The organism is Kitasatospora sp. NPDC091276, from assembly GCF_040684355.1.
GTDB lineage: Bacteria > Actinomycetota > Actinomycetes > Streptomycetales > Streptomycetaceae > Kitasatospora.
Genome location: NZ_JBFBFU010000011.1, coordinates 167,670 through 224,623, shown reverse-complemented (window position 1 = coordinate 224,623; position 56,954 = coordinate 167,670). Strand labels below are relative to the sequence as shown.

Sequence of the window (56,954 nt, the reverse complement as noted above, 5' to 3'; positions counted from 1 at the left end):
CCCGCGCGAAGTCCGACAAGGCGATTGCCAGGATCGACGAGATGCGGGCGAACCGGAAGCCGTTCGAGACCCTGGCGCCCGGGGCCTCGCCGGAGGAGATGGTGAAGCACAGCGAGCGCCTCCAGGAGCGGCTGAAGCAGGAGGCCGCCGAACGGCAGGAGTCCGACGCGCTGTTCAAGGAGGCGGACGTCATCGTGACCGCCCGTAAGAACCGGGACCAGGCCTTCCTGGCCACCGGCCGGGTCAACTTCGGCACCGAGGGCCTGCGCCAGCTGGTCGCCCCGGCGGACGCCCGCACCGCCGAGGGAGTCGGCGCCGGTTCGGCGGAGGACGAGCTCAAGCGAGCCTACGAGGGCAAGGCCCTCAAGCCGACCGAGGACGGCAAGTACGAACTCCCGGCCGAGGGCGGCAACGGCGGCCCGGACTGGTTCTACGAGTTCACCATGGCCGAGGGCAAGGTCGCCGGCCTCGCCCTGGTCAAGCACAACACGTACTGCTCCTGAGAAACCGCCTGTAGGCCGTGGTCGCACTCTCGATGCGGCGACCATCGAATGATCAAGTGAAGGTTGTGGCATGAGGAAGAACCGAGCCTCGGTCCGCGCAGTGGGCGTGGGCATCTCGGTGGCACTGCTGGTCGCCGGTGCGGCGGCCTGTACGTCCGATGACAAGAAGGACGAGAAGGACACCGCGAAGGCTCCGGCCGCCACCGGGGCGCCCGCGGCGACGCCCGCGCCCGCCTCCACGTCGAAGGGTCCGGAGGCCTTCGCGGCGGCCGGGTACCGGGGGTTGAAGCCGGGGATGGCCAAGGACGCCGGGCTGGCCACCGGCGCTCTGGAGAGCGTGCCGGTCTCGCTGCTCGACGGCTGCACGGACTTCGTCTACAAGGGCGGCCCGGCGCCGGACCAGGCCCGGATGACCGCCGAGGCGGCCACCGAGGCCCGCTACAAGGACCTGAACGCCAAGGCCGACGCGGCCTCGGGCAAGGCGCCCGCCCCGGGGGGCACCCTGCCGCCGAACGCCTCCGCCAAGGACGCGGCCGCCGCCGCCGCGGGCTCCGCCGCCGGGGCCAAGGGCTTGGCCGACGCCGCCAAGGCGATCGCGGACGCGACGATGGCCCTGGTCGACCTGCGGTTCGCCCAGGAGGCCAAGGACAAGGCGTACCTGGCCACCGGCCGGGTCTCCTTCGCGGCGACGGGCCTGCGCGAACTGGTCGCCCCGGCCGAGGCGAAGACGGCCGAGGGCCTCGGGGCCGGCTCCACCGTGGAGGCGCTCCAGCAGGCGTACGGCGCCAAGGGCCTCCAGCTCGCCAAGGGCGGCAAGTACGTGATGCCGGTCGAGGGGCAGCAGGGCTGGCAGTACGAGTTCACCGTGGACGGCGACAAGGTCGCCGGGATGGCCGTGGTGAACCGCGAGATCAAGTGCGCCTGACCGCCTGACGGGTGGATGAAGGGCCGCCCGTGGTGGTCAGCCGTCGAACGCCACCACGGGAAGCCCGGGCCGTCCGCGCAGGGCCGCACGGGCCCGGGTGACGCCGCCGGGGGGCGACGGTGCTCCGGCGTCGACGGCGACGGTCCTGCCGCCGCGGCCCGCACGGGCGCGGCAGAACCCCGGGCGGGGCACCGGGTCGTGGCAGCGCCCGCATTCGGCGTACGAGGCCGGTCGGGCGGGCCCGCGTCCTCGGATGTGGGCCCGCCGGTTCCCGGGTGTCTCGGGGAGGTCCGTACGTGCACCGCCCCTGCCGCGATGGTGATCGCGGCAGGGGCGGTGGAGGTCGTTCTGCCCGGTCAGTGGGCGGCCGCGCGTTGGAGGGCGCTGGCGAGGAGGGCGAGGTCGGTGGGGCCGTTGCCGAGTTCGCGGACCGGGCGGCGGGCGGGTGGGGCACCGAGTTGGAGCGGGTCGATCGCGACGACGGTGGGGCGCAGGGTGGCGGTGCGCGGGATGCGGCCGCTGATCCGGGCGGTCTGGAAGGCGGTGACGCCGCCGTCCGGCAGGCGCAGGTAGCCGCGGCCGGGGGTGTCCTCGGGCAGGGCGGCCGCGTCGCCGAGGTGGATCAGCAGGTCGGAGTCGGCCGGGTCCTCGGTGCGCAGCGCGATGCGGAGCAGGGCGGCCTCGTCGACCTCGGTGCCGGCGCTCTCCTCCGGGTGGCCGGTGGTGACCGCGAGGTGGACGCCGAGCGGGCCGCCGTGGCGGGCGACGGCGGCGAGGGCGCGGGCGAGCGGGCGGCCGGCCGGGGAGGTGGGGGAGAGCAGGGCGTCGTAGTCGTCCACGACGACGACCAGACGGGCGGGGCAGGGGACGGCGGCGGGGGAGGTGACCGGCCGGGCGCCGTCGCCGCTGCGCGGGTGGATGATCTTCGGGGTGGCGGCGGAGGCCGCGCCGACGACGGCGGGCACCGGGACGGCCGGGTGTCCGACGAGGCTCTGTCCGGCCTGGCCCTGCCCGTCCAGGCTCTGGGCGTCCAGGCTCTGCCCGTCCAGGATGCGGGCGGCGTGCCAGGAGGCGAAGTCCAGTCCGTCGAACAGCCGCTCGCGCAGGGCGAGTTCGTCCTCCAGGGCCTCCGCGGCGAGCAGCGCGGCCCGCGGGTCGTCGGCGGCGTTCACCAGACCGGTGACGTGCGGCAGTTCGGTGCAGCCGTCCAGGCCGTCCTCGGTGGACCGGCCCTCGATGAGGGTGACGGTGAGGCGCTCGGGGCGTTCGGAGACGGCGAGCGAGGCGACCAGGGTGCGCAGCAGCTCGGTCTTGCCGGAGCCGCGGGCGCCGCCGATGAGCAGGTGCGGGCCGCCCGGGTCGGGGGAGGGGAGGGCGAGTTCGGGGTCGGCCAGGTCGAGCGTGCAGAGCTCGTCCCGGGTGGTGCCGAGCAGCGCGGTGGCGGCGCCGATGCCGCCGGCGTGCGCCGCCCAGCGGGCGGACAGCTTGGCCGGGGTGACGGTGTCGAGCTGGAGCAGGTCGAGCAGCCGCAGCGCGTCGGGCAGCGGGCCGCGGGCGGCCGGGGCGGCCTCGCGCAGCGGGGCGAGCACGCGGGCGAGCCGTTCGGCCCAGGCGTCGGAGACGGCGTCCAGGGAGACCTCGTGCAAGGTCTCCCTGCCGCGGGCGACGGGGCGGTCGAGGGAGAGCTGGGTGCCGACCTCGCCGGTGATCAGGGCGGTGGCGCCGAGGCCGCGGGGGAGCAGTTCGGGCTGCTCGGCGAGGCAGACCGGGAAGATGCCGACGGCCGGTCCCTGGCGCAGCAGCAGGTCGACGGCCTGCCGGGCGGTCTCGGTGGTCGGGCGGCCGTCCACCACGACGACGGTGGCGGGGTGGCCGCCGAGGCCGGCCGGGCCGCTGAGCCGGGCGGTGAGTTCGGTCAGCCGGGCGGTGGCCTGTTCGTCGTCGAGGCCGAGCAGCAGGCGGCAGTCCTGGCCGTCGGCGGGGCGCAGGTGGGGCAGCCAGAGGGCCCAGGCCCAGGTGTCCGCGCGTTCTTCGGGGGTGCGGGCCTGGTCGGCGTCGACGACGACCAGGCTCAGGCCGGTCGGCGGGTGCAGGGCGGCGAGCTGGGCGACGACGGCGCGGGTGAGCGCGTCCAGGCGTTCGCGCGGGCCGCTGAGGCCGAGGCTGCCGGCGGTCTGCAGGTCGAGGGTGACGGGGACGGCGGGCAGCATGGTGCCGGGCGCGGTGCCGGGGCCGCCGGGGCGGTCGGCGGTGCCCAGGCGCAGGGTGAGCGCGTCGGGGTGGCCGGGGCCGCGCTCCCAGAGCCGGGGGCCGGGGCCGACGGCGTTGAGCAGCAGGGTGGCGAGATCCGGCCATCGTTCGCGCTGGGCGGCGGCCTGGCGCAGCCGTACGGCGGTGTGGTGGCGTTCGGCGCTCTCCTGGCCGGGCGGTTCGGCGGTGCGGCCGAGCCGCAGCGAGAGCAGGCCGCGGCCGCGGCCGGGGGCGGGTTCGGGGGCCGCTGGCGGTTCGGCCACCGGCGGGGCGGGGCGGACCGGGCCGGGGGCGGCGAGCTGGAGGTGGCCGTGGCCGTCGGGCAGGGCGGCGCGGCCGGTGCCGTCGGCCGGGTCGGGGGCGGCCACGTGCAGGGTGGATTCGCCGATGCGCAGCAGGGCGCCGGCTTCCAGCGGGACGGCTTCCTCGGGGGCTCCGGGCGGGACGAGCCGACCGTCCAGGGTGGTGCCGTTGGTGGAGCCGAGGTCGCGGACGGTGATCCTGCCGTCGTCGGCGAGGTGCAGGGCCAGGTGCAGCCGGGAGACGTCGGGGTCGTCGAGCGGGACGTCGGCTTCGCCGGAGCGGCCGATCCGGATCTCCCGGCCGTGCAGCCGGTGCACTCCGCCGGCGTCCGGGCCGCCGACCACGCGCAGTTCGGCGGCGGCGGGGGTGTCGTCGGGGTCGTCGGCGGTCGGGTCGGCCTCGTTGAGGCTGAGGACGGCCCCGTCGAGGAGCGGGGGGTGGCCGAGCAGCGTGTGCTCGTCGACCCGGTGCGCTCCGGCGTACAGGTGCACGTGGGTGGCGGCCCGGGGCCCGCGCACGCCGACGGCGCCCGCGAGGGCGCCCGCGAGGGAGCCGAGCGCGGTGCCGACGGGTGCGGTGACCAGCACGTCCACGTAGGGGATGGCGGAGCCGGCGGCGGTCGGGCCGCTGCGCGGTCGGAGGACGGTCAGCCGGATCTGCATCTCGCCCGCGGGTCCCTTCTGCTGGTGTGGAGCCTGGTACCGCTGCCCGGTGTCGTCGCGGGCGCGCGGGGCGGCCGCGGCGACCCTTTGGGCCACACGAGTGGCGAGTGTCCATCCTGCCATCCGTCACGGACAGTCCGCGCACCGTACCGGATTTGACGATCTTGCGATCATCGCCATGGTGGAGGCGACGGAGGGTCAGGTCAACCGGTGCGGCGGGGGCCCTGCCGGCGGGCCCGCCGAACCGGTCCGGGAACTCCCCTAGGGGATGTCCCCCAACCCCTCCGGGATGGCCTGCCGGTCGCCCCAAAAACCTGAACGGACACCGTTAGAGTGGCCGCAGACACGGGCCCGGCAGGCTCACCGCACCGGCGGAGGAGCGCCCCGCGCGGGCGGCACGACGAGGAGTGCGACAGGTGCGGCCAGTCGGCAGCAAGTATCTGCTTGAGGAGACCCTCGGACGGGGTGCCACCGGGACGGTCTGGCGCGGCCGGGTGCGCCCCGACGTCCAGGTTCCCGGCAGCGAGCCCGGGCAGCTGGTGGCGATCAAGGTGCTGCGCGAGGAACTGGCGGCCGACCCGGACGTCGTGATGCGCTTCCTGCGCGAGCGCTCGCTGCTGCTGCGACTGACCCATCCGAACATCGTCCGGGTCCGCGACCTCGTGGTCGAGGGCGAGCTGCTGGCCCTGGTGATGGACCTGATCGACGGCCCCGACCTGGCCCGCTACCTGCGTTCCAACGGCCCGTTCAGCCCGATCGCCGGCGCCCTGCTGATGGCCCAGGTCGCGGACGCGCTGGCGGCCAGCCACGAGGACGGGATCGTCCACCGCGACCTCAAGCCGGCCAACGTGCTGCTCGCCTCCACGGTGCTGGACGGCACCGAGCAGATGCACCCGATGCTGACCGACTTCGGCATCGCCCGCCTCGCCGACTCCCCGGGCATCACCCGCACCCACGAGTTCGTCGGCACCCCCGCCTACATCGCGCCGGAGTCCGCCGAGGGCCGCCCGCAGACTTCCGCGGTGGACGTCTACGGCGCCGGGATCATGCTGTACGAGCTGGTCACCGGCCGCCAGCCGTTCCAGGGCGACAGCGCGATCGCGCTCCTCCACGCCCACCTGGCGCAGGAGCCGCAGCGGCCCAGCACCATGCCCGAGCCGCTGTGGACGGTGATCGAGCGCTGCCTGCGCAAGGACCCGGCGCAGCGGCCGTCCGCGACCTCGCTGGCCGGCGCGCTGCGGGTGGTGGCGGCCGGCGTCGGGGTGCACGCCTCCCCGGCGGCGGTGGACGAGGCGCTCGCGGTCGGCTCGCTGCTGCTGCCGGACCCGCGCCCGACCTCCGTCCCGAGCGCAGCCGCGGGCGTCCCCGGCCTGTCGCCGGCGGCTCCGGCCGCCCCGCCGGCCCCGCAGTACGACCCGGCCGCGGCGACCCGGGTGATGGGCACCCAGCCGCCGCCCGCCCCGCCGTTCGGGGCCCCGGACCGCACCCAGGTGATGCCGCCCACCGCCGTGCCGCCGCCCCCGCCGGGCGCTCCGGGCGCTCCGGGGGAGGAGACGCCGCACCCGTGGCAGACGCAGCTGCGGGCGGCCCGGGACCGCAACCAGCAGACCCAGGTCGGCTACTTCGGCCCGGAGGACTTCGAGGACCCGCAGGTCGCCCCGCGGCCCTTCCAGGCCGGGCCGGGCGGCCGCCCGGGCTACCAGCAACCGCAGCCGCCGGCCGGCTACCACCCCGACCAGCGGCGCCAGGGCCCGCCGCCGCCCGGGTACGCCCAGCGGCCGCCGGTGGCCCCGCCGCCGTACCAGGGCGGCCAGGGCTACCAGGCCGGGCAGACCGGTCACGGCGGTCAGCCGCAGTCCGGGCCCGGTGGACGCCCGCAGCCGCCCGGCGGCTACCGGCCGGCTCCGGCCGCGTACGGGCAGTCGCAGGGCGGCTACCCGCCGCCGCCCCCGCCCACCCCGGTCCCGCGCCGGGCCGAGCCGCCGCAGCGCCGCGAATCCCCTCAGCACCGCGAGCCCCCTCAGCACCGCGAGCCCCCGCAGCGTCGGGAGGAGCCGCGCGAGCAGGACCGCCGCGAGCCCGCCCCGCCGCGCGAGCGGCGCCCGCGCAGCCGCAACCGGATGTACATCCCCGGGCTCGGCTGCCTCAAGGGGTGCCTGATGGTGCTGGTGGTGCTGGTGGTGGCCGGGGTGGCGCTGTGGAACTTCACGTCGCTGCCGCACTACTGGGACAACGTCCAGGGCTGGTTCAACACCGTGCGCGACTGGGCGGACGCCCTGTTCGGCAGCTCGAAGAACTGACGCCGGGCCAGGCCGCGCGGGGCCGCCCGGCCCAGGGCCGGGCCCGCGCGGCGGGATTGACGCTTTGTCGACAATTCATAAGATTTCTCGCCCGAGACTGCCCGCCCAGGGCCCTCGGGCGGCCCGCGCGGGGCGCCGGGGCGCGTAGGTTGGTCGCTGTTGTCCCGCCCCATCGAGCGCACCGGACCCCCGGGCGCGCTCCCGCGCCGCCCACGGAGCAGCATTGGCACGCAAGATCGGCAGCCGGTACACCGTCCACCAGGTGATCGGCCGGGGTTCGGCCGGGACGGTCTGGCTCGGTGAGGGGCCCGACGGCCCGGTGGCGGTCAAGCTGCTGCGCGAGGACCTGGCCGCCGACCAGGTGCTGGTCGGCCGCTTCGTCCAGGAGCGCGCCGCGCTGACCAGCCTCGACCACCCCCGGGTGGTCGGCGTGCGCGACATGGTCGTGGACGGCAGCGACCTCGCCCTGGTGATGGAGCTGGTCCAGGGCACCGACCTGCGCTCCCGGCTGGAGCGCGACGGCGCGCTCCCGCCGCAGACCGCCGCCTCGGTCATCGCGGACGTCGCCGACGGCCTGGCCGCCGCGCACGCCGCCGGCATCGTCCACCGCGACGTCAAGCCGGAGAACGTCCTGCTCGACCTCGCCGCCGCCCCGGGCCCCGGCGGCGCCCCGCGCGCCAAGCTCACCGACTTCGGCGTGGCCCGCCTGGTCGACGCCCCGCGCCGCACCCGGGCCACCCGGATCATCGGCACCCCCGACTACCTCGCCCCGGAGATCATCGAGGGCCTGGAGCCGCGCGCCGCCGTCGACATCTACGCCCTCGCCACCGTGCTGTACGAGCTGCTGGCCGGGTTCACCCCGTTCGGCGGCGGCCACACCGGCGCGGTGCTGCGCCGGCACGTCACCGAGCAGGTGCCGCCGATCCCGGGCCTGCCGGACGGGCTGTGGCGGATCATCTCCGAGTGCCTGGCCAAGGCCCCGGCCTCCCGGCTGCGGGCCGCCGAGCTGGCCGCCCGGCTGCGCGAGCAGCTGCCCTCGCTGGCCGGCCTGCCGGTGCTGGCCGTCCCCTCCCAGGGCCGCGCCCCGGCGGAGGAGGCGCTGACCCCCGGTGAGGCCGTGTACGCCGAGGTGGACGCCGGCCCGGGCATCCACAAGCGCCGCCGGGGCCCGGCCGTCCCGCTGGTGCCCGGCGTCGCCCCCGACTCCACCCGGGACACCCACACCAGCCTGCGCCGCCCCTCCGCGGACGAGCTGGCCGCGTACGCCGCGGAGTCCCGCGCCCAGCGCACCGCCCCGGGCACCGGGCACCGCCGGGACCGGCAGGCGCTGCTGCGCCGCCGCCGGCTGCTGGCCGTCCTGCTGGCCACCGTCCTGCTGCTGGCGGGCGCCGCCGCGGCCTGGACGGCCTTCGCGGCCACCGCCCCGGACGCCGGCCACCCGGCCGGCCCGACGGTGTCCGGCACGGCCCCGCGGGCGCCGTAGAGGGCCGTCGGGCGGGTACCGCGAGAGCCGGAGGACCCCGGTGTCGTCATGACCACCCCCGGAACCATTACCCTGGGGGCGTGGCAGCCGTCGATCCTTCCGAAGAGCTCAAGAACCTCGAATCGACCATGGGGTCGATCGAGGCCGTCCTCGACCTGGACAAGATCCGGGCCGACATCGCTGTCCTGGAGGAGGCGGCAGGCGCCCCCGACCTGTGGGACGACATCGCGAACGCGCAGAAGGTGACCAGCCGGCTCTCCTTCCTCCAGGGCGAACTGCGCAAGGTCGAGGGCCTGCGCAGCCGTATCGACGACCTGGGCGTGCTGTTCGAGCTGGCCGAGGCCGAGGACGACGCGGACACCCGGGTCGAGGCCGAGTCCGAACTCGTCTCCCTCCAGAAGGCGGTCGAGGAGCTGGAGGTCCGCACCCTCCTGTCCGGCGAGTACGACGCCCGCGAGGCGCTGATCAACATCCGTGCCGAGGCCGGTGGCGTCGACGCCGCCGACTTCGCCGAGCAGCTGATGCGCATGTACCTGCGCTGGGCCGAGCGGCACGGGTACCCCACCGAGGTGTACGACACCTCGTACGCCGAAGAGGCCGGCATCAAGTCCGCGACCTTCACGGTCAAGGCGCCGTACGCCTACGGCACCCTGTCGGTCGAGCAGGGCACCCACCGCCTGGTCCGCATCTCGCCCTTCGACAACCAGGGCCGCCGGCAGACCTCCTTCGCCGGTGTCGAGGTGCTCCCGGTCGTCGAGCAGTCCGACCACGTCGACATCGACGAGGGCGACCTGCGGATCGACGTCTACCGCGCCTCCGGCCCCGGCGGCCAGGGCGTCAACACCACCGACTCGGCGGTGCGCATCACGCACCTCCCGACCGGTGTCGTGGTCTCCTGCCAGAACGAGCGCTCGCAGATCCAGAACAAGGCGTCCGCGATGAACGTCCTCCAGGCGAAGCTGCTGGAGCGGCGCCGCCAGGAGGAGCGGGCGGCGATGGACGCGCTCAAGGACAGCGGCAGCTCCTGGGGCAACCAGATGCGCTCCTACGTGCTGCACCCGTACCAGATGGTCAAGGACGTCCGGACGGAGTACGAGGTCGGCAACCCGCAGGGCGTGCTGGACGGCGACATCGACGGCTTCATCGAGGCCGGCATCCGCTGGCGCAAGCAGCGCGAGACCGCCGCGCAGTAGGCGCCGACGGACGAAACAGGGCCCCCGACCGCAGTGGTCGGGGGCCCTTTCGTGTGCCTCGGTGGGTTCAGGCCAGTGCCTGCCGGGCGATCAGCGCCACCGCGAGCAGACCGGCCAGCAGGGCCAGCAGCATCGCGGGGGAGAGCGCCGCGAACGGACCCTGCTGCTCCTGCAGCCGGGCCCGGTTGGCGCGGCAGACCGCGCAGCGCCCGTCACTCACGCGGCCGTTGCAGTTGGCGCACACCAGATGGTCGCAGGTCATGCGATCTCCTCCTCGCTGCTACAGCCAACGCACCGGACGGGGCTTTGGTTCCTCTTCTTGCCCTGTGCGGGGGAGCGCCCGAACACGGGGACGCCACCTCCACTCTGCCAGGTTCTGACCGTTCCGGCTCCCGGGCTGTGAGATGCCTCCCAATTTTCGGGGCATAACCAGACATTCTCCCCCAGATTCCGACGGCTGTCCTGGGCGGGCCCTGCGCGCCGACCGCCGATTCGCGTATGGTCCCAGACCGGGAGCGGCCCTTTCCGCTCCCGCCACCCGCCCCAGGGCCGGGCGCCCGGGGTGGACCGACCGAGGACTGGCGCCGCCTAGGATGGCCTCCGTGATGCAGCCGTGATCAGATTCGACAACGTCTCCAAGACCTATCCCAAGCAGAACCGTCCCGCCCTGGACAACGTCTCGCTGGAGATCGAGAAGGGCGAGTTCGTCTTCCTGGTCGGCTCGTCCGGCTCGGGCAAGTCCACCTTCCTGCGCCTGTGCCTGCGCGAGGAGCGCCCCTCCACGGGCGAGGTGCACGTGCTGGGCAAGGACCTCGGCAAGCTGTCCAACTGGAAGGTGCCGCACATGCGCCGCCAGCTGGGCACCGTCTTCCAGGACTTCCGCCTGCTGCCCAACAAGACGGTCGCGCAGAACGTCGCCTTCGCCCTCGAAGTGATCGGCAAGCCCAAGAGCGCCATCAACAAGGTGGTGCCCGAGGTGCTGGAGCTGGTCGGCCTCGGCGGCAAGGAGGACCGCATGCCGGGCGAGCTCTCCGGCGGTGAGCAGCAGCGCGTGGCGATCGCCCGCGCGTTCGTGAACCGTCCGATGCTGCTGATCGCGGACGAGCCCACCGGCAACCTCGACCCGCAGAACTCGGTCGGCATCATGAAGCTGCTCGACCGCATCAACCGCACCGGCACCACGGTGCTGATGGCCACCCACGACCAGGCCATCGTCGACCAGATGCGCAAGCGCGTCATCGAGCTCGACAAGGGGCTGCTCGTCCGCGACCAGGCCCGCGGCGTCTACGGATACCAGCACTGACCGACCGGCGCAGCCGGCGCTGAACCCGTAGGGCCGTCCGCCCGCGTCGCCAGACCAGCAGTACCGACCCTGGAGTTGTTACCCGCATGCGTGCCCAGTTCGTCCTGTCGGAGATCGGTGTGGGTCTCCGCCGCAACCTGACGATGACCATCGCGGTCGTGGTCAGTGTCGCGCTCTCCCTCGCCCTGGCCGGTTCCTCGCTCCTGGTCCGTGACCAGGTGAACTCCATGAAGGGGTACTGGTACGACAAGGTCGAGGTGAGCATCTACTTCTGCACCAAGTCGGACGCGCGCAACTCGCCGCAGTGCGACAAGGGTGCGGCCACCGACCAGCAGGTGCAGGACATCAAGGCCCAGCTGGACAAGATGGACTCGGTGGTCCAGTCGTCGACCTTCGAGAGCTCCGCCGAGGCGTACAAGCACTGGAAGGAGATGAACCCGGACAACCCGCTCATCTCCGTCCTGGGCCCGGACGCGATGCCGCAGTCCTGGCGGGTCAAGCTGAACGACCCGACCAAGTACGACGTCATCCAGAGCGCCTTCGCCGGCAAACCCGGCGTCAAGTCGGTGGAGGACCAGCGGAAGATCCTGGAGAACCTGTTCGGCCTGCTCAACGGCCTCCAGACGGCGGCCTTCGTGATCATGGTGCTGATGCTGTTCGTCGCCCTGCTGCTGATCGTCAACACCGTCCGGGTGTCGGCGTACAGCAGGCGGCGCGAAACCGGCATCATGCGCCTGGTCGGTGCCTCGAACTTCTACGTCCAGATGCCGTTCATCGCCGAGGCCGCGTTCTCCGCGCTGCTCGGCGCGGCCATGGCCTCCGGACTGCTGGTCGGCGGGCACTTCTTCGTCCAGAACTGGCTGGCCGACCGGGTGCAGTTCATCCACTTCATCGGCCTCGGCTCGGTGCTCGCGGTGATACCGCTGCTGATCGTGGTCGGTATGGGCATGGCCGGCGTGGCGGCGTTCTTCACCCTGCGCAAGTACCTCAAGGTCTGACCATCCCCGGCCCCGGCGGCCCCGGACGGCACTGCGCCGTCCGGGGCCGCCGCCGTTTCGCCCGCCGTTGCGGCCCGTCGGGCCCGACGCGGTGTCTACACTCCGGTGCCATGCTGGAAACTCCGCGCAGGGCACGTCAGGTGGCCACCCTCAGCCTGGTGTTCGGCGTCGTGCTGATCGCCGGGGCCGCCACCGGCGCCTGGGGCGACCCGCCGCGGCGCCCGGCCGCCGGTGCCGCCCCGGTCGCGGGCGCCGCCCCGGGCCTCCCGGCGGACCCGGCCGGCACCGCCTTGTCCGAGCAGCAGGCCGAGCACCTGCTCGGGGCCAACGGCGACCGCTGGGGCGCCTACTACAGCGCCCAGGAGTACGCCGCGTTCAGCCAGGGACTGGACGGCCGCTACCTGGGCGTCGGGCTCTCGGTCGGCCGCGGCCAGGACGGCGTCACCGCGATCTCCCAGGTCGCGCCCGCAGGGCCCGCCGCCACGGCCGGGATCGAGGCCGGCGACCGGCTGCTGCGGATCGACCAGGACCAGGCCGACCACCTGCCGGTCACCGAGGTGGTGGCCCGGCTGCGCGGGCGCGACGGCGAGCGCGGGGTGGGCTCCGAGGTCACCCTCGCCGTGCGGCGCGGTGCCGGCGAGGTCCGCGAACTGCGGCTGCGGCGGGCCCTGTTGGACAGCCGGCAGGTCACCGCCGAGCAGTTGGAGAAGGGCGTGCTGCGGATCGCCGTGCGGGCCTTCACCAGCGGCGTGACCGATCAGGTGCGCGCCGCGCTGCGCGCCCCGCACGCCGGTGTGGTGCTCGATCTGCGCGGCAACTCGGGCGGGTTGGTCGAGGAGGCCGCCGGAACCGCCGGGATCTTCCTCGACGGCGGCCCGGTCGGCTCGTACCAGGAGCGCGGCGAGACCCGGGAGTTGACCGCCCCGCCCGGGGGCGACCAGCGCACCCCGCTGGTGGTGCTGGTCGACGGCGGCACGATGAGCGCCGCCGAACTGCTCACCGGCGCGCTCCAGGACCGCAGCCGCGCCGTGGTGGTCGGCTCCCGGACCTTCGGCAAGGGCACCGTCCAGCAGCCCAGCCGGCTCGCCGACGGCGCCGTGCTGGAGCTGACCGTCGGCCGCTACTACACCCCGGCCGGCCGCTCCCCGGAGGGCACCGGCCTGACCCCGGACGTCCCGGCGGCGGCCGGCGAGGACGCCGACGCGCTCGCCCTGCGGGTGCTGGCCGGGCTCGGCACCCGGGCCTAAAGGGGCTGCCCCGAACCGGCCGAAGTGCGAGAATGGCCGCGCTATGGCAAAGGAAACCGGACAGAAGCTGATCGCGCAGAACAAGAAGGCGCGACACGAGTACACGATCCTCGACACCTACGAGTGCGGCCTCGTGCTCACCGGTACGGAGGTGAAGTCACTGCGCGAGGGGCGGGCCAACCTGGTCGACGGCTACGCCTACATCCAGAACCACGAGGCCTGGATCGACAACGTGTTCATCCCCGAGTACACCCAGGGGACGTGGACCAACCACGCGGCCCGGCGCAAGCGCAAGCTGCTGCTGCACCGGCTGGAGATCCGCAAGATCGAGAGCACGGTCCGCGACGCGGGCCACACGCTCGTCCCGCTCTCGCTGTACTTCAAGGACGGCCGGGTGAAGCTCGAACTGGCGCTCGCGGTCGGCAAGAAGCTGTACGACAAGCGGCAGACGCTGCGCGAGAAGCAGGACACCCGCGAGACGGCCCGTGCGGTGGCGGCCGCCCGGCGGCGCCAGCGTTAATCCGCTGGACCCTCACCCGCCGCCTCGCGTACTATGGCGGCAGCAACACGGACGGTCACCGTCCGGCTGTTTCTCAACAAAACATGGGGATGATCGGTTTCGACAGGGGATGTTGAAACAGGGGAAGCGAGCCGAGGAACGCGGCAATGATCTCGTTAACCACGTGTCGCAAAAAAATAATCGCCAACTCTAAGCGCGATTCCCAGCAGTTCGCTCTCGCTGCCTAATAAGCACCGATAGCGCTTGGGTGTCAGACCGGGGAGTTCCCGACCCGGACCCTGGCATAATCTAGGGAACTCAACCGTCCACCCGGGCTGCGAGGGTGGATGGGAAATCAAACAGCAGCTGGGCCTGTTGGCGGCTTGTCCGTGTGACTGCCAGGGCCGAGAAAATCACAGCGGACTGCGCTCGGAGAAGCCCTGAATTAACTCCACTGGACCCGGGTTCGATTCCCGGCATCTCCACCACCCCATGTTGACAGTGAAGGCCGTCCACCGCTTTGCGGTGGGCGGCCTTCACGTTTACCCCGGTTGGGGCGTAGGATCATCCGTCCGCTCGTTTTCCGGAGCCGGATTCCGCCGCTACCACCGAGGCCATGCAGAGCAACACGGACACCACCGCCGCCACCGACCGCGAGACCGTGCGCGAGCGCGAGATCGCCGGTGAGCAGCAGCACCTCGACACCGTCTACCGCCGGCTGGAGGAGAAACTCGCCGAGGCCGAGTACATCCTGGAGGACGCCGCCAAGCGGGTCCACGTCGGCACCCCCGGCGCGCTCGCCGAGCGCGACGCCCAGGTCTACCGGGCCGGCGCCCACCTCCAGCGCCTGAACAACGAGTTCGAGGACTTCCTGTTCGGCCGGATCGACCTCCAGCGGGCGGACGCCCCGGAGGAACACGGCATCCCCTCCGACACGCCGCTCGACCCGGCCGACCCGGCCGTCGCCGAGACCCTGCACATCGGCCGTCTCGGCGTGCTGGACGCCGAGTACGGTCCGCTGGTGATCGACTGGCGGGCGCCCGCCGCCGCGCCGTTCTACCGCGCCACCCCGGTCGAGCCGGGCCGGGTGGTCCGCCGCCGGGTGATCCGGTCCAAGGGGCGCCGGGTGATCGGCGTCGAGGACGACCTGCTGCGTCCCGACCTCACCCCGACCCTGAACGGCCGGGAGCTGGCGGTGGTCGGCGACGGCGCACTGATGGCCTCGCTCGGCCGCGCCCGCAGCCACTCGATGCGCGACATCGTCTCCTCCATCCAGAAGGAGCAGGACGAGGTGATCCGGGCGGCCGCCGCCGGCGCCACGCTCGTCACCGGCGGCCCGGGCACCGGCAAGACCGCCGTGGCCCTGCACCGCGCCGCGTACCTGCTGTACCAGGACCGCCGCCGCTACGCCGGGGGCATCCTGGTGGTCTCGCCGACCCCGCTGCTGGTCTCCTACACCGAGGGCGTGCTGCCCTCGCTCGGCGAGGAGGGGCAGGTCGCCATCCGCGCGGTCGGCTCGCTGGTGGACGGCATCGAGGCGGGCACCTACGACAGCCCGGAGGCGGCCCGGGTCAAGGGCTCGGGCCGGATGGTCCAGCTGCTGCGCCGGGCCGCCCGGGCCGCGCTGGAGCTGGGCGCGCCGCAGGAGCTGAAGGTGGTCGCCCGCGGCGAGGTGCTCAAGCTGGACGCGGGCCGGCTCAAGGCCGTGCGCGGCAACGTGATCGGCTCCGGCGGCACCCCGCTGAACCTGCTGCGCCCGCGCGCCCGCCGCCTGCTGCTGGACGCCCTGTGGCAGGAGGTCACCCGGCACCTGCCGAAGCCGACCGACCACTACGCCCGCGAGCAGCGCCAGGAGGAGAAGGAGTCCTTCGACGAGTACGTCTCGGACGAGGCGCCGTTCCTGGACTTCCTGGACGCCTGGTGGCCCGCCGTGACCCCGCGCCGGGTGCTCGGCACGCTCAAGCAGCACCGGCACATCAACCGGATCGCCCGCCGCGCCGTCTCCCCGGACGAGGCGAGGCTGCTGGCGGCGTCCTGGCGCCGGCTGTCCCCGAACGGGGAGGGCGCGCTGTCCGCGCACGACGTCGCGCTGGTGGACGAGCTCCAGGTGCTGCTCGGCGAGGCGGCCCGGCCGAAGGTGCGCGAGGTGGACGCGGTGGACCTGCTGAGCGGGCTGGAGGAGGTCACCACCTTCGCCGACCGCAGCTCCCGCCAGCGCGAGCGCGTCCCCGTCGAGCGCACCGAGTACGCGCACGTGATCGTGGACGAGGCGCAGGACCTCACCCCGATGCAGTGGCGGATGATCGGCCGCCGGGCCCGGATGGCGACCTGGACGATCGTCGGCGACCCGGCGCAGTCCTCCTGGCCGTTCCCGCAGGAGGCGCAGGCCGCGCTGGACGAGGTGCTGTCCGGCAAGCCGCGCCGCCGCTTCACGCTGACCGTCAACTACCGCAACCCGGCGGAGATCGCCGAGGTCGCGGCCAAGGTGCTGGCGCTGGCCGCGCCGGGCACCCCGTCGCCGACCGCGGTGCGCCGGGTCGGCGTCGAGCCGCGCTTCGCGGCCGTCGTGGACCCCGCCCCGGAGGCCTTCGGCGCGGCGGCCCGGGCGGAGCTGGAGCGGCTGCTGGGCGAGGTGGACGGCACCGTGGCGATCGTGGTGCCGATGGACCGCCGGGCCGAGGCGGCCGGCTGGGCCGAGGGCCTGGGCGAGCGGGCGGTGGTGCTGGGCAGCCTGGAGGCGAAGGGCCTGGAGTACGACGCGACCGTGGTGGCCGACCCGACCGGCATCGCCGGCGAGTCGGAGGCCGGCCTGCGGGTGCTGTACGTGGCGCTCACCCGGGCGACCCAGCGGCTGACCGTGCTGTCCGGTCCGGACGACCTGCCGGACGCGGCCGGCGTGCCCGCGCTGCTGCACGGCTGACGGCCGGTCCGCCGGACGAAGAAGGCCCCTCACCGGATGGTGAGGGGCCTTCAGACGTTAGTGACACCGACCCGCCATGCTCGCCTCGCGGCAAGTGGTCCCTCGAAGGGACGAAGGTTGGGCCCGGGGGCTTGGATCGAGCCGGTGTCCCGTCCAATGTAACGCATCGGCCCGGAGAGGCAAGAAGTTGTCGGGTCCGCACACTCAATGAACGTTATTTCTGGCTACCCCTTGGAAGGTGCGACGATCGAGGTCTAGCATGCGCAGGCGATGCCTTCAACAAAATGTTGAACCTGCCGCACGGACGGAAGAAGGAAGCGTCGATGGCGACGGTGCCCAGTGTCTCCAACTCGATCACGGTGCGGCTGGAGGTCCCGGCCCGGGGCAACGCCGTCAGTGCGATCACCACGGCCGTGGAGTCCTCCGGCGGTTCGGTGACCGGTCTCGACGTCACCGCCTCCGGCCTGGAGGCGCTGCGGATCGACGTGACGGTGGCGGCCTCCTCGGTCGCGCACGGCGAGGAGATCGTCGAGAAGCTGCGGGCGATCGACGGCGTGTCGATCGGCAAGGTCTCGGACCGCACCTTCCTGATGCACCTCGGCGGCAAGATCGAGATGTCGTCCAAGCTCCCGATCCGCAACCGTGACGACCTCAGCATGATCTACACCCCGGGCGTCGCCCGGGTCTGCATGGCGATCGCCGAGAACCCCGAGGACGCCCGCCGCCTCACCATCAAGCGCAACAGCGTCGCCGTGGTCACCGACGGCTCGGCGGTGCTGGGCCTGGGCAACATCGGCCCGGCCGCCGCGCTGCCGGTCATGGAGGGCAAGGCGGCCCTGTTCAAGCGCTTCGCCGGGATCGACGCCTGGCCGATCTGCCTGGACACCCAGGACACCGACGAGATCGTGGCCATCGTCAAGGCGATCGCCCCCGGCTTCGCGGGCATCAACCTGGAGGACATCTCCGCGCCGCGCTGCTTCGAGATCGAGGCCCGGCTGCGCGAGGCCCTGGACATCCCGGTCTTCCACGACGACCAGCACGGCACCGCGATCGTGGTGCTGGCCGCCCTCACCAACGCGCTGAAGGTGGTCGGCAAGGAGATCGGCGACATCCGGGTGGTGATGTCGGGCGCCGGCGCCGCCGGTACCGCGATCCTCAAGCTGCTGCTGGCGGCCGGCGTCGAGCACGCCACCGTGGCGGACGTGCGCGGTGTGGTCCACCAGGGCCGGGAGGACCTCAACGACAGCCTGCGCTGGATCGCCGAGCACACCAACCGCTCGGGCCGCACGGGCAGCCTCAAGGAGGCCGTGGCGGACGCCGACGTCTTCATCGGCGTCTCGGCCCCGAACGTCCTGGACGGCGACGACCTGGCCACCATGGCCGAGGACTCGATCGTCTTCGCGCTGGCCAACCCGGACCCGGAGGTCGACCCGGCCATCGCCCGGCAGACCGCCGCCGTGGTCGCCACCGGCCGCAGCGACTTCCCCAACCAGATCAACAACGTGCTGGTCTTCCCGGGTGTCTTCCGCGGCCTCCTGGACGCCCAGAGCCGCACCGTCAACACCGAGATGATGATCGCCGCCGCCCGGGCGCTGGCCACCACCGTCGCCGACGACGAGCTGAACGCCAACTACATCATCCCGAGCGTCTTCCACAAGGACGTCGCCAAGACGGTCGCCTCGGCGGTGCGCGAGGCGGCGCTGGCGGGCGTCCAGGAGAGCACGGAGCCGGCCCGTCCGACCCCGGGTATCGTCGGCACGCTCGACGCCTCCTCCTTCCCCACCGTCAAGCTCTGACCGGCGAGGTGGCCGACGTGTCGCTGATCGGTCAAATGTCCGAATAGCGGCCTTACCCGCCCGAGTCCGCCCCGAACCCTTGCGACACAAGGGCGAGGGGCGTGTTTGGGCTTGTCGTGCCTAGGGCGTACGGTAGCCCTGCACGGGGCAGGCGTGTCCGACAAGTACGGAACGTCCCCCTGGTCTTCCGGCGCGTCGTCCCGACCGCCGCCCGGGCCCGGTCCGCCGGAGCCGACGGAGCGTCACACCTCCAACGGGTGGGGTTCGTTCGGGTGTCGTGGCCGGGGCCCGATTGGCTTTCTCGGGGCCGGTCGGGGCAGGATTCGTATCCAGGCAGGCGGACGGGCCTTCGACGGCACCGGCGCGCGGCATCGGGTACGGACCCGGCCTGCGACCACGCAATGCCTGCATGAGCACAGTGTGCGGACCTGCGGCCTATCCGGGTGCCCCCCGGTGGGAGTACCGATGGGCCCCCGCACACCGCAAGCGAACAGACCACAGGAGTACACATGAACCGCAGTGAGCTGGTGGCCGCGCTGTCCGAGCGCGCCGAGGTGACCCGCAAGGACGCCGACGCCGTTCTGGCCGCCTTCGCCGAGATCGTCGGCGAGGTCGTCGCCAAGGGCGACGAGAAGGTCACCATCCCCGGTTTCCTGACCTTCGAGCGCACCCACCGCGCCGCCCGCACCGCCCGCAACCCGCAGACCGGTGAGCCGATCCAGATCGCGGCCGGCTACAGCGCCAAGGTGAGCGCCGGCTCCAAGCTGAAGGAAGCCGCCAAGGGCGCCTGAACCACCCCTTGAACGCCCGAGAGGCCGGGCTCCCCTTCTGGGGAGCCCGGCCTCTCGTCGTGGGCCCGTGGGCCCGTGGCCCGGTGGGCCCTGCGGATCAGGCGTCGACCAGCTGCTCGGACGGCAGCTCGACGTGGGCGCCGAGGTCGCGCAGCTTGTCCATGAAGTTCTCGTAGCCGCGGTTGATCAGGTCGATGCCGTGCACGGTCGAGGTGCCCTCGGCCGCCAGCGCCGCGATCAGGTACGAGAAGCCGCCGCGCAGGTCGGGGATGACCAGCTCGGCGCCCATCAGCTTGGACGGGCCGGAGACGACCGCCGAGTGCAGGAAGTTGCGCGCGCCGAAGCGGCACGGGGTGGCGCCCAGGCACTCGCGGTACAGCTGGATGTGTGCACCCATCTGGTTGAGCGCGCCGGTGAATCCGAGCCGCGACTCGTACACCGTCTCGTGGACGATGGACAGGCCGGTGGCCTGGGTCAGGGCGACGACCAGCGGCTGCTGCCAGTCGGTCTGGAAGCCCGGGTGCACGTCGGTCTCCAGGGCGATCGCCTTGAGCTCGCCGCCCGGGTGCCAGAAGCGGATGCCCTCGTCCTCCACCTCGAAGGCGCCGCCGACCTTCCGGAAGGTGTTCAGGAAGGTCATCATCTCCAGCTGGCGGGCGCCGCGGACGTAGATGTCGCCCTTGGTGGCCAGCGCCGCGCAGGCCCAGGAAGCGGCCTCCAGGCGGTCCGGCAGCGCGCGGTGGGTGTAGCCGCCCAGCTCGTCGACGCCGGTGATCAGGATGGTCCGGTCGGTGCCCAGGGTGATGATCGCGCCCATCTTCTGCAGCACGCAGATCAGGTCGACGATCTCCGGCTCGATGGCCGCGTTGCGCAGCTCGGTGACGCCCTCGGCGAGGACGGCGGTGAGCAGCACCTGCTCGGTCGCGCCGACCGAGGGGTAGGGCAGCTCGATCTTGGTGCCGCGCAGGCGCTGCTGGGCGACCAGGTAGGTGCCCTGCGGGTGCTTCTCGATGGTGGCGCCGAACTGGCGCAGCACCTCGAAGTGGAAGTCGACCGGACGGCCGCCGATGTCGCAGCCGCCCAGGCCCGGGATGAAGGCGTGGCCGAGGCGGTGCAGCAGCGGGCCGCAGAACAGGATCGGGATCCGCGAGGAGCCCGCGTGCGCGTCGATGTCGGTGACGTTCGCACTCTCCACGTGCGACGGGTCGAGGATCAGCTCGCCGTCCTCGTCGCCGGTCCGCACGGTGACCCCGTGCAGCTGGAGCAGTCCGCGGACCACCTTGACGTCGCGGATGTCCGGGACGTTGCGCAGTCTGCTGGGGCCCTGGCCGAGGAGGGCGGCGACCATGGCCTTGGGCACCAGGTTCTTCGCACCGCGGACGCGGATCTCGCCTTCGAGCGGGTTTCCGCCGTGGACCAGCAGGACGTCGTCGGTCATCGTTCTCGCAATCCGGGGTGCCAGAGGAGTGGGAAGGCTCCGGTAGAGAGCCGGTGGTGGACCGGTTGGTACGGGCGCGCTCGGGCCCCCGGCAAAACCGAGTCGGCACCGTAGAAGGGCGTCCACCATCCGTAGATGGTAGTGGGCGTGCCGATGGTTCCCGTGAGCCTCTCCCGTGATGGTCCTCTCTCCGGGCTCGCTCCCGCCCGCCGGAGGGGCCGTTCGGGTGTTTGTCCGGCGTGGCGGGGTTTCGACCGTTGAGGTGTCCGACCCCGGCCGTTCTGCGGGATCATGTGGGCATGACGGCGGCCCACTCGCACGCAGGACGGTCCCACACCGGCCGTCTGCTCGTCGCGACGCCCCTGCTCACCGACCCGAACTTCGCCCGGGCGGTGGTGCTGCTCCTCGACCACGACGTCGAGGGGGCGCTCGGTGTGGTCCTCAACCGGCCGACGCCGGTCGAGGTGGGCAGCGTGCTGGACGGCTGGGGGCGGCTGGTCGGGCAGCCCGCCGTGGTGTTCCAGGGCGGACCGGTGGCGCTGGACTCGGCGCTCGGCCTCGCCGTGGCGCCGGGGGAGCCGGGCACCGGCGAGCCGCTCGGCTGGCGGCGGGTGCACGGCGCGATCGGCCTGGTGGACCTGGAGGCGCCGCCCGAGGTGCTGGCCGGCGAGCTGGGCGCGCTGCGGATCTTCGCCGGGTACGCCGGCTGGTCGCCGGGCCAGCTGGAGACGGAGCTGGGGAGCGGCGCCTGGTACCTGGTGGACTGCGAGCCGGGGGACATCTCCAGCCCGGAACCGGAGCGGCTGTGGCGCTCGGTGCTGCGCCGCCAGCGCGGCCCGCTGGCGCTGCTCGCGACCTATCCGGACGACCCGACGCTGAACTGACGTACGGGCCGCCGTCGCGATACTGGCCGGGTTTCGCGGGGCGCCCATAGACTTGGCACCTATGAGCACTCTTGAGCCCGAGCGCGGCCTCGGCACCGGCACCCTGGTCGAGCCCGTCCCCCAGGTGTCCCACGGGGACGGCGACCACGAGCGCTTCGCGCACTACGTCCAGAAGGACAAGATCATGGAGAGCGCGCTCTCCGGCTCGCCCGTGGTGGCGCTCTGCGGCAAGGTCTGGGTGCCCGGGCGCGACCCGAAGAAGTACCCGGTCTGCCCGATGTGCAAGGAGATCTACGACGGCATCGGCAAGCCGCAGGGCGGCGACGACAACAACGGCGGCAAGTAGCACCGACCGCCGCGGGCCGGTGCCCGGCGCCGTTGCGCACGGTGTGGTTGTGCACAGCGCCGTTTTGCATAGTGCCGTGTTTCCGAAGTGGTCTATGCCAGTCGTCCGGGGCGGGGGCAGGATGTCGGAATGGACCTCATTCCCGTGCCTTCGAGTGCCGTCCGCCGCCCGGACGAGGACTTCCCCCTCGACGACGCCACCACGCTGACCGCGCCGCCCGGGCTGGCCGACGCCGAGCGGTGGCTGCGCACCGCGCTGTCCGCGGCCACCGGGCTGCCGCTCGGCCCGGGCCGGCCGGGCACGGGCATCGAACTGGTCCAGGACGACGCGCTGGCCGCCGAGGCGTACCGGATCACGGTGCGCCCCGGCCACGCCCTGATAGCCGCGGGCGGGCCGGCCGGTGCGCTGTGGGGGGCGCAGACCCTGCGGCAGCTGCTCGGCCCGGACGCCTTCCGCCGTTCCCCGCTGCGCGGCACCGGCTGGGTGCTGCCCGGCGCGGACATCGAGGACGCCCCGCGGTTCGGCTGGCGCGGTGCGCTGCTCGACGTCGCCCGGCACTTCCTGCCCAAGTCGGACGTGCTGCGCTTCGTCGACCTGCTGGCCGCGCACAAGCTCAACGTGCTGCACCTGCACCTGACCGACGACCAGGGCTGGCGGGTGGAGATCAAGCGCTACCCCGGCCTGACCGAGCGCGGCGCCTGGCGGGACCGCTCGATGGTCGGCTACCGGGCCGGCCAGCGCCGCGACGACCGCCCGCACGGCGGCTACTACACCCAGGACGACCTGCGCGAGATCGTCGCCTACGCGGCCGCGCGCGGGGTCACCGTCGTCCCGGAGGTCGACCTGCCCGGGCACACCCAGGCCGCCGTCGCGGCCTACCCCGAGCTCGGCAACACCGACGTGGTGGACACCGCGGCGCTCGGCGTCTGGACGGACTGGGGCGTCAGCCACAACGTGCTCAACGCCTCCGAGGAGACCCTGCGCTTCTTCGAGGGCGTGCTGGAGGAGGTCCTGGAACTCTTCCCGTCCGAGTTCATCCACCTCGGCGGCGACGAGTGCCCCAAGGAGCAGTGGAAGGACAGCGCGGCCGCCCAGGCGCGGATCCGCGAACTCGGCCTGGCCAACGAGGACGAGCTGCAGAGCTTCGTGATCCGGCACTTCGACCGCTGGCTGGCCGAGCGCGGCCGCCGGCTGATCGGCTGGGACGAGATCCTGGAGGGCGGGCTCGCCCCGGGCGCCGCCGTCTCCTCCTGGCGCGGGTTCGGCGGCGGGATCGCCGCGGCCAAGGCCGGGCACGACGTGGTGATGTGCCCCGAGCAGCACGTCTACTTCGACCACCGGCAGGCCGACGGCCCGGACGAGCCGATCCCGGTCGGCTTCGTGCGCACGCTGGAGGACGTGTACCGCTTCGAACCGGTGCCCGGGCAGCTGGACGAGACCGCCGCCCGGCACGTGATCGGCACCCAGGCCAACCTGTGGAGCGAGTTCATGGACAGCGCCCGGGACATCGACTACCGGGCCTTCCCCCGGTTGGTGGCCTTCGCGGAGGTCGCCTGGTCCGACCTGCCCACCGATCCGGCCGAGCGCGACTACGCCGGCTTCCAGCACCGGCTGGAGGCGCACCTGAAGGTGCTGGACGCGCTCGGCGTGGAGTACCGCCCGGCGGACGGCCCGCACCCCTGGCAGCGCTGGCCCGGGGTGGCCGGCCGGCCGATCGAGGGCCCGCCGCCGGTGCGCTGAGCGCGACGGACTCGTTCCGGCGGGAACTTCTGAGTGGTCATCTGACGTCAAGAACAGATGAACATCTGCCCTGGTCCGGTTCGGGCCGGGGCAGATACCGCCCGGTATCCGTCCCAATCGGGCAGTCCCGTTCACCTGCCCCGAAATGATCATCGAGCATTGTGTGCCAGAGTTGCCCAACCCGGCCCGATCGCCCGTACCCTACGGGCCAGGCCGGGCTGCTGACGCGGACACCACGGCCGAAGGCCGCGGGCGGCAGCCGATCGATGAGCAAGTGGAGCACGGTGGGACCCAGGTGAACCGGACGATCATGCTGCCGGCCTCCCTCGACGAGGCCGTCGACGCGCTGGCCGCCACCCCGGCCGCGGTACCGGTGGCCGGAGCCACCGACCTGATGGAAGCCGTCAACGCCGGACGGCTACGCCCCGCCGCCCTGGTCGGCCTCGGCCGGATCACCGAACTGCGCGGCTGGCGCTACGAGGACGGCGGCACCGCCGTCCTCGGCGCCGGACTCACCCACGCCCGGATGGACCGCCCCGACTTCGCCGCGCTCATCCCCGCGCTCGCGGACGCCGCCCGCACCGCCGGCCCGCCGCAGGTCCGCAACGTCGGCACCCTCGGCGGCAACATCGTCACCGCCGCCCCGGCCGGCGACACCCTCCCGGTGCTCACCGCCCTGGAGGCCAGCGTCACCCTCGCCCGGGCCGGCGCCAGCCGCGAGGTGCCGGTCAGTCACCTGCTCACCGGCCTCGACCCGGTGCGCCCCGGCGAACTCCTCACCTGGGTGCGCGTCCCGCTGCTGCACGCCCCGCAGGTCTTCCTCAAGGCCACCGGCCGCAGCGGCCCGGCCCGCGCCACCGCCTCCGTCGCGCTGGTCCTCGACCCCGCCCGGCGCGCCGTGCGCTGCGCGGTCGGCGCCGTCGCACCGGTGCCGCTGCGCCCGCTGGAGGCCGAGGCCTGGGTCGCCGGCTGCATCGACTGGGACGGCAGCCGGGAGATCGACCCGGCCGCGACCGCCGCCTTCGGCGAGTACGTGGCCACCGCCTGCGTCCCCGACAGCTACGGCGCCGAAGGCGCCTGGGAGGCCGTGACCGAGGGGCCGAGCGCGGCCGCCGTTCGGCTGCGGCGTACCGTATCGGTGCTGGCCCGACGGGCACTGGGAAGGGCGCTGAAGTGACCACAGACCCCATCGAGACCCTCGACGCCGACCCGCTCGGCCTCACCCCGCAGGTCAGCCGCGAGCTGCGCCCGTGTGCCTCGTACACCTTGCGGGTCAACGGTTTCGAACGGCCCGTCACCGACGCCTGGATCGGCGAGAGCCTGCTCTACGTGCTGCGCGAGCGGCTCGGCCTGGCCGGTGCCAAGGACGGCTGCGAGCAGGGCGAGTGCGGGGCCTGCTCGGTGCAGGTGGACGGCCAGCTGGTGGCCGGCTGCCTGGTGCCCGCCGCGCTGGCCGCCGACAGCGAGATCAACACCGTCGAGGGCCTGTCGGCCGCCGGCGGCGCGAGCGACGTCCAGCAGGCGCTGGCCGAGTCCGGCGCGGTGCAGTGCGGCTACTGCACCCCCGGCATGGCGATGGCGGTGCACGACCTGCTCCAGCGCAACCACCGCCCGACCGAGGTCGAGGCCCGCCAGGCGCTCTGCGGCAACCTCTGCCGCTGCACCGGCTACCGCGGCGTGCTGGCCGCCGTCCAGAGCATCGCCGACGCGCGCGCCGAGGACGCCGAGGAGACGGAGGAGGCGGCCTCTCCGGCCGCCGCCCAGGCCGCCGCCCCGGTCGCGGGACAGCCCGCCGAACAGCCCGCCGGGGAAGCGGCCGCCGGACCGGAGCCGGCCGCCGAACCGCCGGTCTACGCCGACTCCGACGCCTGGATCGAGCACGTCCCGCAGCCGCCCGCCGAGCAGCCCCCGGCCGGCACCGACCAGCCGTACGGCGACGGCCAGGGCGGCTACGACACCGGCGTGTACGACACCGCCGTCCTGACGCCGGTCCAGGGCATCCCCGCCCAGACCACCGACGACCAGGTGTACTACCCGCCCCAGGGCTACCCCGAGCAGCCGTACCAGGGCACCCCCGCCCACGGCACCTACGTGCCCGGCGGCTACCCGCAGCAGAACGGCTACGACGCCGGGTACGACGCCCCGGTCTACGAACCCACCCCCGCGCACGGCACGCCGCTGCCCGGGGCCGCCTTCGACGGCACGCCCCCGCACGGCACGCCGTACGTCGCCACGCCCCCGCACGGCGCTCCGGCCGGCGGCACCGCCCCGGCCGGCGTCCCGTACGGCGCCACCCCCGCCCACGGCATCCGGCTCCCCGAGGACGACCACGCATCATGACGTCGCCTACCGACATCGGCGCAGCACTCCAGCAGGACGGCGGCGAGGGCGGCGCACCGGAGCCGTTCGGCCTGGGCAGCTCACCGCTGCGCAGCGACGCGCTGCCCAAGGCGCTCGGCATCTACCCGTACGCGGCCGACCTGTGGGCCGAGGGGCTGCTCTGGGGCGCGGTGCTGCGCTCGCCGCACCCGCACGCCCGGATCAGGGGCATCGACACCGCGGCCGCGCTCGCGCTGCCCGGCGTGCACGCCGTGGTCACCGCCGCCGACCTGCCGCCCGGCCCGGACGGAACCCCGGACGGCGCCCCGGCCGGGCCGATCGTCGCCGACCGGCCGGTGCTGGCCGCGGGCGTGGTGCGCCACCACGGCGAGCCGATCGCCGCGGTGGCCGCCGACCACCCGGACACCGCCCGGCTGGCGGTCGGTCTGATCGCGGTCGACTACGAGCCGCTGGAGGCCGTCACCGACCCCGAGCAGGCCTTCACCGCCCCGTCGCTGCACCCGGACGGCAACCTGTTCCGCCACCTGCCGCTGCGCACCGGGGACCCGGACGCGGCCGGCGAGATCATCATCGAGGGCCTCTACCAGGTCGGCCGTCAGGACCCGGCCCCGCTCGGGGCCGAGGCCGGGCTGGCCGTGCCGCGCCCGGACGGCGGCGTCGAACTGCACCTGTCCTCCACCGACCCGCACGGCGACCGCGACCGCACCGCCGCCTGCCTCGGCCTGGAGCCCGACCGGGTCCGGCTGGTGGTCACCGGCGTGCCCGGGGCCACCACCGACCGCGAGGACCTCTCCTTCCAGGTCACCCTGGCGCTGCTGGCGCTGCGCACCGGCCGCCCGGTGAAGATGACCCTCACCCGCGAGGAGTCCTTCCACACCCACCCCTCGCGCCACCCCGCGCTGCTGCGCTACCGCCACCACGCCGACGCCGAGGGCACCCTGGTGAAGGTCGAGGCGCAGATCCTGCTGGACGGCGGCGCGTACGCGGACGTCTCCGCCGAGGCGCTGGCCGCCGCCACCGCCTTCTCGGTCGGCCCGTACGTCTGCCCGAACGTCTTCGTGGACGCCTGGGCGGTGCGCACCAACAACCCGCCGGCCGGGCGGATGCGCGGCGAGGGCGCGTTGCAGGCCTGCTTCGCCTACGAGTCGCAGCTGGACCAGCTGGCCGCCCGGATCGGCGTGGACCCGGTGGAGATCCGCCGCCGCAACGCGATGGCCACCGGCGACCCGATGCCCACCGGACAGGCCGTCACCTGCCCGGCGCCGGTCGGCGCGCTGCTGGAGGCCGTCGCGGCCGAGCCGCTGCCGGCCCTGCCGGTGGACGACCCGGACGCCGAGTGGCTGCTGCCGGGCGGGCCCGGTGGGGCCGGCGACCCGGCGGCGGTGCGGCGCGGGATCGGCTACGCCGTCGGCATGGTGCACATGCTCGGCGCCGAGGGCGAGGACGAGGTCTCCACCGCCACCGTGCGGGTCAGCGGCGACCACGCCACGGTGATCTGCGCGGCCGTCGACTCCGGACAGGGCTTCGCCACGCTGGCCCGGCAGATCGTGCAGACCGTGCTGGGCGTCAGCGAGGTGTACATCGCGCCGGCCGACAGCGACCAGTCCATCGCCGGTCCCTCCGCCCGGGGCCGGCACACCTGGGTCTCCGGCGGCGCCGTCGAGCGCGCCGCGCTGATGGTCCGCCACCAGCTGCTCCAGCCGATCGCCGCCAACTTCGGGATGTCGGTGGAACTGCTGCAGATCGCCGACGGCAAGATCACCTCGTACGACGGGGTGCTCGGCATGCCGGTCGCCGAGGCGCTGGAGGGCAAGGAGCTCTGGGCGACGGCCCAGTGCCGCCCGCACCCCACCGAACCGCTGGACGAGTCCGGGCAGGGCGACGCCTTCGTGTCGATCGCGTTCTGCGCGATGCGCGCGGTGGTGGACGTGGACATCGAGCTGGGCGCCGTCCGGGTGGTCGAGATGACGGTCGCCCAGGACGTCGGCCGGGCGCTGAACCCGCGGCAGATCGAGGACCGGATCGAGGCGGGCGTGGCCCAGGGCGTCGGCCTGGCGCTGCTGGAGGACCTGCGCACCGAGGGCGGCGTGCTGCTGAACCCCTCGCTCACCGGCTACCGGCTGCCCACCGCGCTGGACACCCCGCAGGTGCGCATCGCCGCCCTGCTGGAGGAGCGGGACGTGGTCGCCACCTTCGGGGCCAAGGCGGTCAGCGCCGCCCCCGCGGTGGTCGCCCCGGCGGCCGTGGCCGCCGCCGTCCGGGCGGCCACCGGCCTGCCGGTCGGCCGGCTGCCGATCCGGCCGGAGGACGCGGTCGCGGTCTGACGGCCGGGGGCGGCGACTTCGGCCGACCGTCCCGGAAATACCGGAAACAGGAATTGCCGGTCGACGGAATGTCGACCGGCAATTCCATTTCCGGCGAGGCCATGACGGGAATCGAACCCGTGTACACCGCTTTGCAGACGGTTCCCTAAGCCACTCGGGCACACGGCCAGTGAATTCATAGTGGCGGAATGCGCGGGGGGCCGTCAACGGCGGAATGTAAATTCTGTATGGCGGCTTGTGCTACGGTCGGAACCAGGTGGTCGGTTGCCCGGCCGCCCCGGACGAGCGCGTCGTACCCGGTGACGACAAGACGGCGCAGTTCAGCGGCAATCCGGCCGCTGTGGACTGCGGAGGTAGGCCGTCATGGCATGGCTCGTTCTGATCATCTCGGGTGTCCTGGAGACCGTGTGGGCGGTGGCCCTGGAGTCGTCCAAGGGCTTTTCCCGGCTCACCCCCAGCCTCGTCTTCGGTGTGGCCCTGCTGCTGAGCATGGGCGGGCTGGCGTACGCGATGCGCACCATTCCGATCGGCACCGGCTACGCGGTCTGGGTCGGCATCGGTGCGGTCGGCACCGCGCTCTACGGCATGGCCGTCCTGGGGGACGCGGTGACGGCGGCCCGGATCGGCTGCCTGCTGCTCATCGTCTCCGGCGTGGTCGGCCTGAAGGTGCTCCACTGACCGCCGCCTGAGCTTCGCCCGCCCTTCCCCCGACCCCGGTCCTAGGCCCAGCGACCTAGCTGGTCACCGACTCGGGTCAGGGGTCATGAAGGCAGACGGCCCTTACGATGTTACGTATGACCACTGCCTCCCCCACCTCGGTCGACCCCGCCTCGATACCCTCCGAACTCGACCCCGGGGGCGGGGTCCTCAGCGGCCGCTACCGCGCTCTGACGCTGGGGATCGTGTCGGTGGTCCTGGTGATCGCCTTCGAGGCGACCGCCGTCAACACCGCGATGCCGACCGCGGCCCGCCAGCTGAACGGCATCGGGCTGTACGCCTTCGCCTTCTCCGGCTACTTCACCACCACGCTGTTCGCGCTGGTCGTCTCCGGGCAGTGGTGCGACCGGCGCGGGCCGATGCAGCCGCTGTTCACCGGCATCGCGGTGTTCGGGGTGGGCCTGGTGGTGGCCGGGACGGCGCCGGGCATGTGGGTGTTCGTGGCCGGGCGGGCGATCCAGGGCCTGGGCGGCGGGCTGGTGATCGTCGCGCTGTACGTGGTGGTCGGCCGGGCCTACCCGGAGCGGCTGCGGCCGGCGGTGTTCGCGGCCTTCTCCTCGGCCTGGGTGCTGCCCTCGATCATCGGGCCGCTGGTCTCCGGCGCGATCACCCAGCACCTCGGCTGGCGCTGGGTGTTCCTGGCCGTGCCGGTGCTGATCCTGCTGCCGCTGGCCGTGATGGGCCCCGCGCTGACCCGCTCCGAGCGGGAGCACCCGGTGGCCAGGGGCTCGGACTTCGACCGCCGGCGCACCCTGCTGGCCGCGATGGCGGCGCTCGGTGCCGGCCTGCTGCAGTACGCGGGCGGGCGGCACGACCTGATCGGGCTGCTCCCCGGGGTCGTCGGGGCGGCGCTGCTGGTGCCGGCCGTCCTGGGGCTGTTGCCCGAGCGGACCCTGCGGGCCGGGCGGGGGCTGCCGGCGGTGATCCTGCTGCGCGGACTGGCGGCCGGGGCGTTCCTCGGGGCCGAGGCCTTCGTCCCGCTGATGATGACCACCGAGCGCGGCCTCTCGCCGACGATGTCGGGGCTCACCCTGACCAGCGGCGGGCTCACCTGGGCGCTGGGCTCCTGGCTGCAGGGGCGGCCGGGAGCCGAGCGCTACCGCGAGGCGATGATCCGGGGCGGGTTCGTGCTGACCGCGGTGGCGATCGCGGGCGCCGCGCTGGTGCTGGTCCCGGCGGTGCCGGCCTGGGTGGCGGCGGTGGCCTGGGGCGTCGGCGGCATCGGGATGGGACTGACGGTCGCGAGCGTCAGCGTGCTGATGATGAAGCTCTCCGCGCCGGAGGACGCCGGGGTGAACTCGGCGGCCCTGCAGATGAGCGACGCGCTGGGCAACGTCCTGCTGACGGGCCTGGCGGGGGTGATGTTCGCGGTGCTGGGCGGCGGCTCGCTCGCCGCCGCCCACGAGGGCGCCGGGGCCACCGCCTCGTCCGGGGCCGCCGGCTCGCCCGGGGCGTTCGCGGTGATCCTGCTGGCCATGGCCGGCGTGGCGCTGCTGGGGGCGCTGCTCGCCGGCCGGGTCCGGGCCAGGTCCTGAGGGTCAGCCGGCAGCGGCGGCGGAGGGCACCGGCGGTGCCCCGGGGGTGCCGAGGAAGGCCTCCCAGCCGCCGGTCGGCGCCTGGCCCGGGGCGAGGCCCTGGAGCTTGCGCAGCACCGCCTGGTCCTGGGCGTCCAGCCAGTCCACCAGTTGGCGGAACGAGACCAGCCGGACCTCCGGCTTGTCCGCGATCGTCCGGAGCACGTCCTCGACGGCGTTCATGTAGATGCCGCCGTTCCACTCCTCGAAGTGGTTGCCGATGACGTACGGCGCCCGGTTGCCGTTGTAGGTGCGGTCGAATCCCAGCAGGTAGGAGTCGCGGGCCTGGGCCTGGAAGCCCGGGTAGAGCGCCGGGTCGGCCTTGGTGTTGGGGCCGCACTGGTTGTACATGATGTTGTAGTCCATCGACAGCACCTGGAAGGTGTGCCCGGGGAAGGGGATGGACTGCAGCGGGAGGTCCCAGAGCGCACCGCCCTGGATCTTCTGCGGCCACACCTGGGTGCCGTTGCCGCTGCTGTCGTAGCGCCAGCCGCGCTTGACCGCGGTGGGCAGCAGGTTGCGCTGGCCCTCCAGGCAGGGGGTGCGGCTGCCGATCAGCTCCCTGCGGTAGTCGAAGGGCAGCGCCGGCAGGTCGGTGAAGCCGGTGTTGGTGCGCCAGTTCGTCACGAAGTCCATGGCCTGCTGGATCTCGCTGTCCCACTCCTCCGGGGACCACTTGCCGACGCCGGTGTCGCCGCAGAAGTGGCCGTTGAAGTGGGTGCCGATCTCGTGGCCCTCCAGCCAGGCCGCGTGCACGTTCTCCAGGGTGTCGTGGATGTGCTGGTCGGTGAGGTAGCCGATCTCGGAGGCGCCGACCTTGTGCTGCGGGGGGCGGTAGAGGTCCTTCTTGGACTCGGGCAGCAGGTAGAGGCCGCTGAGGAAGAAGGTCATCGAGGCGTTGTGCTCCTGCGCCAGCCGGCGGAAGCGGGCGAACAGTCCGTTGTCGAGTTCGCCGGCGCCGTCCCAGGAGAAGACCACGAACTGCGGCGGCCGTTCGCCGGCCTTGAGCCGCTCGGGGGTGGGCTGGTGGGGCTGGGCCCCGGTGTCGGAGGTGGAGCCGTCGCCGATCAGGACGGCCTGCTGCTCGGTGGCGTCGGCGGGGTCGGAACTCTGGTCGACGGCCGCGCCGGTGGGGGGAACGGCTGAACCGACCATCGGCTTGTCGGCGCTGTTGCTTCCGCAGCCGGTCGCCAGGGTGGCGGCGGAGGCCGCACCGGCGGCCAGCAGGGTGCGGCGTGAGAGAGCGGCCATGGTCACTCCGTTCATGAGGCGTTCGGCAGGCGTACAGGCGTGCGGAAATCCGGTCGGACAAGTGGGGTGATAGAACCCGTGACCGGGTCAGCATGGCAGCTGGGCTCGATCGGTCGGCCAGGCGCCACTGGCGGTCGTCATCGATCGCCCGATTGACGCAACCGGACAGGCCCCCCGCGCCGTCGAAGCTCGTACCGAGGCGTTCCGGTGGCGCCTTCCCCTGGGGAACGGCCGTCGCGTTCCGTCACCGGATGCCCACGGGGTGCACGGATTCGGGCGGTTGCCCTGCCGATCGGGGGGTGTCATTACGCCCATCGTGTGGACGTGCTTTAAGGTCCGATCCGATTGAATTGTTTCCCAGGAAACTCCCAGGATCGGGAATCCGTCGGTAGAGGGGAGCGCCCGTGGGCGTCCAGCAGAGCAGGAGCCCGTGGCCGGGCACCCTGGCGGCCGGTGCCGCGCTGGTGCTCGGCGCCTGGCTGCTGCACGACGGCGGGCAGGGTGCGCTGCCGCCCGCCCCCGGCAGCACGCAGACGCTGTCCGGCTTCGCCCCGGTCTCCGTCGTCCCGCCGCTGGGCCCCTCCGACCCCATCCGCATCCGCATCCCGGCCGTCCGGCTGGACGCCCCGGTCACCGCGCTCGGGCTCGACCCCGACGGCCACCTCCAGGCCCCGCCCGAGGCGGACCGCAACCTGGCGGGCTGGTACCGCGGCGGGGCCAGCCCCGGGCAGCGCGGCACCGCCATCCTGGCCGGGCACGTCGACAACAAGGCCGGCCCGGCCGTCTTCTACAACCTGGGGGCGCTCCGGCGCGGAGACCGGATCGAGATCGCCCGCGCGGACGGCGCCGTCGCCGTCTACCAGCTGTACGCCATCGAAGTGCACGACCGAAAGGACTTCCCGGACGACCGGGTCTACCGCCAGGCCGCCGACGCTCAGCTGCGGGTCATCACCTGCGGCGGCGCGTACAGCGCCGAGCACGGCTACGAGGGCAACGTCGTCGCCTACGGCTTCCTGGCCGACACCACCCGGCCGGGCAAAGCCGCATGACCACGCTGACCCTCGCCACCCGCTGGAACCCGATCGACTGGCCGCTCACCCACGGCCCGATCCCGTACGCCGTGCTCGCCGCGGGCTGGGGGTCGCTGGTCCTGCTCGCGTTCTCCCGCCACGAACGCTGGCGGGCCCCGCGCCTCTTCGGTGCCCTGATGCTGGCCGGAACGCTCACCGCCCTGGTGAAGCTCGGCGTCGACGGCTGGTGGCACCCCTTCCCGGAGGGCACACCGGACTTCGTCCTGCGCTGGATAGCCGTCGCGCTGTTCGCGATATCCCTGGTCTGCTTCCGCGCGCCGCTGCTCGCCGTCCGCCGCCGGCTGCTGGCGACCGGAGCCGCCGTCCTGGTGCTGCTGATGGCCGCCTCGCAGGTCAACCGGGGCTTCGACCAGTACCCGACCGCCCGGGCCATGCTGGTGCCCGGGGTCCAGGCGCTGACCACGGGCAAGGTGGCCAGCACCATCGCCGCCACGCCCGGCAAGCCCGTCGAGGAGCTCTGGCACGCGCCGCCCGGCCTGCCCGCGAAGGGCACCCTCTCCACCGTGACCATCCCCGGCACCAAGTCCGGCTTCACGGCCCGCGACGGGTACGTCTACCTGCCGCCCGCCTACCAGGCCAATCCCCGGCCGCTGCTGCCCGTCGTGGTGCTGCTGCCCGGCCAGCCCGGCGCTCCGGTGGACTGGATCACCTCCGGGGCCATCCAGGAGACCCTGGACGCCTTCGCCGCCGACCACCAGGGCCTCGCCCCGATCGTGGTGGTCGCCGACCCCACCGGCAGCCCGTTCACCAACACGCTCTGCATGGACTCCCGGATCGCCAAGGCGCACACCTACCTGGCCACCGACGTCCCGGACTGGATCCACCACAACCTGCAGACCGCCACCGGCCGGGGCGCCTTCGCCATCGGCGGGCTCTCGCTCGGCGGCACCTGCTCGCTCCAGCTGGCCGTCAACGCGCCCGGGGTCTACGGCACCTTCCTGGACGTCTCCGGCCAGGACGAGCCGACCCTGGGCGACCGCGGCGAGACCGTCGACAAGGCCTTCGGCGGCGACGAGGCCGCGTTCGACGCCGTCGACCCGGTGCACGTCATGGCCCGGCAGAAGTTCCCCGACACCGCAGGCATGTTCGTGGTCGGCGCCAACGACCCGGACTTCCGACCCATGCAGGAGAAGGCCTATGCGGCGGCACAGGCGGCCGGAATGAAGGTCGGCTACCAGACCATCCCCGGCTGGCACAGCTGGGTGGTGTTCCGCCAGGCCTTCGAGCAGAACCTGGCCTGGCTCTCCCAGCAGACCGGGCTGATCCGGTGATCCGGCTCCCCGCGGCCCCCGCGCCGGCCAAGGAGCAGGAGTGGCCGTCGGACCGCGCGCCGGTCGCCGGGACGCCGGAGCCGCGCCCGCAGCGGGCCTGGCGGGCGACCCGGACGTTCGGCGTGTGGCTGCGCTCGGCGCCGCTCACCCTGGTGCTGCTGGCCGGGCTCTGGGCGCTCGGCGCGGCCACCGGCAGCCTGGCCCACGGGCCGTCCGAGCGACTGCTCGACCGGGTCGGGGCCGGCGTGCCCACGCTCGCCGAGGGCCACTGGTGGACGCCGTTCACCTCGCTGTTCTGGTGCTCCGGCCTGGGCTCGTACGTGTTCACCAGCCTGCTGCTGGTCCTGGTCGGCCCGGCCGCCGAGCACCGGCTCGGGTGGCTGCGCACGCTCGCGGTGCTGGTCGGCGGGCAGCTGGCGGGCACCCTGCTCGGCACCGGGCTGATCGCGGTCGGCTCCCGGGTCGGCGAGCAGTGGACCGTCTCGGTGGCCGACCAGACCTCGGTCGGCCCCGGCGTCGGCCTGTTCGCGCTGGCCGGGGTGCTCGGCTACCGGCTCACCGTGCTCTGGCGCCGCCGGCTGCACCTGCTGGTGCTGCTCGCCCCGCTGGTCATGACGCTGTACGTGGGCCACCTGCAGAGCGTCCAGCGGTGCGCCGCCGCGCTCGTCGGGCTGGGCGCCGGCGCGCTGCTCGCCCGGGGCGGGCTGCACCTGCGCACCCACCGCTCCTCGCACTCCGAGACCCGGGTGCTGGTGGCGCTCTGCCTGGTCGCCGCCGCCCTCGGCCCGCTGATCGCCTCGCTGTACGACAACGCCAGCGGGCCGTTCAACACCTTCTCCGAGCTGTACTTCTCGCACCGGCTCAGCCCGGAGGAGGTGGCCGACTTCTGCGCGCTGTCGGCGCACGACTGCGCCCGCGCGCACGCCGTCGAGCGGATCTTCGACACCCCGGGCCGGCTGATGGCCGCGCTGTTCCCGGCGCTGCTGCTGGTCCTGGCCGAGGGGCTGCGCCGGGGGCTGCGGCTCGCCTGGCGGATCACCGTCGCCACCGAGCTGCTCTGGGCGGCGCTGCTGGGCTGGCTGTACCTCGACTCCGGCCCGGTCAGCGGCGACGTGGTCCAGTACTTCGTCGAGGCGCTGCTGCTGCCGCTGCTCACCCTCGGCCTGCTGCTGGCCACCCGGCAGCGCTTCCGGCTGCGGCTGGCCGGCCGGGCGGTGCTGCGGCTGGGCGCGCTGCTCGGCGGCGCCGCCCTGGCGGCCTCGGCCGCGTACGTGGGGCTCGGGCGCCTCGCGGCCGACCAGTTCGAGCCGGGGGCGAACATCCGCCGGCTGCTGCACGGGCTGCCCGCGCAGTTCCTGCCGCCCGCCTACAACGACCTGCTGCCGGACTACCCGATCGCGGTCGGCCCGGTGGCGCTGTTCCTGGAGACGTACTGCGGGCTGGCGTTCTGGGTGGTCGCGCTGACCGCGCTGCTGCTGGCCTTCCGCCGGCCGGTGCTGCACACCGACGCGGAGGCGGCCGCCCGGGCCAGGGCGCTGCTCACCGCGTACGGCGGCGGGACGCTGTCCTTCATCACCACCTGGGACGGCAACCACTACTGGTTCGACGAGGAGGGCCGGGCGGCCGTCGCCTACCGGGTGCACAACACGGTGGCGCTGACCACCGGCGACCCGTTCGGCGCGCCGGAGGCCCGGGCCCGGGCGGTGGCCGGGTTCGCCCGGTTCTGCGACCAGCGCGGCTGGACCCCGTGCTTCTACAGCGTCTCCCCGCAGACCCGGGAGGCCGCCGCGCAGCTCGGCTGGCGCTCGGTGCAGGTCGCCGAGGACACCGTGGTGGCGCTGCCCGAGCTGGCCTTCACCGGCCGCAAGTGGCAGGACATCCGGACCGCGCTGAACAAGGCCGGCAAGCAGGGCATCACCGCCGAGTGGTGGTCCCACCACGAGGCGCCGCGCGCGCTGCGGGACCAGATCCGGGCGATCTCCGAGGAGTGGGTCTCCGAGAAGGGCCTGCCCGAGATGGGCTTCACGCTCGGCGGACTGGAGGAGCTGGACGACCCGGACGTGCGGGTGCTGATCGCGGTGGACGAGCAGCGCGTCGTGCACGGGCTGACCAGTTGGATGCCGGTGTACGAGAACGGCGTGCCGGTCGGCTGGACGCTGGACTTCATGCGCCGGCGCTCGGACGGCTTCCGCGGCGTCAACGAGTTCCTGATCGCCTCGGCCGCGCTGGGCTTCAAGGAGGAGGGCGCGCGCTTCCTGTCGCTGTCCGGCGCGCCGCTGGCCCGCTCCGGGCAGGACGAGGAGCCCTCCGGCCTGCAGCGGATGCTGGACTGGATGGGACGGGTGCTGGAGCCGGTGTACGGCTTCCGCTCGCTGCTCGCGTTCAAGGCGAAGTTCCAGCCGGAGTACCGGCCGATGTACATGGCCTACCCCGACCCCGCCGCGCTGCCGAGCATCACCAGGGCGATCGGCAAGGCGTACCTGCCGCACCTGACGCCGGCGCAGGGCGTCCGGCTGATGCGCAGGCTGTCGGGCTGAGGCGCCCCGGGCCCCGGACCCGGGTGACGGCCGGAAGCGCGCTGACGCCCCGGACGCCTGCCCCGCGCGCCGCTCAGCCGAGCAGCTCGGCGAGCGCGCGGTCGGCGTCCAGGTGCAGGTGCTCCTCGCCCTCGGGGACGAGCAGCCGGCTGCGCCACAGGAAGCGGCGCAGGTCGGTGGTGTCGAACTGGAGCAGCGCGGTGCCCTCCGGCGCCCGCAGCTCGACCATGGTGCGCCGGCCGACCGCGGGCCGGACGTGGACGTCGCCGACGCCGGCCGGCAGCTCCAGGCCGGCCGAGAGCAGCTGGCGGGCGAAGACCCAGACGATGTCGTCGGCGCCGTCCGAGCCCGCGCCGCCGTCCGCCGGTTCGTCCAGCGAGAACTCGGCGGGGAAGGCCATCCGGACGGCGAGCGGGTCCTCCGGCAGGTAGCTCAGGAGCACCCGCAGCCGGACGGAGCGGTGGAGCGAGAGGATCAGACGGGCCTGGACGGTCTCTTCGGCGGCGGTGTGCACGGCGAGTCCCTTCGGGTCGGTGTGAGGCCGGTCGACAAGGGGGAGGGTGGGGGCGGCCTCACCCTGGTGAGAGTCCCGGGACCGGTCGTGATTACTCGGTTTCGGAACCGATCGGATGTGATCCGAGTCACGTCGATTTCCGGCCGCCCGGGCCCGGCGCGGAGCCTCGCCTGGCCGCCCCGGCGGCGCCGGGCCGGTACGCTGGGCGGGTTGTCCGATCGCCGCCCTTCCGCGGGGCGGGGCTGAGAAACCGCCCCTGACCTGCGATGATCCCCCCTCGGAGACCGTGAGTACTGCCGCCGCCTCCTCGATGCCGCTGTTCTCCGACGTGCCGGAGCCGCAGGCGCCCGCCCGGGGTGCCGGACCCGCCGCGTCCGCCGCCTCGCACCACCTCTCGCCGGCCTTCCCCGGCCGCGCCCCCTGGGGCACCGCGGGCAAGCTGCGGGCCTGGCAGCAGGGCGCGCTGGACAGGTACATCGAGACGCAGCCGCGCGACTTCCTCGCGGTCGCCACCCCGGGCGCCGGTAAGACCACCTTCGCGCTCACCCTGGCCTCGTACCTGCTGCACAACCACCTGGTGCAGCAGGTGACCGTCATCGCGCCGACCGAGCACCTGAAGAAGCAGTGGGCCGAGGCCGCCGCGCGGATAGGCATCCGGCTCGACCCGGCCTACTCCTCCGGCCCGCTCTCCCGGGACTACCACGGCATCGTGGTCACCTACGCGGGCGTCGGGGTCAACCCGATGCTGCACCGCAACCGGACCGAGGCGCGCAAGACCCTCGTGATCATGGACGAGATCCACCACGCCGGCGACTCCAAGTCCTGGGGCGAGGCCTGCTTCGAGGCCTTCGAGCCGGCCACCCGCCGGCTGGCGCTGACCGGGACGCCGTTCCGCTCCGACACCAACCCGATCCCGTTCGTCCAGTACGAGGCCGGCGGCGACGGCATCCGCAAGTCCGTCGCCGACTACACCTACGGCTACGGGCACGCGCTCGCCGACCACGTCGTCCGCCCGGTGATCTTCCTCAGCTACAGCGGCAACATGCGCTGGCGCACCAAGTCCGGTGACGAGCTGGAGGCCCGGCTCGGCGAGCCGATGACCAAGGACCTGATCGCCCAGGCCTGGCGCACCGCGCTGGCCCCGCAGGGCGAGTGGATCCCGTCCGTGCTGCAGGCCGCCGACCGGCGGCTGTCCGAGGTCCGCAAGGCGATCCCGGACGCCGGCGGGCTGGTCATCGCCACCGACCAGAACACCGCGCGCGCCTACGCCAAGATCCTGCGCGAGATCTCCGGCGAGAAGGCCACCGTGGTGCTCTCCGACGAGACCGAGGCCTCCCAGCGGATCTCCGACTACGCGGCCGGGGACTCGCGCTGGATGGTCGCGGTCCGGATGGTGTCCGAAGGCGTCGACGTGCCCCGGCTGTGCGTCGGGGTGTACGCCACCTCGATCTCCACCCCGCTGTTCTTCGCCCAGGCCGTCGGCCGCTTCGTGCGAGCCCGCAAGCGCGGCGAGACCGCCTCGGTGTTCCTGCCCACCATCCCGACGCTGCTCGGCTTCGCCAACGAGATGGAGGTCCAGCGCGACCACGTGCTGGACCGGCCGAAGAAGGAGGGCGAGGGCCTCTTCGACGAGGAGGACCGGCTGCTCGCCGAGGCCGAGCGGGCCAACGACGGGCCGGACGGCGCGGGCGGCGACGAGTTCTCCTACGAGGCGATCGGCTCCGACGCGGTCTTCGACCGGGTGCTGTACAACTCCATGGAGTTCGGCATGCAGGCCCACCCGGGGAGCGAGGAAGAGGACGACTACCTCGGCATCCCGGGCCTGCTGGAGCCGGACCAGGTGCAGATGCTGCTGCAGAAGCGCCAGCACCGGCAGATCCAGCGCAGCAAGGGCAAGCCCGCCGAGGAGGCCGACCTGCTGGAGCTGCCGGCCGAGCAGCGGCCGGTCGTCACCCACCAGGAACTCCGGGAGCTGCGCAAGGAGCTGAACGCGCTGGTGGCCGCCTGGCACCACCGCACCGACCAGCCGCACGGCACCGTCCACAACGAGCTGCGCCGTCAGTGCGGCGGCCCGCTGACCGCGCAGGCCACCGCCAACCAGCTGAAGGCGCGGATCGCCAAGATCCGCGAGTGGGCGAAGTAGCCGCGGCGGGCAGGCGGGCAGGCGGGCAGGCGGGCAGGCGGGTTCGGGAACGGGAACGGGGTCGGGAACGGGCTCGGAAACGGGCTCGGAGTCAGCCGCGGAATCAGGCGCGGGAACGGCACGGCGCGCGGCCGCGGGCCGGCCGCCCCGTTCCCGCGTGTCCGGACTCCGGAGCGCGGCCGGAGCCGCGCGCCGGCGGGCCCGGAGAAATGCGGGCATTTGTCCCGGTTCCGTCGCGCTGTTGAAGTCGATCACGCCCGAATTTTGGACAACCACTTCCGTCGCGACATTTCCTTCACTACCTTTCCCCCACGCTCTTCCACCGGGCAACCCCCACAGGACGGGCGCCGCAGGACCGCACGCACGTCAAGGACGACACCGCGAGCGGTCCGAGCGCGGCCACCCCACCTGCGCGCGACACCGAACCCGGTCCGGCGCCGCCTGCCCCGCGAGCGCCGCGGAAAGGATGCCCGTCGTGACTGCCGAGACCTCCCAGACCCTGGACCGTGGAGTCCGGGTCCTCAAACTCCTCGCCGACTCCGAGCGCGGGCTCACCGTCACCGAGCTGGCCGCCCGACTGGCCGTCAACCGCACCGTCGTCTACCGGCTGCTGGCCACCCTGGAACAGCACGGCCTGGTCCGCCGGGACATCGGCGGCCGCGCCCGGGTCGGCCTGGGCGTCCTGCGCCTGGCCCACCGGGTGCACCCGCTGCTGCGCGAGGCCGCGCTGCCGGCCCTGCGCAGCCTGGCCGAGGACCTCGGCGCCACCGCCCACCTCACCCTGGTGGACGGCAACGAGGCGCTGGCCGTCGCCGTGGTCGAGCCGAGCTGGACCGACTTCCACGTCGCCTACCGCACCGGGCTGCGCCACCCGCTCGGCGAGAGCGCGGCCGGCCGGGCCATCCTGGAGGCGCGCACCTTCCCCAGCCAGCGCCGGCCGGAGCAGGGGTTCGTCATCACCCGTGCGGAGGAGCAGTCCGGGGCCTGCGGCGCGGCCGCCGCGCTGATCGGACTGAGCGGCATCGAGGGCAGCGTCGGCGTGGTGATGCTGAACGGGCTGGTCCCCGAGCGGGTCGGCCCCCGGGTGGTGGAGGCGGCGACCGAGGTGGCCGACGCGCTGCGGTAGGCCGGCACGGGCCCCGGTGTGTTTGGATTCCCCTTGTGTCCGACACCAAGCTGCCCAAGGCCCTCACCTCCCCGCGGACCCGCGCGCTCACGCTCTGCGGGGTGCTGGTCGCCGCGCTGTTCGGCGTGGCCGCCTTCGTCCCGCTGCCGTACACGCTGACCTGGCCGGGCCTGACCGCGGACACCCTCGGCACGTACAAGGACAAGCCGGTCCTCACCGTGACCGGGGCGCCGCTGCGCACCACCGAGGGCGAGCTGCGGATGGTCACCATCTCGGCCACCAACCCGGGGGAGAAGACCACCTTCTGGCGCGCGCTCCAGGCCTGGTTCGACCAGGACGAGGCGGTGCGCCCGACCGACACGGTCTACCCGCCGGGCAACCCGGCCAAGGCCGAGGAGCAGACCGCCCAGCAGATGGCCGAGTCGCAGAACAGCGCCACCGCCGCCGCGCTCGGCTACCTCCACCTCTCGCCGGACCAGGTCAAGGTGAAGGTCGACCTGGGCGACGTCGGCGGCCCGAGCGCCGGGCAGATGCTGGCGCTGGGCATCATCGACAAGCTCGCCGGCGACGGCAAGGGCGGCGACCTCACCGGCGGGCTCACGATCGCGGGCACCGGCACCATCGACGACCAGGGCGTCGTCGGCGCGGTCGGCGGCGTCCCGCTCAAGACCCAGGCGGCCGCCCGGGACGGCGCGACGGTGTTCCTGCTGCCCAAGGACGAGTGCACGGACGCCAAGGTCAACACGCCCAAGACGCTGCGCCTGGTGCCGGTCGGCACGCTCGGCGAGGCGGTCTCGGCGCTGGAGGCGCTGAAGAGCGGCGGCGGCGTCCCCAGCTGCTGACGGGGGCGGAGGCCTCTGCCGTCGCGCGGGCCCTACTCGGCGGCGGCCTGGTCCACCAGCGGCAGGATGCGGTACGGCACCGGGTTCTCCAGCGCGATCGCGGTCGCCGAGCGGACGATCCCGTCGAAGCCCACCACCCGGTCGATCACCCGTTGCAGATCGGCGTTGGAGCGGGCCACGATCCGCACCATCATGTCCCCGGCCCCGGTGATGGTGTGCAGTTCCAGCACCTCCGGCACGTTCGCCAGGTGCGTCCGGACGTCGGCGCCCTGGCCCTGGGAGATCTCCAGGGTGGCGAAGGCCGTCACCGGGTAGCCGAGCGCCGCCGGGTCGACCTCCGGGCCGAAGCCGCCGATCACCCCCTTGGCCTGCAACCGGTCCAGCCGGGCCTGCACGGTGCCCCGGGCGACCTGGAGCCGGCGCGAGCACTCCAGCACCCCGATCCGGGGCTCCTCGGCGAGCAGCCGGATCAGCCGGCCGTCCAGCGCGTCGATCGAGTCGTTCCCGCCGCCCGTCCCGGGGGCGGCCGAAGCGCCCGGCGGGGCGGGGGAGTTGGGCGAGCCGGGGGAGCTCGGGGACTGGGCGGGGGGCATCGCGGCTCCGTCCTCCGGTGGGCATTCTGTACAGCGGCGCCGCCGATTCTCCCGCCCCGACGCACAGCTTGACCAGGAGGAAACGGAACAGTTGCGCGCCGGTCGGCTCGGCGCCACCCTCCAGCCACAACGCCGTGCGCCGGGCCCCACACCGGCGCACGGTCGCACCCGCCGTGGTCCGCACGCCTACCGGGAGGGCCGTCATGACCGACACCGCCGCCGAACCCGTCCTGCTCGCCGCAGGACCCGGACAGTCCGACCCCCTCCCGATGGGCCGCGCCGACGCGGTGGTCTTCGCGGTCGGCGACGCCGAGCGGGCCGCCCGCCGCTACACCGCCGCGCTCGGACTGCGCTGTACCGCGTACGCCGGGCCGGAGACCGGGGAGCCGGAGACGGTCTCGTACGTGCTGGACGCGCCCGGGACCAGGATCGTGCTCACCTCGCTGGTCCAGGTGATCGGCCCGCGCGGCCGGGAGCTGGCCGCGCACCTGGCCCGGCACGGGGGCGGGGTGCTGGACCTCGCGGTGAGCGTGCCGGACGTCTTCTACGCCTACGACTACGCGGTGGACCGGGGCGCCCTGTCGCTGGCCGAGCCGTACGAGGCGCGGGACCGCTTCGGCACGGCGGTGCTCGCGACGATCGGGGTGCCGGGCGGGACCAGGCACACCCTGGTCGACCGGTCCGGCTACGCCGGGCCGTACCTGCCGGGGTACCTGCCGTTCGAGACCTGGTGAGGGGGGCTCAGCGGACGGCCGTCTCGACCACCGGCGGGTGGCCGTTCCAGTAGACGAAGACCGAGTTGGCCTGCTCGCCCTTGGTGAAGTCCACCCGCATCCACTGGTCGCCGTTCCACACCTGCATCTGCCAGCCCGGGTCGGGAGTGGCGGAGACCAGCGAGGCCTTGTCGGGGCGGATGTCCAGGGCGACCTTGCCGCCCGGCACCGGGTAGCTCTTCACGGAGGACACCGCCGTGGTGGTGGCGGGAGCGGGGCGGCGGGTGGCCGGCGGGGAGGCGGCGGCGAGGGTGGTGGCGGGGGCCGGCCCGCGCGTCGTCGTGGTGGCGGTCGGGGAGGCCGGTGGCGGGGTCGGGGCCCCGGTCTGGGTGGCCGACCGCGCCTGGTCGGGGGTGACGGTCGCGGTGTGCGGCGTGCCGTCGGCCCTCGGCGAGGGCAGCGGCAGGGCCGTGGGCTGCTCGAACGCGGCACCGGTCAGCACCGCGTGCACGCCGAGCCAGGACAGCGCCACCGCCGCCCCGGTGGCCGCCGCCCAGGCGCCGAGCTGTACCAGTCCGTTCCGCATCGTCCGCTCATCCTGCCGTATTCCGGGCCTGCGCAGCCGGGCAGCCCCGTTATTAGTCAGGGGAGTTGCACAATGTCCGGAGGCCGCCCGGAGGCCACCCCGAGGTACAGACCACTGCCCGTCGATGGCGTACCGTGCAGGGCCATGGCAACAGTGCTCGTGGTCGAGGACGACCCCTTCGTACGCTCCGCCCTCATCCGGCACCTGACCGACACCGGTCATGCGGTCCGCAGCGTGGGCACGGCACTTGAGGCGCTGCGGGAGGTCGCCCAGGTCGGCTGTGACCTGGTGATCCTCGACCTGGGACTGCCGGACCTGGACGGCAGCGAGGCACTCAAGATGATCCGGGGCCTGACCAATGTGCCGGTGATCATCTCGACCGCCCGCGACGACGAGGCCGAGATCGTCCGGCTGCTCAACGACGGCGCCGACGACTATCTGGTGAAACCTTTCTCCGGGGAACACCTCAGCGCCCGGATGGCCGCCGTTCTGCGCCGGCTCGGCGGCGGCGCCGCCCCCGTCGCCCAGGTGCTGCGGGTCGGCGGCCTCGCCATCGACCTCCAGCGCCGCGAGGCCTCGCTGGACGGGCGGCTGCTCGACCTGACCCGCCGTGAGTTCGACCTGCTGGCCTTCCTGGCCGGACGCCCCGGCGTGGTGGTGCCGCGCAAGGAGATCCTGGCCGAGGTCTGGCAGCAGACCTACGGCGGCGACCAGACCATCGACGTCCACCTGTCCTGGCTGCGCCGCAAGCTCGGTGAGACCGCCTCCAGCCCCCGCTACCTGCACACCGTCCGGGGAGTCGGGGTCCGGCTGGAGGCCGCCGGGGGACTGGCGGAGCACCGGACATGAGGAGGTTCGGGCGCTCGCTGCGCTGGGCCCTGATCAAGGCCGCCGTCGCCGGGACCACCATGGTCGCGCTGGCCTTCCTCATCCCGCTCGGCCTGATGGTCCAGCAGACCGCCCGGGACCACGCCTTCACCGCCGCCGAGCGGCAGGCCGCCGCGCTCGGCCCGGCCCTCGCCATCACCACCGACCAGATCGCCATCGACCGAGCCCTGGCCAGCACCGACGCCGGCGGGCAGGGCAGGATGGCGGTCCACCTGCCCGCCCCGGCCGCCCCGGACGCGCTCCCCGGCGCGGGCGGCCCCGGCGGGCCCACCATCGGCGAGGCCCGGGCCGCCGCCGGCGACGTGTCCACCGCCGGAGGCCAGGGCCGCTCCTTCACCGTCGAGGTGCCCGGCGGCTACGCGCTGCTCCAGCCGGTCGCGGTGGACACCGGGCGCACCGCCGTGGTCGAGGTGTTCGTCGCCGACGGCGACCTCACCCGGGGCGTCTCCACCGCCTGGCTGGTGCTCTCGGGCGTCGCGCTCGGCCTGGTCGCCATCTCGGTCCTGGTCGCCGACCGGATGGGCGGCCGGATCGTGGCCTCCGCCCGGCGGCTCGCCGGCGCCGCCCGCTCGCTCGGCGCCGGCAACCTCGCCGTACGGGTCCCGGTGGACGGCAAGCAGGCCGCCGGCAGCCCCGAGGAACTGCGCGAGGCCGCCCACGCGTTCAACACCATGGCCGACCGGGTGGTCCAACTCCTCGCCGCCGAACGGGAACTGGCCGCCGATCTGTCCCACCGGCTGCGCACCCCGCTGACCGTGCTGCGGCTCAACGCCGCCTCGCTCGGCGAGGGCGACGCCGCCGACGCCACCCGGCACGCGGTCTCCCAACTGGAGCGCGAGGTCGACCAGATCATCCGCTCGGCCCGCCGCGACCCCGAGGACGCGCCCGCCGTCGCGGTCGGCTGCGACGTCGCCGAGGTGGTCCGCGAACGGGTCGGCTTCTGGTCCGCGCTGGCCGAGGACGAGGGCCGCCGCTGGCAACTGGCCGGCGCCGACCGGGCGACGCCCGTCCCGGTCCAGCGCGCCGACCTGGCCGCCACCGTCGACGCGCTGCTCGGCAACGTCTTCCGGCACACCGCCGTCGGCACCGCCTTCTCGGTGGACGTGCTCGCCACCGAGACCTCGGTGATCGTCCTGGTCGGCGACGCCGGCCCCGGCTTCAGCGACCCGGCCGCCGCCCTCAAGCGCGGCGAGGGCCACGGCGGCGAGGGCTCCACCGGCCTCGGCCTCGACATCGTCCGCAAACTCGCCGAGTCCACCGGCGGCGACCTGGCGCTCGGCCGCTCCGCCGTGCTCGGCGGCGCCGAGGTCCGGCTGCGGCTGCGGACCCGCCCGGACGGCACCCCCGCGCGGGCGGGGCGGCGGCGCGGCCGGGGCGCGCTGTTCCAGAAGTGACCGCTTCCTCGGCTGTTGCCTCGACCGCTTCCTCGACCGCTCCCTCAGCCACTTCCTCGACCGCTCCCTCGGCCACTTCCTCGGCCACTTCCTCGACCGCTCCCTCGACCGCTCCCTCGACCTCGGCCGAGGCCCGGGGAACCGTGGTGGCCGGTCTTCGTGCGCGCCTGACTCCCTGCCGGCTTCGGGATCTTCCTTAAGCGCGGCCTAAGGGAGTTCTTCCCCTCGCTCAGCCCGCCGGTTCGGCCCCCCGGCCGCCGCTAGCGTCGGTCGCGCCGGTCACCCGACCGAGCCGGGCCGGCCGCCCGGACGTCCGCACGCACCCGCGCCCGGACCGCGGCCGACCGACGGCACCCCGGAGGTAACGCGCCATGACCACCCAGCCCAACCGCCGCCCAGGCCGCCGCAGGCGCAGCCGCAAGGGCGCGATCGTCGGGGCCTCGGCGGTCGCCGCCGCCCTGGTCGCGGGCGGTGTCGTCGTCCTCGCCTCCTCGGCCAGCGCCGCCTCGCTCGGCGCCGTCTACAGCCGGACCAGCAGCTGGGACTCCGGCTACACCGGCCAGTACCTGGTCACCAACCCGGACAGCGGCCCGATCGAGGACTGGACGCTCAGCTTCGACCTCCCGGCCGGGGCGAAGATCGACTCGCTCTGGAACGCCACCTTCACCGCCGCCGGCCAGCACGTCACCGTCAAGCCGGAGGCGTGGAGCAAGCGGCTGGAGCCGGGCAAGAGCGTGGTGGTCGGCTTCGTCGCCCAGGGCGCCGGCGCCGCGCAGGCCGAACCCGGAAACTGCCTGATCGACAACACCTCCTGCAAGGCCGGTGACGGCACCGCGCCCACCCCCTCGGGCCGCCCCACCACCACCGCGCCGACCAGTCCGGTGTCGACCGGTCCCGTGCCGACCACTCCGGTGTCGACCGCTCCCAAGCCGACCGGGACCGGCACCCCCACCGCGGCCCCCTCCCCCACGGGGACCGCGAGTGCCACCCCCTCGGCGAAGCCGACCACCCCGGCGCCGACCCCCACCCCGACCGCCACCCCCACGGCGACCGGTGTGCCCGTACCCCCGGCCGGCGCCGGGGCCGGCTTCGCCCCGTACGTCGACACCTCGCTCTACCCGCCGTACGACCTGGTCGCCACCGCCAAGGCCACCGGGGTCAAGAACTACACCCTCGCCTTCGTGGTGTCCGGCGGCGGCTGCCAGCCCAAGTGGGGCGGCGTCAGCGACCTGTCCGCCGACGCGGTGGCCGCCCAGATCGGCGCCCTGCGGGCGATCGGCGGCGACGTCCGGGTCTCCTTCGGCGGCGCCAACGGCAGCGAGCTGGCCCTCGCCTGCGGCTCCACCGCAGACCTGGCCGCCGTCTACCAGAAGGCCGTCGACGCCTACGGCCTGACCAGGCTCGACTTCGACGTCGAGGGCGGCGCGATCGCCAACACCGCCGCCAACACCCGCCGCGCCCAGGCCATCGCCCAACTGCAGAAGAACGCCGCCGCCAAGGGCAAGGCGCTCGACGTCTCCTTCACACTGCCCGCGCTGCCCTCCGGCCTGACCCAGGAGGGCGTCAACCTGGTCGCCGACGCCAGGAACAACGGCGTCGCGATCGGCGCGGTCAACATCATGGCCATGGACTTCGGCGACGGCGTCGCCCCGAACCCGCAGGGCCAGATGGGCAAGTACGCGATCGCCGCGGCCACCGCCACCCAGGCCCAGGTCAAGAGCGTGCTCGGACTGGACGACGCGGCCGCCTGGCGCAAGGTCGCCGTCACCCCGATGATCGGCGTCAACGACGTCGCCAGCGAGGTCTTCACCGTCGCCGACGCCAAGCAGCTCGCCGACTTCGCGGCGTCCAGGCACCTCGCGTGGCTGGCCATGTGGTCGGGCACCCGAGACAAGGCCTGCGACGGCGGGGCCAAGGCCTACGCCGATGCCAGCTGCAGCAGCGTCGTCCAGCAGCCGCTGGACTTCACCCGGGCCCTCGGCTCCTACACGGGCTGAGGCACGGGGCCGCTGAGGCCCTGAGGCCCTGAGCCCCTGGGGCCGCTGAGGCCGCTGAGGCCCTGAGCCTCCCCCCGGTGGCCTCGGCCGTCCGTGCTCCGCCCGCAACGGAGTACGGCCGGTCGGGGCCCATTCGTCACTCTGGGTGACTGCCTGTGCCCAGGCCCGGTCGGCCCGCATCCGGTATCGTCGGCGATTGGTCGAGCGGTGGACGGAGTGGACTGGTGACAGCGGTGCAAGACGAGCGCAGCCCGGTGCGGACCGCACCCGACCCCGCGCCCGCCCCCCTGTCGGACCGGCTGCGGACCGCGCTCGGCGCCCCCGTCCGCGCGCTGCGCGAGGCCCCCCGCCGACCGCTGCTGGCCGCCTCGGCCCTGGCGCTCCTGTCCCTGGTCGTGTACGCGGTGGTCCGCCACTTCGTCAACACCTCGATGGTCGACATGATCGTCTACCGGGCCGAGGGCGCCGCCGTGGCCAACGGCACCGACCTGTACGCACTGCGCGTCACCGAGTGGAACCTGCCCGCGACCTACCCTCCGTTCGCGGCCATGCTGTTCGTGCCCACCACCTGGTTCCCGGTCCCGTTCCTCCGAGTGGCGATCACTCTCGGCAACCTCGGGCTGCTCGCCCTGCTGACCCACCTGTCCTTCAAGCTGGTCGGCTGGCCGCGCCGCGAACTGCGGCCGATCGGCGTCATCCTGGTGACCGGCCTCGGCGTCTGGCTCGAACCCGTCTTCACCACGCTCCGGTACGGCCAGATCAACCTCGCGCTCGCCTGCCTGATCCTCTGGGACCTCACCCGTTCGGACGCCCGCCGCAGCAAGGGCATGGCGATCGGCATCGCCGCCGGCCTCAAACTCACCCCCGGCCTGTTCGCCGTCTACCTGCTGATCACCGGCCGGGTCCGGGCCGCCTTCGTGGCCGGCCTCACCTTCCTCGGCACCTTCCTGATCGGCGCCGTCGTCCTGCCCGACGCCACCTGGGGCTTCTGGACCAAGTACCTCTACGACTCCTCCCGGGTCGGCAAGACCGAGATCGTCGACAACCAGTCGCTGCGCGGCGCCCTCGCCCGGCTGCTGCACACCGCCGACCCCGGCACCCTCGCCACCCTCGCGGCCGGCCTGGTCGCGGTGGCCGGCCTCGCCGTCGCCGCCTGGGCCCACCGCAGTGCCCGATGGCTGCCCCGGGCCGAGGCCTGGGGCGTCTGCTGCGCCGCCGTCACCGCCGTGCTGATCTCACCGATCAGCTGGACCCACCACTGGGTCTGGTGCGTGCCGGTGCTCGTCCTGCTCGCCACCGAGGCCTCCGTCGAGCACGCCCGCCCGGCCGGCGTCCGCCGGCTGCGCTGGCGGGCCGCCTTCTGGGCGACACTGCTCGCGTTCCTCTCCTTCGCGATGTGGGCCGCCAAGCCGCTCGGGCCGGCCGTCCTCCACATGGCGCCGCTGCGCCAGCTGCCGACCTCGGTCTACCCGTGGGTCGGGCTCTGCTTCCTGCTCGCCGCCGCCATCCGGATAAGGGCCAGGCGACGCTCCGCCGGGGCACCGCTGGTCCGGCTGCCCGGACAGCGCGACGGCGGTGGCCCGGACGCCACCCGCGGCCGTCAGCAGGCCCCCGCGGCCCGCTGAGCCGGCGGGGGCGCGGCTCCCGTCGCGTCGCGCGGTCCCGGCCGGGTGCGTGCTGTGGCCGGCCGGTGCGTTCGCGGCCGTGCGCGTGCTGGTGGTCGTGCGCGTGCTCACGCAAGCAGGTCCGCGAGCGAGCCGTCCATGTCCAGCGCGGCCATCTCGCTGCCCGGCGGGACCAGCCGGTGGGCCCGCTCCAGCCAGGCCGCGACGACCGGCAGCGGCGCCTCCAGCAGGGCGTCGCCGGCCGGGGAGCTCAGCGCCAGGCAGAGCACGCTGCGCCGGCCCGAGCGGGTCGGCCAGATCCGCACGTCGCCCTGGCCGCACGGCCGGAAGGTGCCCTCGACCAGCAACTCGCGGGCGAACACCCAGGTCACCGGGGAGCCGGTGTCCAGGTGGAAGGTGATGTGCACCGCGTACGGGTCGTGGCTGCCGTAGGACAGCCGGGCCGGGACGGGGACGCTGTGCTCGGGGGAGAGCACCAGGTTCAGCTCCAGTTCGTGCTCGACCACGCTGGTGGGGCGCTCCATGATCGTTTTCCTCTCGGCCTTGGGTTCCTGCCCGGTTCCGGGCCCGGTGACCTTTGAGAGGGCGGTCCACGCCGGCTCTTACACACGTTTCCGGGATTTCTTCGGGAAGTTCGACGACGGGTGGTGGGACGCGGGGTGGTGAGGCGACGGGTGGTGGGACGCGGGGTGGTGACCGGTGGGGACCGCGGCGCGCGGACGCCCACCGCGCGCCGGGACGGTTCGGCCGCCCTTACCCCGGAGGGCCCTCCGCTGTCCGGTGATTGACCAACTTTCCGTCGGCACCTCGACGAGGCACTACCCTTTGTGACTGTCCGGCGACTGTCCGCCTACCGGCGGTGCCCCCCACCCACGCGCGCCGGACGGCTCGCGGGTGCGCCGGGCGGGCGTGCCGTGTCGGCCCCGCCAGGACCCGCCAGGAGAGAAGACCCCATGACGGACCGCCCCTTCGCCGGCGCCGGCGACTCGGCCGTCGGACCCGAGCCGGGCTACTACCCCGACCCCTCCATTCCCGGCTTCGTCCGGTACTGGGGCGGCTCGGCCTGGGTGCCGGGCACCAGCCGGCTCGCACCCGCCGAGGGCGAGGTGCTGGATCCGCCCCGGTTCGCGTCCCGGCGTCCCGCCGCCGGCGCGGCGGGGACGGCGCGGGCGGTGCCGCCACCGGCGGTGCCGGAGGCGGCCGTTCCGGAGGCGGCGTCCCCGGAGCCGTCCTGGGGCGGGACCGCGCACGGTGGGGGTGGGGGCGGGGACACCGGGCCGGTGTACTTCGACCAGACCGCGGGCGGGGCGAAGTTCGTCCTCGGGTCGCGGGTGGCGGAGGTGATCGGGGGGCCGGTGTTCCGGACGGTCGGGGAGCCGGAGGCGTCCGAGAACCCTGAGGTGTCCGGGGTGGCTGGGGCGTCCGGGGTGGCTGGGGCGTCCGGGTCGGAGATGGCGGCGGTCGAGGTGCCGGTCTTCGGCGAGGCGGTCTTGGGCGAAGCGGTCCTGGGCGAAGCGGTCCTGGGCGAGCCGGTGGTCGAGGTTTCGGCGGCCGGGGGTGCGGCAGGCCAGGGCGAGGTGGAGGAGCTCGGCTGGCAGGCCGTTCCGCAGGCGCAGCGGGGGCTGATGGAGACGGGTGGCGAGCCGCACCGGGTCTCCTGGGGGGTGCTTTCGGGGGCGCCCGACGGGGAGGAGGGGCGCGCGAGGGAGGTCCGCGCTTCGGTTGCTGTTCCGGCCCGGGCTTCGGCCGGAAGGCCGGCCGCCGCTTCGGTCGGGGTGGAGGTGGCCGTCGCCTCCGGAGCGCCCGCGACCGTCCCGGCGGCGGTGGCGGTGCGGGAGGCGCCGTCGCCCGTTGCGTCACCCGTCGCGGCGTCCGTTCCGGCGGCTGTGCGCGGGGCCGGGCGTGCCGTCGAGTCCGCGTCCGCATCCGAGCCCGAGTCCGTCGTACCGGCCCCGGTCGCCGCCGGAGCGGTTCCGGTCCGGGCTCAGGGCCGACCCCCCGCGCCTGCCCCGCCCGCCGGGTCGCTGCCGGTCGTGCGCCCGGCCCGGGAGGCCGTCGCGCGGCGCCGACCCGCTCCGGCCGCGCCTGCCCCCACCGTGCCCGCCTCCGTGACGCCCGCCGGACTCGGACGCCGGCTGGCCGCGCGCGCCGTGGACACCGTCGTACTCCTCGTGGTCGCCGTCGCCGCCGGAATCCCGCTCGGCCGCTCGGCGTCCGAGCACCTCCAGCAGAAGCTCGACCAGGCCAGGATGGCCAGTTCCCTCACCCGGCGCCAGGTCCAGGTCTGGCTGGTGGACGACGTGGTGCTGGGGAAGGTCGCGGTCCTGCTCGGCATCCTGCTCTTCGTCAGCCTGCTCTACGAGGTGCTGCCGACCGCCCGTACCGGCCAGACCTTCGGCAAACGGCTGGCCCGGATCCGGGTGGCGGACGCCGCCGCCCCCGGCGCCCGGACCAGGTTGAGCCTCGGCCGCTCGCTGCTCCGGTGGGCCGTGAGGCAGCTCGGCCTGCTGCTGCTCGTCGGCCTGGTCTGGCCCGTGTTCGACCGCCCGGCCCGGCGCGGCTGGCAGGACCGGGCCGCCCGCACCCGGGTGGTCCGCGACTGAGGCCTCCCGGCGTGGCGGTCGGCTCCCGGCGCGGAGGCACCATCCGGAGCGGAGGCGCCGCCCGGCCCTGGCGGCAAAACGGACAGAATGTCCCAAACGGCGAGAATGTGTGATGTTCTACTCGACGGATGAGCACTCACGACCCCTCAGGCTCCCAGCCGGAGGGGGGCGGCCAGCCCTCCTTCGACAAGCAGTCCCCGCAGCCGGGCGGCGGCACGCCGGAAGACCGGCCGTCGGACCCGAACCCGCCGCCCGCCCCGCCGCCCGCCGGCGGCCCGTCCGACGGCACCTCCGGCAGCCCGTCCGACGGCCCCGGCGCGTACGGCGGCACCTACGGCGGCCCGACCGGCGGCCAGAGCCCGCCCGGCGGCAGCCCCTACGGCCAGAACCCCTACGACCAGCCCCCGCCCGGCTACGGCCCCACCGGCTACGGAACCCCCGGCTACGGAACCCCCGGCGCCGGACCCGTCCCCGGCATGCCGCCGATCGGCAGCTGGCCCAGGCGCATCCTCGCCCGCCTGATCGACTACCTCCTCGTCCAGGCCGTCGCCGTGATCGTGGTGGCCCCCTTCGCCGACTTCGGCAACCGCTCCGGCGAGGTCGGCGCGTTCTGGCTCGGCTGCGGCATCTACCTCCTCTACGAGGGCCTGATGCTGGGTCGGGACGGCCAGACCCTCGGCAAGAAGGCGATGCACGTCCGCGTCGCCATGCTGATCGACGGCAACAAGCCCACCCAGGGCGCCGCCTGGACCCGCGCGGCCGTCTACATCCTCCCGGCCGTGATCTGCTGCGCCGCCTTCTGGTGGATCATCGACGGGGTGTTCGGCGTCTTCGACAAGCCCTACCGGCAGTGCATCCACGACAAGGCCGCGAAGACCGTGGTGGTCACCACCGACTGACCGGCCGAGCGGGCTGCGACGCCCGGCGGCGGACTGGCGTTGCTAGCGCTGCCGGGCGTACTCGTGTCCGGCCGGGGCCGGGGAGGCCGCTCCCGCCCTCGCCGCCGACCGGCCGGACACGGCGACCGACAACACCGTCACCACGGTGCCGAGCGCCAGGGCGAACCCCTCCAGCACCGCGACCTCCAGGACGCCCGAGGCGCCCGAAACGGCCAGCAGCGCCACAGTGGCGGCGACGACGGTGAACGAGCCGAGGCAGTACTGGGCAGCGGACGGACGAGGCATGGCGGGGGTCCTTCGCACGTCGGGGGGAACGAGCGGGAATGGCGCCGGTCCCAGAAGTGCTGCCCGGCAAGGGAGTTCGGTAAGTCCAGGCTAACCCGCCGGACCGGGAGCACGGGGGGCGCACAGGCTCACCCCGGGGTCGTCCGCCCCCTCGGTACGGTGAACCCGACCGCGCCCGCCCCACCCACCCGGGGGAACACCCGTGCCCATCCCCGCCGACTGGCCCACCACCGAAGCCCAGGCACTCGCCGAACAGGAACGCCTGCGCCCCCTCGTCCAGACCCACGACTCCGACGACCCCGACGGTTCCGGCTCAGGTTCCGGTTCTGGTTCCGGCTCCGGCGGTGGCGGTGGCGGGGTCGGGCGGCTCATCGCCGGCGTCGACGTCGCCTACGACGACGAACACGACCTCGTCGCCGCCGCAGCCGTCCTCCTCGACCACGACACCCTCGCCGTCGTCGAACAGTCCACCGCCGTCGGCCGCATCCCCTTCCCCTACACCCCCGGACTGCTCGCCTTCCGCGAACTCCCCGCCGTCCTCGACGCCCTCGCCGCCCTCACCCGCACCCCCGACACCGTCGTCTGCGACGGCTACGGCCTCGCCCACCCCCGCCGCCTCGGCCTCGCCAGCCACCTCGGCGTCCTCACCGGCCTGCGCACCCTCGGCGTCGCCAAAACCCCCTTCACCTTCCGCCACCACGACCCCGACACCCCCCGCGGCTCCACCACCCCGCTCACCGACCCCGCCACCGGCGAAGAAGTCGGCCGCGCCCTCCGCACCCGGCCCGGCGTCAAACCCGTCTACGTCTCCGTCGGCCACCGCATCAGCCTCGACACCGCCGTCCGCACCACCCTCCAACTCGCCCCCCACTACCGGCTCCCCGAAACCACCCGGCACGCCGACTCCCTCTGCCGCCGCGCCCTCGCCGACGCCCTCCACGCGAGGACGCCTGCGAACTGACCAGGTATCAGGCGGAATTCGGGCCCCGTGTGTTAGACATGAGACACCGGGGCCCAACCCCGGCAGCGACCCACGGACGCACGGGGGAGGCGCCGAAATGGCAACAGGAACCGGTACGACCGGAGGCGCCGGCCGGGGCTACCGCGTCGAGATCGAACAACTCCGCGCCTTCGCCGCCCAAGTCCGGCTCCTCCTCGCCGAATTCCAGCACCACGCCGACGGCACCGGCACCCACGGGCGCAGCGGCATCGGCAAGACCGCCTTCGGCACCTTCGCCGAAGCCACCGAGATCCACAACCGCTACAACACCATGCGCGACGGCCTGCGCGACGTCCTCAACCAACTCCAACAAGCCGTCGACGAAGCCCAGAAGAACGCCGAACTCACCGCCACCACCTACGAAGAACACGACCAGCACACCGCGAAGAAACTCAAACTCGGCGACGACGGCTGGTCCGTCGCCAACCCCTCCGCCAGCAGCAAGGCCGCCTACGAGCACACCGTCGCCCCACCCGCCCCCTGACCCCCGGCCACCACCGGCCGAGCCCGAACGGAGGCGACCCCCCATGGCCTACACCGACTTCACCACCTACAGCCACGCCCAACTCCGCACCATGGCCCAGGCCCTCAACCCCGGCGAAGTCATGGCCGCCGGCGACCCCTGGCGCCACGCCGCCGACACCCTCAAAGCCATCCGCGCCACCCTCACCCGCGCCAGCACCGAAGCCGCCGTCACCTGGGAAGGCACCACCAGCGACGCCTTCCACACCCGCATGCTCCACCTCGCCGACAGCATCAACAACGCCGCCTCCTACGCCAACGACGCGGCCAACACCCTCCACAACATGTCCGAGGCCATCGCCAAGGCCAAGCGCGACATGCCCGAGGAACCCAGCACCTGGGAAAAGGTCAAGGACACCGTCGGCGACGGCGTTTCCTCCGTCTTCGGCGGCGACGACGAACACATCCCCGTCGCCGACCGCCGAAAAGCCGAAGCCGCCACCGTCATGCAAACCCTCGCCATGCACTACCGCATCGCCACCCCCACCCTGAAGCCGCCACCCCCACCGGGAACCCCGTCGAAGCCCGGAGCTCGCGACGACTTCGCCGACAAGACCGGTGCCGACCAAGGCGGGGCGGCTGCGGTGGGCGGCCTCATGACCGGCATGGGGGTTGGCAACATGGGCTCGCTCGGAGGCCTCTTCACTCCATCGGAGACGGAGCCCTCGAAGCCTCGGGGTCGCAGGCCGAGCGGCGCCGGTGTGGCCCCGGAGTCGCCGGGTGCCTCGGGAAAGACCTCGGTGGTCTCGGAGCCCGGGATCAAGGGCGGGGTGGCCACGGTCAAGCCGGGGCCGGTCAACTTCGGCGCGGCCACGACGGTGGACGGTGCGGGCATCGCGCCACCGACGGCGGCCGGGAGGCCGGCGTCGACCGGGGTGACGGGCGCGCCGGCCTCCCCGGGGCCGGGCAGCCAGACCGCTGCCAGCCCAGGAGGGTTCGGGCCGGGCGGTGGCGCAACGACGCCGGGTCTGTTCGACGGGGTGAGGGAGAAGCCGGCGGTCGTCGAGCGAGAGCTGGGGGGCCGCGGCAACCTACCGGCCGGACCCGGTGCAGGCCGAGGCGGCCAGGTCCCCGAGGGCGTCCACGGCGGCGGCCAGGGTGACGGAGGCAGAGGTGGTTCGGTGGCCGGTCGGGTCGGGGGCGGCGTGGTGGGTGTCGGCGAACGACCGGGAGCCGTACCGGGTGGCCGGGCGCCCGCCGGGGAGGGCGCCTCCGGCGGCAGGCGGGCCTTCACCGAGGGTGGGTCCGGTCTCGGGCTGCGCAATCGCCCGCGGCCGGAGTCTGCGGGCGTTCCCACGTCGTCCCAGGTGCCGGCAGTTCCGTACGGGGGCGTCCAGGGGCGGGCCAAGGACAAGGAAGGCGGCCGCAAACGGCCGGACTACCTGGTCGAGGACGAGCAGACCTGGGCATCGGAAGGGCCCGTCAATCCGAACGTGGTGAAATGACTCCTGGTCCGCAGACGACCGGGTGATTCGATCGGGGCCCTCGTGGTTCGTGGACCACGGGGGCGTCGCTGTGCTGAGTGGGGTGACCGGGCTTGAGGGACGGGCGACTTGGGCGCGGACTGGCCGTGCTGGCGGCAGGAAGTCTGGTTGTGGCGATCGGGGCGGGTCGGGCCGGCGCGGACAGTGTCCGCGACGAGCAGTGGGTGCTCGGCGACTACCGGGCCGAAACGGCGTTGTGGCCGGTGTCGCAGGGCGGCGGTATCACGGTGGCTGTCATCGACAGCGGTGTGATGGCAAGCCATCAGGATCTGACCGGACAGGTGGTGCCCGGGGCCGACTTCTCCGGTGACAACGGAGACGGCACGGTTGACAAGGATGGCCACGGCACCGGGATGGCGAGTCTCATCGCCGGTCATGGCCATGGCGACGGAGCCGGCATCGTGGGCCTGGCGCCGAAGGCGAAGATCCTCCCGGTCCGCGTGAGTTGGGACTCCACTGACGCCGTGGCGCAGGCCGGTCTCGTCCGGGCGATCCGGTTCGCCGTTGACCACGGCGCCAAGGTGGTCAACATGTCCATCGGCGGTTACGCCGGGGCGGACCAGGAGACCAGGGCGGCAGTCAAGTACGCCGTCGACCACGACGTGGTCATGGTTGCCGCGACGGGAAACAGTGGGAACCAGGCCACCCATGTCGAGTACCCGGCGGCCTTCCCCGGAGTGGTGGCGGTCGGCGCGGTGGACCGGCAGGGGCGACTGTGGGAGAAGTCGAGCTACGGACCGGAGACCACACTGGTCGCCCCCGGGGCAGAGATCTACCGGGCCAGTGCGAAGACCTCTGCCGGCTACGGCGTGGGCAACGGCACCTCGGATGCCACCGCCTACGTCTCCGCCACCGCCGCGTTGATCCGGGCGAAGTATCCGGAGCTTTCGGCGGGGCAGGTGATCAATCGGATGATCAGGACTGCCACGCCGCCGCAGGACGGGTCGGCGGTGCCGGGGAGCAGGTACGGCTTCGGGGTGCTGGCGCCGGCGAAGGCGTTGGAGGCCGATCCGGGGGTGGACGGCGGGTCTCGGGAGAATCCGTTGGTGGGGCG

45 protein-coding genes, 1 tRNA gene, 1 other RNA gene, 1 pseudogene and 1 riboswitch (2 of these 49 cut by a window edge) are annotated in these 56,954 nt (G+C 73.8%); of the genes and pseudogenes, 38 read left to right on the top strand and 10 right to left on the bottom strand.

The features are described from left to right. Together AB0O19_RS16540 and AB0O19_RS16535 are read left to right on the top strand one after the other, a co-directional pair. Window positions 1-503 carry the 3' portion of a hypothetical protein gene (locus AB0O19_RS16540; protein WP_363620128.1) on the top strand. The gene continues 337 nt to the left of window position 1, outside the view, so the window shows 503 of its 840 coding nt (coding positions 338-840); its start codon lies off the left edge, out of view; it ends in the stop codon at window positions 501-503. A gap of 70 nt (window positions 504-573) precedes the next feature. Beyond that, window positions 574-1,428 carry a hypothetical protein gene (locus AB0O19_RS16535; protein ID WP_363620126.1) on the top strand — a complete coding sequence of 285 codons (855 nt, stop codon included), beginning with the start codon at window positions 574-576 and terminating at the stop codon, window positions 1,426-1,428. Window positions 1,429-1,784: 356 nt separating this feature from the next. On the opposite strand, the gene AB0O19_RS16530 is transcribed toward AB0O19_RS16535, so the two are convergent. Continuing rightward, window positions 1,785-4,643 carry an FtsK/SpoIIIE domain-containing protein gene (locus tag AB0O19_RS16530; RefSeq protein ID WP_363620177.1) on the bottom strand — a complete coding sequence of 953 codons (2,859 nt, stop codon included), beginning with the start codon at window positions 4,641-4,643 and terminating at the stop codon, window positions 1,785-1,787. 416 nt (window positions 4,644-5,059) lie between these two features. Between AB0O19_RS16530 and AB0O19_RS16525 the strand changes: the two genes are divergently transcribed. From AB0O19_RS16525 to prfB, 3 genes are all read left to right on the top strand, one after another. Further along, a complete protein-coding gene (locus tag AB0O19_RS16525) occupies window positions 5,060-6,943 on the top strand; it encodes a protein kinase (RefSeq protein ID WP_363620124.1) in 1,884 nt (627 codons plus the stop codon). 223 nt (window positions 6,944-7,166) lie between these two features. Then, window positions 7,167-8,426, top strand: a complete 1,260-nt coding sequence (locus AB0O19_RS16520; RefSeq protein ID WP_363620122.1) for a serine/threonine-protein kinase — start codon at window positions 7,167-7,169, stop codon at window positions 8,424-8,426. Window positions 8,427-8,506: 80 nt separating this feature from the next. After that, window positions 8,507-9,619: a peptide chain release factor 2 gene (prfB, locus tag AB0O19_RS16515; protein WP_363620120.1), complete on the top strand. Its 1,113-nt coding sequence runs from the start codon at window positions 8,507-8,509 to the stop codon at window positions 9,617-9,619. Between the two features lie 67 nt (window positions 9,620-9,686). On the opposite strand, the gene AB0O19_RS16510 is transcribed toward prfB, so the two are convergent. Continuing rightward, on the bottom strand, window positions 9,687-9,881 hold the full coding sequence (locus AB0O19_RS16510; protein WP_363370334.1) for a hypothetical protein: 195 nt from the start codon (window positions 9,879-9,881) through the stop codon (window positions 9,687-9,689). A gap of 351 nt (window positions 9,882-10,232) precedes the next feature. Between AB0O19_RS16510 and ftsE the strand changes: the two genes are divergently transcribed. The 8 genes from ftsE (at window position 10,233) to AB0O19_RS16470 (ending at window position 19,173) form a co-directional block, all read left to right on the top strand. Next, on the top strand, window positions 10,233-10,922 hold the full coding sequence (ftsE, locus tag AB0O19_RS16505) for a cell division ATP-binding protein FtsE (RefSeq protein ID WP_063349173.1): 690 nt from the start codon (window positions 10,233-10,235) through the stop codon (window positions 10,920-10,922). 86 nt (window positions 10,923-11,008) lie between these two features. Next, a complete protein-coding gene (gene ftsX / locus AB0O19_RS16500) occupies window positions 11,009-11,920 on the top strand; it encodes a permease-like cell division protein FtsX (RefSeq protein ID WP_350881111.1) in 912 nt (303 codons plus the stop codon). Between the two features lie 110 nt (window positions 11,921-12,030). After that, on the top strand, window positions 12,031-13,167 hold the full coding sequence (locus tag AB0O19_RS16495; RefSeq protein ID WP_363620118.1) for a S41 family peptidase: 1,137 nt from the start codon (window positions 12,031-12,033) through the stop codon (window positions 13,165-13,167). 43 nt (window positions 13,168-13,210) lie between these two features. Then, window positions 13,211-13,687, top strand: coding sequence for an SsrA-binding protein SmpB (gene smpB / locus AB0O19_RS16490; RefSeq protein WP_350881115.1), 477 nt, complete (start codon window positions 13,211-13,213; stop codon window positions 13,685-13,687). An 85-nt stretch (window positions 13,688-13,772) separates the two neighbouring features. Beyond that, window positions 13,773-14,154: a transfer-messenger RNA gene (gene ssrA / locus AB0O19_RS16485) on the top strand. A gap of 128 nt (window positions 14,155-14,282) precedes the next feature. Further along, a complete protein-coding gene (locus tag AB0O19_RS16480) occupies window positions 14,283-16,586 on the top strand; it encodes a UvrD-helicase domain-containing protein (RefSeq protein WP_363620116.1) in 2,304 nt (767 codons plus the stop codon). A 323-nt stretch (window positions 16,587-16,909) separates the two neighbouring features. Then, entirely contained in the window at window positions 16,910-18,382 is a 1,473-nt protein-coding gene (locus AB0O19_RS16475; RefSeq protein WP_363620114.1) for an NAD-dependent malic enzyme, read from the top strand. A 509-nt stretch (window positions 18,383-18,891) separates the two neighbouring features. Then, window positions 18,892-19,173: an HU family DNA-binding protein gene (locus AB0O19_RS16470; RefSeq protein ID WP_030059737.1), complete on the top strand. Its 282-nt coding sequence runs from the start codon at window positions 18,892-18,894 to the stop codon at window positions 19,171-19,173. Window positions 19,174-19,270: 97 nt separating this feature from the next. On the opposite strand, the gene murA is transcribed toward AB0O19_RS16470, so the two are convergent. Further along, the gene (gene murA / locus AB0O19_RS16465; RefSeq protein ID WP_363620112.1) at window positions 19,271-20,611 is read right to left on the bottom strand and encodes a UDP-N-acetylglucosamine 1-carboxyvinyltransferase; all 1,341 of its coding nucleotides are present in this window, start codon (window positions 20,609-20,611) and stop codon (window positions 19,271-19,273) included. A 299-nt stretch (window positions 20,612-20,910) separates the two neighbouring features. Here murA and AB0O19_RS16460 point away from each other — a divergent pair, with 299 nt between their 5' ends. The 6 genes and pseudogenes from AB0O19_RS16460 (at window position 20,911) to AB0O19_RS16435 (ending at window position 28,245) form a co-directional block, all read left to right on the top strand. Then, a complete protein-coding gene (locus AB0O19_RS16460; RefSeq protein ID WP_063349180.1) occupies window positions 20,911-21,495 on the top strand; it encodes a YqgE/AlgH family protein in 585 nt (194 codons plus the stop codon). A 61-nt stretch (window positions 21,496-21,556) separates the two neighbouring features. Continuing rightward, window positions 21,557-21,841, top strand: coding sequence for a DUF3039 domain-containing protein (locus AB0O19_RS16455; protein ID WP_063349181.1), 285 nt, complete (start codon window positions 21,557-21,559; stop codon window positions 21,839-21,841). A gap of 129 nt (window positions 21,842-21,970) precedes the next feature. After that, window positions 21,971-23,581 (top strand): beta-N-acetylhexosaminidase, encoded by a 1,611-nt coding sequence (locus AB0O19_RS16450; protein ID WP_363620110.1) that lies wholly within the window; start codon window positions 21,971-21,973, stop codon window positions 23,579-23,581. Window positions 23,582-23,891: 310 nt separating this feature from the next. After that, the gene (locus AB0O19_RS16445) at window positions 23,892-24,758 is read left to right on the top strand and encodes an FAD binding domain-containing protein (RefSeq protein ID WP_363587211.1); all 867 of its coding nucleotides are present in this window, start codon (window positions 23,892-23,894) and stop codon (window positions 24,756-24,758) included. A 77-nt stretch (window positions 24,759-24,835) separates the two neighbouring features. Continuing rightward, window positions 24,836-25,282, top strand: a pseudogene (locus AB0O19_RS16440) ((2Fe-2S)-binding protein); the annotation flags it as partial. A gap of 635 nt (window positions 25,283-25,917) precedes the next feature. After that, on the top strand, window positions 25,918-28,245 hold the full coding sequence (locus AB0O19_RS16435) for a xanthine dehydrogenase family protein molybdopterin-binding subunit (protein WP_079135849.1): 2,328 nt from the start codon (window positions 25,918-25,920) through the stop codon (window positions 28,243-28,245). Between the two features lie 96 nt (window positions 28,246-28,341). Here AB0O19_RS16435 and AB0O19_RS16430 read toward each other — a convergent pair. Beyond that, window positions 28,342-28,413 (bottom strand) — tRNA-Cys (locus AB0O19_RS16430). A gap of 85 nt (window positions 28,414-28,498) precedes the next feature. Further along, a riboswitch (guanidine-III (ykkC-III) riboswitch) is annotated at window positions 28,499-28,565 on the top strand. 43 nt (window positions 28,566-28,608) lie between these two features. Between AB0O19_RS16430 and AB0O19_RS16425 the strand changes: the two genes are divergently transcribed. Both AB0O19_RS16425 and AB0O19_RS16420 read left to right on the top strand, forming a co-directional pair. Beyond that, window positions 28,609-28,923 carry an SMR family transporter gene (locus tag AB0O19_RS16425; protein WP_350881126.1) on the top strand — a complete coding sequence of 105 codons (315 nt, stop codon included), beginning with the start codon at window positions 28,609-28,611 and terminating at the stop codon, window positions 28,921-28,923. A gap of 116 nt (window positions 28,924-29,039) precedes the next feature. Then, on the top strand, window positions 29,040-30,497 hold the full coding sequence (locus AB0O19_RS16420) for an MFS transporter (protein ID WP_363620108.1): 1,458 nt from the start codon (window positions 29,040-29,042) through the stop codon (window positions 30,495-30,497). A 3-nt stretch (window positions 30,498-30,500) separates the two neighbouring features. Here the strand turns inward: AB0O19_RS16420 and AB0O19_RS16415 are convergent, their stop codons facing one another. Next, window positions 30,501-31,787 (bottom strand): hypothetical protein, encoded by a 1,287-nt coding sequence (locus AB0O19_RS16415; RefSeq protein WP_363620106.1) that lies wholly within the window; start codon window positions 31,785-31,787, stop codon window positions 30,501-30,503. Between the two features lie 404 nt (window positions 31,788-32,191). Here AB0O19_RS16415 and AB0O19_RS16410 point away from each other — a divergent pair, with 404 nt between their 5' ends. The 3 genes from AB0O19_RS16410 to AB0O19_RS16400 are packed head-to-tail and all read left to right on the top strand — an operon-like array spanning window position 32,192 to window position 36,686. Continuing rightward, the gene (locus AB0O19_RS16410) at window positions 32,192-32,836 is read left to right on the top strand and encodes a class F sortase (protein WP_363587202.1); all 645 of its coding nucleotides are present in this window, start codon (window positions 32,192-32,194) and stop codon (window positions 32,834-32,836) included. Beyond that, window positions 32,833-34,149, top strand: coding sequence for an alpha/beta hydrolase-fold protein (locus AB0O19_RS16405; protein ID WP_363620105.1), 1,317 nt, complete (start codon window positions 32,833-32,835; stop codon window positions 34,147-34,149). Before AB0O19_RS16410 ends, AB0O19_RS16405 begins: the two co-directional genes overlap by 4 nt. Then, window positions 34,146-36,686, top strand: a complete 2,541-nt coding sequence (locus AB0O19_RS16400; protein ID WP_363587200.1) for a phosphatidylglycerol lysyltransferase domain-containing protein — start codon at window positions 34,146-34,148, stop codon at window positions 36,684-36,686. Before AB0O19_RS16405 ends, AB0O19_RS16400 begins: the two co-directional genes overlap by 4 nt. Window positions 36,687-36,759: 73 nt before the next feature. Here AB0O19_RS16400 and AB0O19_RS16395 read toward each other — a convergent pair whose 3' ends face one another. After that, the gene (locus AB0O19_RS16395) at window positions 36,760-37,200 is read right to left on the bottom strand and encodes an SsgA family sporulation/cell division regulator (RefSeq protein WP_350881138.1); all 441 of its coding nucleotides are present in this window, start codon (window positions 37,198-37,200) and stop codon (window positions 36,760-36,762) included. A 310-nt stretch (window positions 37,201-37,510) separates the two neighbouring features. Between AB0O19_RS16395 and AB0O19_RS16390 the strand changes: the two genes are divergently transcribed. The 3 genes from AB0O19_RS16390 to AB0O19_RS16380 all read left to right on the top strand — a co-directional run bounded on the left by AB0O19_RS16390 (window position 37,511) and on the right by AB0O19_RS16380 (window position 41,311). Further along, window positions 37,511-39,343, top strand: a complete 1,833-nt coding sequence (locus AB0O19_RS16390) for a DEAD/DEAH box helicase (protein ID WP_363587210.1) — start codon at window positions 37,511-37,513, stop codon at window positions 39,341-39,343. A 475-nt stretch (window positions 39,344-39,818) separates the two neighbouring features. Then, on the top strand, window positions 39,819-40,469 hold the full coding sequence (locus tag AB0O19_RS16385) for a helix-turn-helix domain-containing protein (protein ID WP_350881140.1): 651 nt from the start codon (window positions 39,819-39,821) through the stop codon (window positions 40,467-40,469). A gap of 35 nt (window positions 40,470-40,504) precedes the next feature. Next, the gene (locus AB0O19_RS16380; protein WP_363620104.1) at window positions 40,505-41,311 is read left to right on the top strand and encodes a S16 family serine protease; all 807 of its coding nucleotides are present in this window, start codon (window positions 40,505-40,507) and stop codon (window positions 41,309-41,311) included. A gap of 32 nt (window positions 41,312-41,343) precedes the next feature. Here the strand turns inward: AB0O19_RS16380 and AB0O19_RS16375 are convergent, their stop codons facing one another. Continuing rightward, complete coding sequence (locus AB0O19_RS16375; RefSeq protein ID WP_350881144.1) at window positions 41,344-41,904, bottom strand: Lrp/AsnC family transcriptional regulator; 561 nt, start codon at window positions 41,902-41,904, stop codon at window positions 41,344-41,346. A 203-nt stretch (window positions 41,905-42,107) separates the two neighbouring features. Between AB0O19_RS16375 and AB0O19_RS16370 the strand changes: the two genes are divergently transcribed. Then, the gene (locus AB0O19_RS16370) at window positions 42,108-42,638 is read left to right on the top strand and encodes a VOC family protein (protein ID WP_363620101.1); all 531 of its coding nucleotides are present in this window, start codon (window positions 42,108-42,110) and stop codon (window positions 42,636-42,638) included. Window positions 42,639-42,645: 7 nt separating this feature from the next. On the opposite strand, the gene AB0O19_RS16365 is transcribed toward AB0O19_RS16370, so the two are convergent. After that, entirely contained in the window at window positions 42,646-43,203 is a 558-nt protein-coding gene (locus AB0O19_RS16365; protein WP_363620099.1) for a hypothetical protein, read from the bottom strand. A gap of 144 nt (window positions 43,204-43,347) precedes the next feature. On the opposite strand from AB0O19_RS16365, the gene AB0O19_RS16360 reads away from it, so the two are divergent. The 4 genes from AB0O19_RS16360 (at window position 43,348) to AB0O19_RS16345 (ending at window position 49,107) form a co-directional block, all read left to right on the top strand. Next, window positions 43,348-44,052 (top strand): response regulator transcription factor, encoded by a 705-nt coding sequence (locus AB0O19_RS16360; RefSeq protein WP_350881149.1) that lies wholly within the window; start codon window positions 43,348-43,350, stop codon window positions 44,050-44,052. A 17-nt stretch (window positions 44,053-44,069) separates the two neighbouring features. Then, a complete protein-coding gene (locus AB0O19_RS16355) occupies window positions 44,070-45,485 on the top strand; it encodes a HAMP domain-containing sensor histidine kinase (protein WP_363620175.1) in 1,416 nt (471 codons plus the stop codon). Between the two features lie 371 nt (window positions 45,486-45,856). Next, a complete protein-coding gene (locus tag AB0O19_RS16350; RefSeq protein ID WP_363620098.1) occupies window positions 45,857-47,482 on the top strand; it encodes a cellulose binding domain-containing protein in 1,626 nt (541 codons plus the stop codon). Between the two features lie 224 nt (window positions 47,483-47,706). After that, window positions 47,707-49,107 (top strand): glycosyltransferase 87 family protein, encoded by a 1,401-nt coding sequence (locus AB0O19_RS16345; protein ID WP_363620096.1) that lies wholly within the window; start codon window positions 47,707-47,709, stop codon window positions 49,105-49,107. Window positions 49,108-49,214: 107 nt separating this feature from the next. On the opposite strand, the gene AB0O19_RS16340 is transcribed toward AB0O19_RS16345, so the two are convergent. Then, window positions 49,215-49,631 (bottom strand): SsgA family sporulation/cell division regulator, encoded by a 417-nt coding sequence (locus AB0O19_RS16340; RefSeq protein ID WP_063349195.1) that lies wholly within the window; start codon window positions 49,629-49,631, stop codon window positions 49,215-49,217. Between the two features lie 429 nt (window positions 49,632-50,060). Here AB0O19_RS16340 and AB0O19_RS16335 point away from each other — a divergent pair, with 429 nt between their 5' ends. Both AB0O19_RS16335 and AB0O19_RS16330 read left to right on the top strand, forming a co-directional pair. Then, on the top strand, window positions 50,061-51,710 hold the full coding sequence (locus tag AB0O19_RS16335; protein WP_363620094.1) for an RDD family protein: 1,650 nt from the start codon (window positions 50,061-50,063) through the stop codon (window positions 51,708-51,710). A gap of 128 nt (window positions 51,711-51,838) precedes the next feature. Further along, complete coding sequence (locus AB0O19_RS16330) at window positions 51,839-52,609, top strand: RDD family protein (RefSeq protein ID WP_363620092.1); 771 nt, start codon at window positions 51,839-51,841, stop codon at window positions 52,607-52,609. 42 nt (window positions 52,610-52,651) lie between these two features. Here the strand turns inward: AB0O19_RS16330 and AB0O19_RS16325 are convergent, their stop codons facing one another. Then, the gene (locus AB0O19_RS16325; protein ID WP_363620090.1) at window positions 52,652-52,894 is read right to left on the bottom strand and encodes a hypothetical protein; all 243 of its coding nucleotides are present in this window, start codon (window positions 52,892-52,894) and stop codon (window positions 52,652-52,654) included. A gap of 202 nt (window positions 52,895-53,096) precedes the next feature. Here AB0O19_RS16325 and AB0O19_RS16320 point away from each other — a divergent pair, with 202 nt between their 5' ends. The 4 genes from AB0O19_RS16320 to AB0O19_RS16305 form a co-directional block, all read left to right on the top strand. Then, the gene (locus AB0O19_RS16320; RefSeq protein WP_363620088.1) at window positions 53,097-53,855 is read left to right on the top strand and encodes an endonuclease V; all 759 of its coding nucleotides are present in this window, start codon (window positions 53,097-53,099) and stop codon (window positions 53,853-53,855) included. Between the two features lie 97 nt (window positions 53,856-53,952). Next, window positions 53,953-54,378, top strand: a complete 426-nt coding sequence (locus tag AB0O19_RS16315; protein WP_363620086.1) for a hypothetical protein — start codon at window positions 53,953-53,955, stop codon at window positions 54,376-54,378. Between the two features lie 91 nt (window positions 54,379-54,469). Then, the gene (locus AB0O19_RS16310) at window positions 54,470-55,861 is read left to right on the top strand and encodes a hypothetical protein (protein ID WP_363620085.1); all 1,392 of its coding nucleotides are present in this window, start codon (window positions 54,470-54,472) and stop codon (window positions 55,859-55,861) included. A gap of 149 nt (window positions 55,862-56,010) precedes the next feature. Then, window positions 56,011-56,954, top strand: partial view of a S8 family serine peptidase gene (locus AB0O19_RS16305; RefSeq protein ID WP_363620083.1) — the 5' portion only. Its footprint extends 208 nt past the window's final position; only the first 944 of its 1,152 coding nucleotides appear in the window; its start codon is at window positions 56,011-56,013; its stop codon lies beyond the right edge, outside the window.

What these genes read in the sequence shown, in the direction of transcription:
- AB0O19_RS16535 (WP_363620126.1), top strand. Translation starts at nt 574, where the DNA reads ATGAGGAAGAACCGAGCCTCGGTCCGCGCAGTGGGCGTGGGCATCTCG.
- AB0O19_RS16530 (WP_363620177.1), bottom strand. Translation starts at nt 4,643, where the DNA reads ATGCAGATCCGGCTGACCGTCCTCCGACCGCGCAGCGGCCCGACCGCC.
- AB0O19_RS16510 (WP_363370334.1), bottom strand. Translation starts at nt 9,881, where the DNA reads ATGACCTGCGACCATCTGGTGTGCGCCAACTGCAACGGCCGCGTGAGT.
- ftsX (WP_350881111.1), top strand. Translation starts at nt 11,009, where the DNA reads ATGCGTGCCCAGTTCGTCCTGTCGGAGATCGGTGTGGGTCTCCGCCGC.
- AB0O19_RS16495 (WP_363620118.1), top strand. Translation starts at nt 12,031, where the DNA reads ATGCTGGAAACTCCGCGCAGGGCACGTCAGGTGGCCACCCTCAGCCTG.
- smpB (WP_350881115.1), top strand. Translation starts at nt 13,211, where the DNA reads ATGGCAAAGGAAACCGGACAGAAGCTGATCGCGCAGAACAAGAAGGCG.
- AB0O19_RS16480 (WP_363620116.1), top strand. Translation starts at nt 14,283, where the DNA reads ATGCAGAGCAACACGGACACCACCGCCGCCACCGACCGCGAGACCGTG.
- AB0O19_RS16475 (WP_363620114.1), top strand. Translation starts at nt 16,910, where the DNA reads ATGGCGACGGTGCCCAGTGTCTCCAACTCGATCACGGTGCGGCTGGAG.
- AB0O19_RS16470 (WP_030059737.1), top strand. Translation starts at nt 18,892, where the DNA reads ATGAACCGCAGTGAGCTGGTGGCCGCGCTGTCCGAGCGCGCCGAGGTG.
- murA (WP_363620112.1), bottom strand. Translation starts at nt 20,611, where the DNA reads ATGACCGACGACGTCCTGCTGGTCCACGGCGGAAACCCGCTCGAAGGC.
- AB0O19_RS16460 (WP_063349180.1), top strand. Translation starts at nt 20,911, where the DNA reads ATGACGGCGGCCCACTCGCACGCAGGACGGTCCCACACCGGCCGTCTG.
- AB0O19_RS16455 (WP_063349181.1), top strand. Translation starts at nt 21,557, where the DNA reads ATGAGCACTCTTGAGCCCGAGCGCGGCCTCGGCACCGGCACCCTGGTC.
- AB0O19_RS16450 (WP_363620110.1), top strand. Translation starts at nt 21,971, where the DNA reads ATGGACCTCATTCCCGTGCCTTCGAGTGCCGTCCGCCGCCCGGACGAG.
- AB0O19_RS16445 (WP_363587211.1), top strand. Translation starts at nt 23,892, where the DNA reads ATGCTGCCGGCCTCCCTCGACGAGGCCGTCGACGCGCTGGCCGCCACC.
- AB0O19_RS16435 (WP_079135849.1), top strand. Translation starts at nt 25,918, where the DNA reads ATGACGTCGCCTACCGACATCGGCGCAGCACTCCAGCAGGACGGCGGC.
- AB0O19_RS16425 (WP_350881126.1), top strand. Translation starts at nt 28,609, where the DNA reads ATGGCATGGCTCGTTCTGATCATCTCGGGTGTCCTGGAGACCGTGTGG.
- AB0O19_RS16420 (WP_363620108.1), top strand. Translation starts at nt 29,040, where the DNA reads ATGACCACTGCCTCCCCCACCTCGGTCGACCCCGCCTCGATACCCTCC.
- AB0O19_RS16415 (WP_363620106.1), bottom strand. Translation starts at nt 31,787, where the DNA reads ATGGCCGCTCTCTCACGCCGCACCCTGCTGGCCGCCGGTGCGGCCTCC.
- AB0O19_RS16405 (WP_363620105.1), top strand. Translation starts at nt 32,833, where the DNA reads ATGACCACGCTGACCCTCGCCACCCGCTGGAACCCGATCGACTGGCCG.
- AB0O19_RS16390 (WP_363587210.1), top strand. Translation starts at nt 37,511, where the DNA reads ATGCCGCTGTTCTCCGACGTGCCGGAGCCGCAGGCGCCCGCCCGGGGT.
- AB0O19_RS16375 (WP_350881144.1), bottom strand. Translation starts at nt 41,904, where the DNA reads ATGCCCCCCGCCCAGTCCCCGAGCTCCCCCGGCTCGCCCAACTCCCCC.
- AB0O19_RS16370 (WP_363620101.1), top strand. Translation starts at nt 42,108, where the DNA reads ATGACCGACACCGCCGCCGAACCCGTCCTGCTCGCCGCAGGACCCGGA.
- AB0O19_RS16365 (WP_363620099.1), bottom strand. Translation starts at nt 43,203, where the DNA reads ATGCGGAACGGACTGGTACAGCTCGGCGCCTGGGCGGCGGCCACCGGG.
- AB0O19_RS16360 (WP_350881149.1), top strand. Translation starts at nt 43,348, where the DNA reads ATGGCAACAGTGCTCGTGGTCGAGGACGACCCCTTCGTACGCTCCGCC.
- AB0O19_RS16350 (WP_363620098.1), top strand. Translation starts at nt 45,857, where the DNA reads ATGACCACCCAGCCCAACCGCCGCCCAGGCCGCCGCAGGCGCAGCCGC.
- AB0O19_RS16340 (WP_063349195.1), bottom strand. Translation starts at nt 49,631, where the DNA reads ATGGAGCGCCCCACCAGCGTGGTCGAGCACGAACTGGAGCTGAACCTG.
- AB0O19_RS16335 (WP_363620094.1), top strand. Translation starts at nt 50,061, where the DNA reads ATGACGGACCGCCCCTTCGCCGGCGCCGGCGACTCGGCCGTCGGACCC.
- AB0O19_RS16330 (WP_363620092.1), top strand. Translation starts at nt 51,839, where the DNA reads ATGAGCACTCACGACCCCTCAGGCTCCCAGCCGGAGGGGGGCGGCCAG.
- AB0O19_RS16325 (WP_363620090.1), bottom strand. Translation starts at nt 52,894, where the DNA reads ATGCCTCGTCCGTCCGCTGCCCAGTACTGCCTCGGCTCGTTCACCGTC.
- AB0O19_RS16315 (WP_363620086.1), top strand. Translation starts at nt 53,953, where the DNA reads ATGGCAACAGGAACCGGTACGACCGGAGGCGCCGGCCGGGGCTACCGC.
- AB0O19_RS16310 (WP_363620085.1), top strand. Translation starts at nt 54,470, where the DNA reads ATGGCCCAGGCCCTCAACCCCGGCGAAGTCATGGCCGCCGGCGACCCC.